48 protein-coding genes are annotated in these 57,671 nt (G+C 63.9%); 14 read left to right on the top strand and 34 right to left on the bottom strand.

Annotation, left to right across the window (positions count from 1 at the left end; genetic code table 11):
* Positions 1-65: 65 nt before the first annotated feature.
* The 9 genes from ACW73L_RS20605 to ACW73L_RS20565 form a co-directional block, all read right to left on the bottom strand.
* The gene (locus ACW73L_RS20605; protein ID WP_498924445.1) at positions 66-293 is read right to left on the bottom strand and encodes a type II toxin-antitoxin system RelE/ParE family toxin; all 228 of its coding nucleotides are present in this window, start codon (positions 291-293) and stop codon (positions 66-68) included.
* The gene (locus tag ACW73L_RS20600; RefSeq protein ID WP_498924444.1) at positions 281-556 is read right to left on the bottom strand and encodes a CopG family ribbon-helix-helix protein; all 276 of its coding nucleotides are present in this window, start codon (positions 554-556) and stop codon (positions 281-283) included. The genes ACW73L_RS20605 and ACW73L_RS20600 overlap by 13 nt, the downstream gene beginning before the upstream one ends.
* A 558-nt stretch (positions 557-1,114) precedes the next feature.
* On the bottom strand, positions 1,115-2,254 hold the full coding sequence (locus tag ACW73L_RS20595) for a hypothetical protein (protein WP_498924443.1): 1,140 nt from the start codon (positions 2,252-2,254) through the stop codon (positions 1,115-1,117).
* Positions 2,255-2,488: 234 nt separating this feature from the next.
* A complete protein-coding gene (locus tag ACW73L_RS20590) occupies positions 2,489-2,686 on the bottom strand; it encodes a DUF2283 domain-containing protein (RefSeq protein ID WP_139559495.1) in 198 nt (65 codons plus the stop codon).
* A gap of 398 nt (positions 2,687-3,084) precedes the next feature.
* Entirely contained in the window at positions 3,085-3,333 is a 249-nt protein-coding gene (locus ACW73L_RS20585) for a hypothetical protein (RefSeq protein WP_498924442.1), read from the bottom strand.
* A 48-nt stretch (positions 3,334-3,381) separates the two neighbouring features.
* Positions 3,382-4,146 (bottom strand): MinD/ParA family ATP-binding protein, encoded by a 765-nt coding sequence (locus ACW73L_RS20580; RefSeq protein WP_498924441.1) that lies wholly within the window; start codon positions 4,144-4,146, stop codon positions 3,382-3,384.
* A gap of 98 nt (positions 4,147-4,244) precedes the next feature.
* Positions 4,245-5,723 carry a cache domain-containing protein gene (locus ACW73L_RS20575; protein WP_498924440.1) on the bottom strand — a complete coding sequence of 493 codons (1,479 nt, stop codon included), beginning with the start codon at positions 5,721-5,723 and terminating at the stop codon, positions 4,245-4,247.
* Positions 5,724-5,761: 38 nt separating this feature from the next.
* The gene (locus ACW73L_RS20570) at positions 5,762-7,057 is read right to left on the bottom strand and encodes an APC family permease (RefSeq protein ID WP_498924439.1); all 1,296 of its coding nucleotides are present in this window, start codon (positions 7,055-7,057) and stop codon (positions 5,762-5,764) included.
* Between the two features lie 47 nt (positions 7,058-7,104).
* Positions 7,105-7,803, bottom strand: coding sequence for a class I SAM-dependent methyltransferase (locus ACW73L_RS20565; protein WP_498924438.1), 699 nt, complete (start codon positions 7,801-7,803; stop codon positions 7,105-7,107).
* Positions 7,804-7,934: 131 nt separating this feature from the next.
* Here ACW73L_RS20565 and alsS point away from each other — a divergent pair, with 131 nt between their 5' ends.
* From alsS to ACW73L_RS20535, 6 genes are all read left to right on the top strand, one after another.
* A complete protein-coding gene (alsS, locus tag ACW73L_RS20560) occupies positions 7,935-9,599 on the top strand; it encodes an acetolactate synthase AlsS (RefSeq protein WP_498924437.1) in 1,665 nt (554 codons plus the stop codon).
* A gap of 16 nt (positions 9,600-9,615) precedes the next feature.
* Complete coding sequence (gene budA, locus ACW73L_RS20555) at positions 9,616-10,398, top strand: acetolactate decarboxylase (RefSeq protein ID WP_498924436.1); 783 nt, start codon at positions 9,616-9,618, stop codon at positions 10,396-10,398.
* Positions 10,399-10,482: 84 nt separating this feature from the next.
* Positions 10,483-11,883 carry a substrate-binding domain-containing protein gene (locus ACW73L_RS20550; RefSeq protein ID WP_498924435.1) on the top strand — a complete coding sequence of 467 codons (1,401 nt, stop codon included), beginning with the start codon at positions 10,483-10,485 and terminating at the stop codon, positions 11,881-11,883.
* A gap of 300 nt (positions 11,884-12,183) precedes the next feature.
* On the top strand, positions 12,184-13,464 hold the full coding sequence (locus tag ACW73L_RS20545; protein ID WP_498924434.1) for an esterase-like activity of phytase family protein: 1,281 nt from the start codon (positions 12,184-12,186) through the stop codon (positions 13,462-13,464).
* Positions 13,465-13,653: 189 nt separating this feature from the next.
* Complete coding sequence (locus ACW73L_RS20540; protein WP_498924433.1) at positions 13,654-14,874, top strand: Na/Pi cotransporter family protein; 1,221 nt, start codon at positions 13,654-13,656, stop codon at positions 14,872-14,874.
* Complete coding sequence (locus ACW73L_RS20535) at positions 14,871-15,974, top strand: PstS family phosphate ABC transporter substrate-binding protein (protein ID WP_498924432.1); 1,104 nt, start codon at positions 14,871-14,873, stop codon at positions 15,972-15,974. The genes ACW73L_RS20540 and ACW73L_RS20535 overlap by 4 nt, the downstream gene beginning before the upstream one ends.
* A 134-nt stretch (positions 15,975-16,108) precedes the next feature.
* Here ACW73L_RS20535 and ACW73L_RS20530 read toward each other — a convergent pair whose 3' ends face one another.
* From ACW73L_RS20530 to ACW73L_RS20495, 8 genes are all read right to left on the bottom strand, one after another.
* Positions 16,109-16,573: a nucleoside deaminase gene (locus tag ACW73L_RS20530; RefSeq protein WP_498924431.1), complete on the bottom strand. Its 465-nt coding sequence runs from the start codon at positions 16,571-16,573 to the stop codon at positions 16,109-16,111.
* Between the two features lie 115 nt (positions 16,574-16,688).
* Entirely contained in the window at positions 16,689-26,900 is a 10,212-nt protein-coding gene (locus ACW73L_RS20525; RefSeq protein ID WP_498924430.1) for a Calx-beta domain-containing protein, read from the bottom strand.
* Positions 26,901-27,377: 477 nt separating this feature from the next.
* Entirely contained in the window at positions 27,378-27,617 is a 240-nt protein-coding gene (locus tag ACW73L_RS20520; RefSeq protein WP_498924429.1) for a hypothetical protein, read from the bottom strand.
* A 117-nt stretch (positions 27,618-27,734) separates the two neighbouring features.
* Complete coding sequence (locus tag ACW73L_RS20515; protein ID WP_498924428.1) at positions 27,735-28,538, bottom strand: ATP-binding protein; 804 nt, start codon at positions 28,536-28,538, stop codon at positions 27,735-27,737.
* A gap of 116 nt (positions 28,539-28,654) precedes the next feature.
* Positions 28,655-29,086, bottom strand: coding sequence for a hypothetical protein (locus ACW73L_RS20510; protein WP_498924427.1), 432 nt, complete (start codon positions 29,084-29,086; stop codon positions 28,655-28,657).
* A gap of 8 nt (positions 29,087-29,094) precedes the next feature.
* Positions 29,095-30,276 carry a type I restriction-modification system subunit M gene (locus ACW73L_RS20505; protein ID WP_498924426.1) on the bottom strand — a complete coding sequence of 394 codons (1,182 nt, stop codon included), beginning with the start codon at positions 30,274-30,276 and terminating at the stop codon, positions 29,095-29,097.
* Complete coding sequence (locus tag ACW73L_RS20500; protein ID WP_498924425.1) at positions 30,273-30,662, bottom strand: hypothetical protein; 390 nt, start codon at positions 30,660-30,662, stop codon at positions 30,273-30,275. The genes ACW73L_RS20505 and ACW73L_RS20500 overlap by 4 nt, the downstream gene beginning before the upstream one ends.
* The gene (locus ACW73L_RS20495) at positions 30,595-31,293 is read right to left on the bottom strand and encodes a nucleotidyltransferase domain-containing protein (RefSeq protein WP_498924424.1); all 699 of its coding nucleotides are present in this window, start codon (positions 31,291-31,293) and stop codon (positions 30,595-30,597) included. The genes ACW73L_RS20500 and ACW73L_RS20495 overlap by 68 nt, the downstream gene beginning before the upstream one ends.
* A 141-nt stretch (positions 31,294-31,434) precedes the next feature.
* Here ACW73L_RS20495 and ACW73L_RS20490 point away from each other — a divergent pair, with 141 nt between their 5' ends.
* The gene (locus tag ACW73L_RS20490; protein WP_498924423.1) at positions 31,435-31,641 is read left to right on the top strand and encodes a hypothetical protein; all 207 of its coding nucleotides are present in this window, start codon (positions 31,435-31,437) and stop codon (positions 31,639-31,641) included.
* A 229-nt stretch (positions 31,642-31,870) separates the two neighbouring features.
* Here ACW73L_RS20490 and ACW73L_RS20485 read toward each other — a convergent pair whose 3' ends face one another.
* The 11 genes from ACW73L_RS20485 to ACW73L_RS20435 form a co-directional block, all read right to left on the bottom strand.
* Positions 31,871-32,281 (bottom strand): type II toxin-antitoxin system VapC family toxin, encoded by a 411-nt coding sequence (locus ACW73L_RS20485; RefSeq protein WP_498924422.1) that lies wholly within the window; start codon positions 32,279-32,281, stop codon positions 31,871-31,873.
* Complete coding sequence (locus ACW73L_RS20480) at positions 32,281-33,198, bottom strand: hypothetical protein (protein ID WP_498924421.1); 918 nt, start codon at positions 33,196-33,198, stop codon at positions 32,281-32,283. Before ACW73L_RS20480 ends, ACW73L_RS20485 begins: the two co-directional genes overlap by 1 nt.
* 11 nt (positions 33,199-33,209) lie before the next feature.
* Positions 33,210-34,463: a restriction endonuclease subunit S gene (locus ACW73L_RS20475; RefSeq protein WP_498924420.1), complete on the bottom strand. Its 1,254-nt coding sequence runs from the start codon at positions 34,461-34,463 to the stop codon at positions 33,210-33,212.
* Positions 34,460-34,819 carry a type I restriction-modification enzyme R subunit C-terminal domain-containing protein gene (locus ACW73L_RS20470; protein WP_498924419.1) on the bottom strand — a complete coding sequence of 120 codons (360 nt, stop codon included), beginning with the start codon at positions 34,817-34,819 and terminating at the stop codon, positions 34,460-34,462. The genes ACW73L_RS20475 and ACW73L_RS20470 overlap by 4 nt, the downstream gene beginning before the upstream one ends.
* Before the next feature lie 16 nt (positions 34,820-34,835).
* On the bottom strand, positions 34,836-35,177 hold the full coding sequence (locus ACW73L_RS20465; protein ID WP_498924418.1) for a HepT-like ribonuclease domain-containing protein: 342 nt from the start codon (positions 35,175-35,177) through the stop codon (positions 34,836-34,838).
* Positions 35,167-35,475, bottom strand: coding sequence for a nucleotidyltransferase family protein (locus ACW73L_RS20460; protein ID WP_498924417.1), 309 nt, complete (start codon positions 35,473-35,475; stop codon positions 35,167-35,169). Before ACW73L_RS20460 ends, ACW73L_RS20465 begins: the two co-directional genes overlap by 11 nt.
* Before the next feature lie 20 nt (positions 35,476-35,495).
* Positions 35,496-38,309 (bottom strand): type I restriction endonuclease subunit R, encoded by a 2,814-nt coding sequence (locus tag ACW73L_RS20455; RefSeq protein ID WP_498924416.1) that lies wholly within the window; start codon positions 38,307-38,309, stop codon positions 35,496-35,498.
* A 173-nt stretch (positions 38,310-38,482) separates the two neighbouring features.
* Complete coding sequence (locus ACW73L_RS20450) at positions 38,483-40,228, bottom strand: ABC transporter ATP-binding protein/permease (protein WP_498924415.1); 1,746 nt, start codon at positions 40,226-40,228, stop codon at positions 38,483-38,485.
* Between the two features lie 126 nt (positions 40,229-40,354).
* Entirely contained in the window at positions 40,355-42,049 is a 1,695-nt protein-coding gene (locus tag ACW73L_RS20445; protein WP_498924414.1) for an ABC transporter permease, read from the bottom strand.
* On the bottom strand, positions 42,046-43,593 hold the full coding sequence (locus tag ACW73L_RS20440) for an ABC transporter substrate-binding protein (protein WP_498924413.1): 1,548 nt from the start codon (positions 43,591-43,593) through the stop codon (positions 42,046-42,048). Before ACW73L_RS20440 ends, ACW73L_RS20445 begins: the two co-directional genes overlap by 4 nt.
* Before the next feature lie 165 nt (positions 43,594-43,758).
* Positions 43,759-44,841 carry an ABC transporter ATP-binding protein gene (locus ACW73L_RS20435; protein ID WP_498924412.1) on the bottom strand — a complete coding sequence of 361 codons (1,083 nt, stop codon included), beginning with the start codon at positions 44,839-44,841 and terminating at the stop codon, positions 43,759-43,761.
* A gap of 317 nt (positions 44,842-45,158) precedes the next feature.
* Here ACW73L_RS20435 and ACW73L_RS20430 point away from each other — a divergent pair, with 317 nt between their 5' ends.
* Entirely contained in the window at positions 45,159-45,404 is a 246-nt protein-coding gene (locus ACW73L_RS20430; protein ID WP_129883273.1) for a hypothetical protein, read from the top strand.
* Between the two features lie 153 nt (positions 45,405-45,557).
* Here the strand turns inward: ACW73L_RS20430 and ACW73L_RS20425 are convergent, their stop codons facing one another.
* Complete coding sequence (locus ACW73L_RS20425; protein ID WP_498924411.1) at positions 45,558-46,337, bottom strand: DUF3313 domain-containing protein; 780 nt, start codon at positions 46,335-46,337, stop codon at positions 45,558-45,560.
* Between the two features lie 285 nt (positions 46,338-46,622).
* Here ACW73L_RS20425 and ACW73L_RS20420 point away from each other — a divergent pair, with 285 nt between their 5' ends.
* The 3 genes from ACW73L_RS20420 to mscL all read left to right on the top strand — a co-directional run bounded on the left by ACW73L_RS20420 (position 46,623) and on the right by mscL (position 48,394).
* Positions 46,623-47,387, top strand: a complete 765-nt coding sequence (locus tag ACW73L_RS20420) for an META domain-containing protein (protein ID WP_498924410.1) — start codon at positions 46,623-46,625, stop codon at positions 47,385-47,387.
* Between the two features lie 119 nt (positions 47,388-47,506).
* On the top strand, positions 47,507-47,830 hold the full coding sequence (locus ACW73L_RS20415; protein ID WP_498924409.1) for a protease inhibitor I42 family protein: 324 nt from the start codon (positions 47,507-47,509) through the stop codon (positions 47,828-47,830).
* Between the two features lie 111 nt (positions 47,831-47,941).
* Positions 47,942-48,394, top strand: a complete 453-nt coding sequence (gene mscL / locus ACW73L_RS20410; protein WP_498924408.1) for a large conductance mechanosensitive channel protein MscL — start codon at positions 47,942-47,944, stop codon at positions 48,392-48,394.
* Between the two features lie 243 nt (positions 48,395-48,637).
* On the opposite strand, the gene ACW73L_RS20405 is transcribed toward mscL, so the two are convergent.
* Positions 48,638-48,877: a hypothetical protein gene (locus tag ACW73L_RS20405; protein WP_498924407.1), complete on the bottom strand. Its 240-nt coding sequence runs from the start codon at positions 48,875-48,877 to the stop codon at positions 48,638-48,640.
* A 396-nt stretch (positions 48,878-49,273) separates the two neighbouring features.
* On the opposite strand from ACW73L_RS20405, the gene ACW73L_RS20400 reads away from it, so the two are divergent.
* Complete coding sequence (locus ACW73L_RS20400; RefSeq protein ID WP_498924406.1) at positions 49,274-50,461, top strand: hypothetical protein; 1,188 nt, start codon at positions 49,274-49,276, stop codon at positions 50,459-50,461.
* A gap of 139 nt (positions 50,462-50,600) precedes the next feature.
* Here ACW73L_RS20400 and ACW73L_RS20395 read toward each other — a convergent pair whose 3' ends face one another.
* A complete protein-coding gene (locus ACW73L_RS20395) occupies positions 50,601-51,194 on the bottom strand; it encodes a hypothetical protein (protein ID WP_139559310.1) in 594 nt (197 codons plus the stop codon).
* 3 nt (positions 51,195-51,197) lie between these two features.
* The gene (locus tag ACW73L_RS20390) at positions 51,198-51,452 is read right to left on the bottom strand and encodes a hypothetical protein (protein ID WP_498924405.1); all 255 of its coding nucleotides are present in this window, start codon (positions 51,450-51,452) and stop codon (positions 51,198-51,200) included.
* A 921-nt stretch (positions 51,453-52,373) separates the two neighbouring features.
* Between ACW73L_RS20390 and ACW73L_RS20385 the strand changes: the two genes are divergently transcribed.
* The gene (locus ACW73L_RS20385) at positions 52,374-53,354 is read left to right on the top strand and encodes an HAD family hydrolase (protein ID WP_498924404.1); all 981 of its coding nucleotides are present in this window, start codon (positions 52,374-52,376) and stop codon (positions 53,352-53,354) included.
* Between the two features lie 38 nt (positions 53,355-53,392).
* Here the strand turns inward: ACW73L_RS20385 and ACW73L_RS20380 are convergent, their stop codons facing one another.
* Entirely contained in the window at positions 53,393-54,205 is an 813-nt protein-coding gene (locus tag ACW73L_RS20380; protein WP_498924403.1) for a cupredoxin domain-containing protein, read from the bottom strand.
* 311 nt (positions 54,206-54,516) lie between these two features.
* Here ACW73L_RS20380 and ACW73L_RS20375 point away from each other — a divergent pair, with 311 nt between their 5' ends.
* Positions 54,517-55,503, top strand: a complete 987-nt coding sequence (locus ACW73L_RS20375; RefSeq protein WP_498924402.1) for a DUF6929 family protein — start codon at positions 54,517-54,519, stop codon at positions 55,501-55,503.
* A gap of 36 nt (positions 55,504-55,539) precedes the next feature.
* Here the strand turns inward: ACW73L_RS20375 and ACW73L_RS20370 are convergent, their stop codons facing one another.
* Positions 55,540-57,378 (bottom strand): radical SAM protein, encoded by a 1,839-nt coding sequence (locus ACW73L_RS20370; protein ID WP_498924401.1) that lies wholly within the window; start codon positions 57,376-57,378, stop codon positions 55,540-55,542.
* Between the last annotated feature and the right edge of the window lie 293 nt (positions 57,379-57,671).

Below are 57,671 nucleotides of genomic sequence, written 5' to 3'. Positions count from 1 at the left end.
TCATCGATCCTTTCGCCATTCCTTGGTATGCCACACGCGAATGATGAAGACGGTCTGATTTGCGATTAGGTAGCGCAACACATAGCCACCTGTGCCGAAGGGCCGGAACAGTTCCCGCCTTTCCGTGCCGTCGCCCATCTGGCGGCCCAGTCTGGATGATCCGCAAGCAGGTTTGCGCCTTCCAGGAGCGCTTGCGCGGCGCGCTTCGCTGCGATCGGGCTCTGCTCCTGCAGGAAACCGCGCAACCGTGCAACATCGTCGAGCGCCTCGGGCAGCCAGACTACTTCGGACACAGAAACTCGTCTTCACTGCCCCACGAACTGAGCCATTTCTCGACTGCCGTATGCGGCACGGCAACGCCCGTTCGCTCGTAGCTCTGCCAGCGCTCCATGTCCTCGGCTCTTTCACGTTCATGTTGCTCTTCGCGTGCGACGTATTCCTCGATGGCGGCTGCCATCAAGCGGCCGGGGGGACGTTCCTTCAGAGCGCTCAGAGCGGTGAGGCGTGCGAGCAGCCCTTCGTCGAGTTCGATGGCCGTGTTTACGGTCTTTGACATGGCTTGGTCCGATTTACGGTTCTTCTCACTCGCGCTTCTAGCATTCGCTATGCTCGAGGGTCAAGGCTTCATCGCGGACTTGTTCTGTGTGCACTGGAGCAAGGCGAAAGCTACAGCCCAGTCCCCCGTTCCAGTCGGTTACGTCCGACCAGGCTCTCCCAAGGCATCACCATTGGCATTCCCCTACCTCTGCCCGGTGACCGAAACCCTCGTTCCGGGTAGGGCCCCGGAACTGAGGAGCCCAGGGATGGCGAAGCCGCAAGCGTCGAAGCCATCGGTGCCAGGGCAAACGTGACCTAAGCCAGCCATCCGTGCGCGTCGCGCACGCTACCTCCGCGCCATTCGTAGCATGCGCCGCGCGCATGGAACAATATCGCCCCATCAACGCGCTGTCTCGCTGGCGCCGGTGCGAACCACTCGCCGGTCAGTGCGTGGAACTGTTTCGACACTGGAAATACCAACAATAAGAGAGACTCAAAAAAGGGCAAGTCTTAAACTTTCTAGTGCTCACTCCACGCAGTCGAGCTACTTGAAATCGTTTGTATCGGGTTAACTTTCTTATTTTTTCAATTCAGCAGGATTACCATCCTCCAAAATTGCAGAATGAAGAGCGTTGATTAAATCCTTTATTTTTTCTGTTTTAAGTTCCGGCCTCGTCTCGTAATGGATTCTCTGTTCATATCCGTCGAATCGTTCCCCTTGGTCCTCAAATTCCTTGCGTCTTATGCACTTCAAGCCGCTATAGGCGAGTTTCGATAGGGCCTCATACCAGCCCCCTGCCAGCACTTTGGTCCTGTTAACCATCTGCGGTACATAGATGCCACGCTGATAATTTTCTGGTGACCGTACAAAATCGTAAGTGTTGAGGTTATCGATCACCTCGACAGAGTAGTTCAAATGATTTCTGGTTCCGGTGATATGTGTTCTGAGCGCCAGAAAAGGCTGGGTGTCGAATATGGGGGCCGAGTACAGATCGACCTGATCGCCCGGCTGCAGACCATCGGGCCCACTCTCGGCAAAATGCTTATTCCCAGAAGTTCCCTTATTGCAGAATTTCCACGGTCGCTTGGCATCATCTAAGTGCACTGTTCCATAAATATTATTTTCTGGGACTCCCATTTTAGATGCCATTTGTCGATTGAAAACATCAAGCGAGGAAACGTAGATAGGAGTGAAGTTAAACTTGTGGTCAACCTCGCTTGAATCGCCAAATGCATATTTCTCTAATTTTCTTTGTTTATAGTGAACTTTATCCTTCCATGAATGGGGAAATTGATATCCTTGTCCTTCGACACAAAACCCCTCAAAGGCCAGTTTGCATGTTCCGTCTATGATGGGGTTGTCACATTTTCTCATATAATCCTTAACGGTCTTTAAGTTCCCTACGGATAAATCGTATTCGAATTGGCCGCATGTTTCCCTATTTGATTGCTTGACCATTTCATCTGTTACGGGAACGTAACCGTCATCATCATCTGCTTTCAAATTCCCTGAATACGATAGCATCAGTGCTTGAGATGTCAGGCCAGCTAAAAACAAAAAACTCTTCGGGCTCCAGAACGCAGTGCAAGACCGGGCCTTTGGTCCGGCATCCCGGTGGAAACCCATTGCAATCCGCTGACGGAGCGGTGGCCAGATACCTGAGTCGTCCGATGTCAATGGTGGGGCGGGAAGTCGCCAGCAGAAAACTTGCTTCATTAGTTCTCCGTGTGAGAATGGCCGCACATGAACGGATCAGACATGATCACTCGGCGCACGCTACCCCGCGCCAGGGTCCCCGTTGTGGACCGTGAGTCGCAGTGCTGATTTTTGCGATGCCAGCTCATCATGATGGCGATTACCACCGCTTCGGTCTCAGTTCTTACCCGCGGAGCCGTCGGCTCCAAGGATCGGATTCGAGGCAGCGTATGGTCACCGCTCTAATGGCCGAACTTATGCGGCAATCTGCTCGTAGGAAAACTGCGGCGCGTCAGCGCGTTTCGACGCATGTTCGACGGTAATCGAACGAATGTTGCCCTGGCTGTCGAGATCCAGAATCGTGTCCTCGTCCAGGTCGCGGGTCTCGGCGACGGGTACGTCGCGGAACTCGATCAGCAAGGTGTCGGTGTCGGCAAAGTAGCGTACTTTCATGGGGTAAACCTTCTGTCAAAGAATGCGTTATGAACGGTTTCACCATCTTCCAGCAAGATCACACGCAGATAACGATCGTCCATCTCCGGGATGCAGGTCCAACGCCGAATTCGCCCGTCCGATTGAATTGACTCACGAATGGGCGAGTGTATAGCGCGATCTATCCATTCATCTAGGATGTTCGCGCGATCCGGGCGACTACGGACGGCTTCGAAGTAACGCGTGACCTTCATGTCGCAAGGTTACCAGACACGCTCCGAGAGAATCGTCACCGGCATATCGACTGCCCTGGCCGCTACTGTGATCCGTGCGCATGGCGCACGTTACCCCGCGCCCGGAGACGCGTTGTGGACGGTGAGTCGTAGCATGCGCCGCGCGCATGGAACAACAGCGCGAGATCAGGGCCGGGTCGCGCCGAAGGCTGGCGCGTAGGTCGCCGGGGCCGTATTGTCCATTCGCTCGAGCAGTCCTTGTTCCACCAGCCGCTGCAATGTCGCGTCTGCGATGTCGGCGGTGAGTCCGCAACGCTGCACCAGCGTCTCCGCGGTGATGCGGCGCTGGCGGACTGCCAGCATCAGCACCCGCCGGTCCGGCTCCGGGAACGTGAGCAGGTCGCTCGGCCTCAGCCCTCGGCCTGGCTCGCCCATGGCGTCATGCGGGGGTGGCGACGGACCTAAACCGGCGTCCGGGCCCGTTCATGCCGCCGCGATCTTGGCCGCCACCGATTTCAGCGTCGCCGAAATCGGGTGGTCGGGTTTGGTCAGGCAGAACACGTCGCTACTGCCGAGCACGGCCATTTCCTGAGCCAGCGGCAGGATGCCGAGGACGGGCGTGTCGTAGGTCGATTCGATCCGCTCGCGCAGCGCCGGGAAATCGGCCGGGGTGATCGCCTTGTTGACCAGCAGGAACAGGTTCGGCACGTCGAGCTGCCGGGCCAGTTCGACCGCGACGGCCGTGCCCTGATAGTCCTGGCGGTCCGGCCGCAGGATCAGCATCAACACATCCGAAATCGCGATCGACAACAGGGTTTCCTCGTTGACGCCAGGATGCGTGTCGATCAGCAGGTGATCGAGCTCGAGACGCTCGATGAGCTCCTGGAAGCCGCTGTTCAGCAGACCCACATCATAGCCTTCGCTGAGCATGCGGGTAATGTCGCTGCTCTGCATGCTGCCGGGGGTCAGATAGATCTGGCCCTTGGCGATGCCCTTATTGCGGAGCACGGCGGTGACCTCGGTGGTCGCCGCTTCGATCGTGCAGCGGCCCCACAGGAAATCGTTCAGGGAGTGCTTTTGCTGGCCGGGCTCCAGTCCGAAGATCGCATGGATGCCGGGTGACTGAATGTCCGTGTCGATGACGCCGACGCGCTTGCCGGTGTTGGCGAGCAGCGCGGCGAGATTCGCCGTGATGTTGGATTTGCCGGTGCCGCCCCGAAAGGAATGGACAGAAATGACATGCGCCATGAGTCGTACTCCCGAATCGAGAGCCGAACTGTATCAGATTGCCGGTGTCGCCTTCAGCCTCGTGCAGCGGGGTTTGGGCCCCCGAGCTTCTCGGTGCCTCATTTGCCGGCCTCGTCGGTCGGCGGTGCGCCGTTCGTCCCTTCAGGCCCGCCCCGGCGCTGGCGGTTCTTCTCGCGTAGCTGTTTCGCCTGCTGCTGCAGCGAGCGGAAGAAGGGGGTGCCCGTCACCTGCTCGATCTCGGCACGGGTCTGGCTCGGGTCCACGGCGACACGCAACTGTTCCAGTTGCGATTCCAGCAAGTCGTGGCGGGCTTCCACTTCCTGCACCATGCCGAGCGCCGCGGTGGCCAACTCGCCGAATTCATTGCGGCGGTGCGCGTCGTCCCGGAGCTTCTGGAGCAGTTTGCCTTGCAGGTCGAGCTGATCCTTCTCGACCGCCTTGACGACGTCGCGCAGCGTCAGGATAGGTCGCACCATCCAGCCCGCGGTGCGCAATCCGACGAGGATCGAGATCAACAGCAGTCCGAGCGAGGCCCAGGCCGCGGTGCGGACGCCCCGGATCAGGTTCTCGATCAATCCCGATTCCGAGATCACGACCGCGAGCTGCCAGTTCAGGCCGAAATCCGCGAACAAGGGGGCGGCATAGACATAGTTGCGCCGACCTTTGACAACGAACTGGAACGATGTCGCCCGGCTTACGGTCAGCTGTGGGAACCGCTTCCTCAGTACTTTCGCGCTGGCGCGCGCGACCGGGTTGTCGCTGGCGGCCAGATCGTCGAGTCGCTCCGCCTTGTGTTCCTTGCCGCCACGTTCCCGGTCGAAATTCGAGCTGGCGACGATGCGGCCACTGGTATCGAAGATGAACGTCAGCGAATCGGGCGGCAGCGTCAGGCCTTGCAGGTGGCCCTTGATCGCATCGAGGTGGATGTCGGACGAGACGACCAGGCGCACATGGCCGCTGTCGTCGAAGACGGGGTCGGCAATCGTGACGACCGGCGCACCCGACGAGACGGCGCTGAAATAAATCGGTGACAGGATGCGCTGGTGCCGGGTCACGGCATCGCGGTAGTAGTCCTGCTGCAGGGGATCGAACACGGTGCGGCCGTGATCGAGACGCGTGCCGCTGCGGCCGGCCGAGTCGATCATATACCGCTGCAGCATGCCGCCCTTCCTGGCGTCCGATAGCTTCAGCACCGGTGTTCCGGTTTCGGTGCGATCGATTCGCAGCATCTGGCCTGTCGGACTGGTCAGCGTCAGATTGGCCCAGGGCACCAGCCGCGACTGCGTCCACAGGCTGTCGATGACGCGGCGCCGCGTCTCGGGATCGTGGATGTCGGAGAAGCGGCGCTGCGGCTGCAGGCGGACCCGCTCGGCGAAGGCCTCCGTCAGCGTCATCGGTATGTAGAGGTACTGGTACAACTGCTCGTCCATCGTACTGCCGATCACATTGACCATCTCTGCGGCCGTCTCGCGTGCTTCCTTCAAATGGCTCAGATAGGCGATCGTGCCCGTCAAGCCGACCGCCACGACCATCTGGAAGGTCAGGATCAATGGAAAGACGACGCGGATCGAGCGCATGGCTGCGGGATGGTTGGGTGTGCCAGACTGAGAACGTGTCAGCCGTTGCGCTGGTCGGAAAGCGCGTAGGCGACCAGACCCAACAGTGCCGTGGACAGGCCAGCCAGGCTTTCGAGCGGATGCTGCACGACGAAGAAGCCGCTGATGCCCAAGGTGCCGAGCACGAAGGCGATGGGCGACCAGGGGTAGCCCCAGGCACGGTAGGTGTCGGGCGGCCCGAGGCGTCGGCGCAGCACGCTCACGCCGGCAACGGTCAGCAAGGTGAACAGCGATAACGTAAAGGCGGTGTAGTACAGCAGCGTATCGAAGCGCACAGTGTGCAACAGCACAATCGCGAGCACGGCCTGGAAGGCGATCGCACGGACCGGATTGCCGCCGGCGTCGGTTACCGACAACGCGCGCAGCGGAGGCATCGCGGCGCTCAGCGCCCGGACCACGCGCGGGCCGGCGATGATCATCGAACTGATCGACGAGACCAGCAACAGGCTGATCAAGGCGCCCATGAAATGGCCACCGGTTTCCCCAAACACGCTGATCGCCGCCACCATGCCGACTTCCTTGACGCCGCGCAGTGCATCGACCGATGCGACGCGCATGAAGACGGCGTTCAGGCCGACGTACAGCGCCGTCACGAGCGCTGTTCCATATAGCAGGCTGCGCGACACATTCCGCTCCGGGTCGACGATCTCGCCGGCGAGATAGCTGCTCGCGTTCCAGCCGCTGTACGCGAACGACACCCAGACCAGATTGACGGCCAGCCCCGTGTTCCAGATCTCGGAACCGGAGAAGTCGAACGGGTTGAACGACACGGGTTGCGCGGCCGGTGCGGCGAATCCGGCCAGCACGAACAGTCCGATCACCGCGACCTTCAGCGCCGTGACGGCCTTTTGAAACGACAATCCGGCCGAGAAATGCGCGACATGCAGCCCGGCGACCGCGAGGATGATCGTCGTTGCGACCGTCTTCTCTGGCAGGGCGGGGAACGCGCCTTTCAGATAGCCCGCGAACGCCAGCGAGGCCGCGGCGATCGGCGCCGCGAAGCCGATGGTCGCGCTGGTGAAGCCGGCCATGAAGCCCAGCGCCGGATGGTAGATCTCGGTCAGGAAGTGATACTCGCCACCGCCCGCCGGCAGTCGGGTCGCGATCTCGGCGTAGCAGACGGCGCCGAGGAAGGCCAGCAGGCCCCCGAGCAGCCAGATCGCGAGCACCGGGAAGCCCGCGGGCGTTTCGAGCAACTGATACCCGAGCGAGGTGAACAGACCCGTGCCGATCATGTTCGCGATCACGACGGCGATCGCGGTCGCCAGGTCGATCCGGCGGGTGCTCGGTTGCATGGGTTCGCGCAATGGACGGGTTTTCGGCCGGGCGCGGGTACGGCCGTCTAAGGCCGCGCGCTGATCAGGTACTGGTAGGGCAGTGTCGCCGTGTCCACGGTGATGTCGCTAAAGCCGGCCGCGGAGAGTTCCTGCTCGATCTGCCGGGGTTCCAGCCGCATCTCGACCGGCGGCCCGTCGGGCGTCGGTAACTTCTTGAAGTCGACGACCAGCAACTGACCGTCCGGTTTCAGGCCTTCCCGCAATTTCCGGAGATACGCATCGCGCCCCTCGATGTGGTGGTACACGTCGACCATCAAGGCACGGTCGGCTTCGCCCTTGGCGAGGCCCGGGGAATCGTACGCGAGCTTGCGCGTGACGATCGAACCCGGCGCCGCGGGTGGTTCTTTCGCGAGGCGTTGCTCAATGTAGTGCTGAAACCGTGGGTCGACATCGGCCGCGATGACCCGGGCGCCGGCGGCCGCGGCGCGGAAGCTGAAGTAACCGGTGCCGGCGCCGATGTCGATGAGCGTCTTGCCCTTGATCTCACCCATTGCCGCGAGGACGGCTTCCGGCTTTTGCCAGGCGGCGCGCTCGGGCGCCTCGAAGCGAGCGACCAGGGTGTCGAAGCCCATCATCTGCATATGCGCGTTCGCGGCGCCGTGGTGGGGTGGAGCGGGAGTTGGTGGCTCGGCGGCAGCCTGGCCGCACAGGCTGCCTGTCAGGAGGGCCGGGAGCGTCGAACGTGTGCGTGCCGGTATGAACATATGCTAGCTGTTCCGTGGTGTTCGATGGTGAGGCCGGCATCATAGCAGCAGCCCGCCATAGGGGGTTTGGTGGCGATCGTCTCGCGCCTTCAATTATGATCGCGACCCACTCGACCTTTAGGGAACCCGACATGAGCCCCAGCAAACCTGTGCGAAACGGTGCGGAACTGCTCGTCGAGTCGCTGCGGGCGCAAGGGGTCCGCTATATCTTCGGCGTGCCCGGCGGCGCGGTCCTGTCGGTGATCGAGGCGCTGTCGGAGCGGGGTCCGGAATTCATCGTCTGCCGCGACGAAACCGGCGCGGCCTTCATGGCGCAGGCCTGGGGCCGCATCACCGGCCAGCCCGGCGTCGTGCTGACCACCTCCGGGCCCGGACTGATCAACGCGGTCTGCGGTGTCGCGACCGCGACCGAGGACCGCGACCCGCTGGTGATCATCACCGGGCAGGTGCCGCGTGCGATGCGCTTCAAGCAGAGTCACATGAACCTTGACTCGGTGCAGTTGTTCGCACCGATCACCAAGTGGAGCATCGAGGTCGAGTCGGCCGATACGCTGCCGGAAATCGTCGTCAATGCGTTCCGTATTGCCTCGGCGCCACGGGCCGGGGCGGTCCATTTGTCGTTGCCGACCGATGTCGCGAAAGCTGCCGTGTCGACCGCGCCGCTGCCAGTTCCGCCCGCGACACGGGCCGGCACCGCGCCGCCCGAGTGCCTGGCGCAAGCGGCCGCGGTGTTGGGGCAGGCCCGCCTGCCGGTCGTGCTGCTCGGCATGCGGGCTGGCGAGGAATCCGCGTCCGCTGCCGCGCGCGCCTTGCTGGAACGCTTTCCGCTGCCGGTCGTGATGACCTTCGAAGCGGCCGGCGCCTTGTCGCGCGAGTTGCTCGACCGCTTCGTCGGACGCATCGGCTATGTGCGCAATCAACCGGGCGACCGGGTATTGCAGCAGGCCGATGCCGTACTGGCGGTCGGCTACGACACGGTCGAATATGATCCGACTGAGTGGCTCAGCGGCGACCGGGTGCACCTGATCCATCTGGACGCGCTGCCGGCGGTGGTCGACCGCGCCTACCGGCCGGCGGTCGAACTGATCGGCGACATTGCCGCCAATCTGGCCGCACTGGGCAATTGCCTGCCGCCGGTTGCGCCGCTCGAGGCGGCAGCGGTTGCCGTGGCCCGCGATGAACTGCGCGACGAGCAGCAGCGCGGGGCCGGACTCATTGGCTGTCCCATCCATCCGCTGCGTTTCATCCATGAATTGCGCGCGGCGCTGTCCGACGAGGTCACTGTGACCTGCGATGTCGGCGCGCACGAGATCTGGATGGCGCGCTACTTCTTCTGCTACCAGCCGCGCCATCTGCTGTTCAGCATGGGCCACCAGACCATGGGCGTCGCGCTGCCCTGGGCGATCGCCGCGGCGCTGGCCCGCCCAGGTCGCAAGGCGGTGTCGGTGTCGGGCGACGGTTCGTTCATGATGACTTGCATGGAACTGGAAACGGCAGTGCGGCTGAACCTGCCGACCGTACACGTCGTCTGGAAGGACGGCGCCTACAACCTGATCGAGTCGCTGCAACTGCGGGATTACGGTCACAGCTTCGGGGCACGTTTCGGCCCGATCGATTTCGTCAAGCTGGCCGAGGCGCTCGGCGCGACCGCTTACGGCATCGACTCAGCCGATGTGCTCGCGCCGACGCTGGCCCGGGCCCTCGCGGCGTCCGGGCCGGTACTGATCGAAGTGCCGATCGACTATCGCGACAACGCGGATCTGGTCGATGCGGTGGACGCGTCGGCACAACACTGAGCGGAGACCGCAGCACATGGCAATCGACGACGCGTTCATCAAGGCCTTTCAGCATCACCGCCGTCAAGGCGATCTGTTCCATCCGCCCGGACGCGAGGACAACGGCCTGTTCCAGACCTCGACCATCGGCGCGCTGATGGAAGGCATCTACGATGGCGAGGTGACCTACCGGGAATTGGCGACTCACGGCGACTTCGGCCTGGGCACCTTCAACGCGCTGGACGGCGAGATGATCGCATTCGACGGACGCTACTATCAGATGAAATCCGACGGCAGGGCCTACCCGGTCTCGCCGGATGCGAAGACGCCGTTTGCGGTAGTGATGTTCTTCGATCCGACCGTGAAGGTGCTTTGGGAAGAACAGATCGGCTGGCAAGGGTTCCAGCAGGCGGTGGACAAGGCCGTGCCGAGCCGCAACGTCTTTTACGCGGTGAAAGTCCGGGCGCAGTTCGACTACATCCGGGTGCGCACGGTGCCGCGCCAGAACAAACCCTATCCGCCACTGGTCGAGGTCGCCAGGCACCAGCCGGAGTACACGCACGAGAGCGTCGAAGGCACGCTGGTCGGGTTCCGTTTCCCGGATTACGCACAGGGGCTGAACGTCGCCGGCTACCACGTGCATTTCCTGACCGCCGGTCTCGATGCCGGCGGGCACGTGCTGGACTTTCGGATGCGCGATGCGACGATCGACATCGACGTGACCTCGGAACTGCACATGGAAGTCCCGGATTGCGGCGACTTCCTGGATGCAGACCTGTCGAAAGACCAGACCGAGGACATCCACCGCGCCGAGAACTGATCCTCGGGTCGGTGCGCGGAGTCCGGGATCGTATTCGATGTTCACCTGCCGGGTTCGCCCGGGATCCAACCGAGAGGCTTTCCCATGCGCTTGCCGTCGCTGCTGTTGCTGAGTGTTGGCGTTCTGGTCGGGTTGACTGCCTGTCAGCCTTCCGTCACCCACAAGACCCAGCCGAGTGGCCCGGCGCCGAGCCTGACGGGCTCCGGTTCCGCCCCCTTGCTGCGGCTGGTGGGTTCCAACAGTATCGGGAACACCCTCGCTCCCGCGCTCGCCAAGGCCTATATGGAACAGCGGCTCGGCGCCAGCCGGGTCGTCGTGAGCGAGGATCCGGCGCGGCACTCCCGGCGGATTGAAGGATTTCTGCCGGGTGAAGCCGGGGCGCGTCACATCGAGGTTGTGGCGACCGGGTCCGGTTTCGCGTTCACTGCCCTCGAACAGGGCAAGGCCGACATCGGCATGTCATCTCGCTCGATCACTGCCGAGGAGATTGGGCGCCTGGCCTCCCTCGGGAATATGAGCGATCCGAACTGCGAGCACGTGCTGGGGCTGGACGGTCTCGCGGTGATCGTCAACCCGGAGAATCCCGTCTCGAGACTTACCGTGGAGCAACTGGCCCGGATTTTCAGTGGCAGTGCCGGGAACTGGGGCGAGTTCGGCGGTCCGACGCTGCCGATCCATCGCTACGCACGCAACCGTGAATCGGGGACCTTCGACTCCTTCAGGGACATGGTCCTCGGGCGCATGGGTGACATGGCCAGCGACACCCACTATGTCGTGGACAGCCGCGAACTCTCGGCAGCCGTTGCAGGGGATCGCGGTGCCGTCGGTTTCGTCGCTTTGCCCTTCGTCGGTCAGGAACGCGCCGTGGGCATCGCGTCGTACAACCAGGTGCCTATCCCGCCGACGATCGTCAATGTCGCCCGCGAAGTCTATCCGCTGACGCGACGGCTCTATCTGTACACGCCGGCGAATCCCGCCAATCCCGCGGTGGCCGAGTTCGTGGAGTTCGCGCTGTCCCCTGCCGGGCAGACGATCGTCGGCCGGATGGGATTCGTCGGCCAGAGTGTCGAACCCGTGGTGCCCGAGAAATTTCTGGGACAGCTGCCCGCGAAGGTGCCCCCGTCCTATCGGCAGTTGGCGCAAACGGCCCTGGTCGTCCCGGTGACAATCCATTTCAAACCGCACAGTACCGAGTTGGACAACAAGGCCTCGCGGGATATTGGCAGGCTCGCCGAATGGTTGGACTCGTCGCCTTACCGCGGGCATGCAGTCACCCTGGCCGCCTTCGGTAACAGCCCCGATGGTCTCTATGCCGCACCAAACGAAACGACGGCGGGTGCCACGGCCGTCAAGGCGGAACTGATCCGCCGTGGGGTCAGTGCCGTGAGCATCCTGGATCTCGGTGAGGCGTTGCCCCTGGCACCCGACGAAAGTGCGAGGGCGCGCGAGAAGAACCGGCGGGTGGAGATCTGGGTCAGTCGCTGATCCCGCGTTTACCCTATCAAAAGGCGAACGGACCGCCGCAGCGTGGCCCGGGCGCGTGAGGCGGTTGCCCGGTAACGCGGAGTGGCACCGGCGCGCAAGCCTGGCCCGGGGGAATCATCCGACTGTCTCGAAATCGTAACAATTGCCGTGTGGAATGGGGGCAATAACCGGGTTGAGGCCTCCCAGACCATGTGCAGCAATCATCGACGCTCTCTGTCAACGGGCACTGCCCCCCTGTCGATCGCGTCGCGGCACGCATGGCTGAGGCCTGTAGCAGTAGCCTTCGCCCTGGCGATCGCCGTGGGCGATGCGCTGGCCGTGCCGTTGTTCCTAGGCGAGGGCACCATCCCGGGCAGCATTGCGGATGACACCGGGCTGACCGATATGCTGGAGGACGGTGTCTCGCGACAAAACGTGGTCGGTGGTATTGGTTCGGGCTTGGCCTACAGCGGCGACGGAACCACCTACTTCGCCTTGGCGGACCGGGGCCCGAAAGGTGGTTCGACTTCCTATATCAACCGCATATACCGCGTCGATATCGGTCTGACCCGGTCAGCGGAGAACCGGTATCGCGTGGAGCCCGCCCTGAAATCCACATTGCTGCTGGGCCTGGGAAACGGTGCCTACTTCACCGGAAAAGCCGATGCCCACGACACCATAAACTCGCCAGGGGGCAGGCGTTTGGATTCGGAAGGTATTCGCGTCACGGCTTGCGGCAAGACCGCCTTCGTCTGCGACGAGTACGGCCCCTTCATCTACGAGATCGATCTGAAGACCGGGCTGCGGCTTCGCAACGTGGAGATCCCGCACCGCTTCGAGGTCGACTTTCCCTCCGAAAAAGCCGCGATCGAGCGGGACCACAACCACTATGGCCGGCAACACAACCGCGGCTTCGAGGGGCTCGCCCTGACCCCGGATGGGAGCCGGTTGGTCGCCGCTCTGCAGCAACCGCTGCTGCAGGACGGTGGCCTGGACGCACAGAACAAGCCGCTCGGCCTGAATTGTCGTCTGCTCGAGATCGATCTGAATAATGGCGCGATCCGCGAGTTCGTTTATCCCTTGGATACCCCTCTGAATGGGGTCAGCGAACTGGTCGCGATCAACGACCACGAGTTCCTGATCGTCGAACACGATGGGGCTCCCATGTCCTCGGCGACGTACAAGCGGATATTCCGGATAGATATCAGCGGTGCGACCGATGTCCGCGACGTGCCTTCGCTACCTCCTTCGGGGAATCGTGTCGAGGTTGCCGGAAAAACTCGTACGTTCGAGCCCGTCAAGAAGGCACTGTTCCTGGATCTCCTGAATGCCGGAATCCCGTATATGCCGGAGAAGGTCGAGGGACTGACCTTCGGGCCCGACTTGCCGGATGGCCGCCATCTGCTGATCGTCAGTTCCGATAATGACTTCGTGCCGACACAACCCAATCAGTTCTGGGCCTTCGCCGTCGACCCGTCCGAGCTTCCGGGTTACGAGCCCATGCATTTTCTCCGGGGCGCGGCGTGTAGTAATCGCACCGTGACGGCCTCTGCTGCAGTGGGCGGGCGCAATGGGAAGAGAAGCCGGATTGGCGGGTCTTGATACCTGCGCCGCCAGGACTTCAATCGGTTCCTGCCGGGCAACGATCGAACGTCGCGGCCTTGCGGTAGTCAGGACGGTCTGGCCTGACTCCGTGCTGTAACGCCCGTTTGTTACACCACCCGACGTGGGGCCCGCGACTCTCCTAGTTTTGCGGCCAAGGCCCCGAAGGGCAAAGACGAGGAGGATGCCATGTTCACGTCGATCCCAGGTCGTTCCAGGCCAATGGCTTGGCTGGCGATCGGTTGCCTGCTTTTCAGCCTCTCTGCGCGGATCCAGTTGCCGGTCGGCAGCTTGTTCAGTTCGGTACCGGCGGCAGGGCCGGCTGCGGCGGTGACCTCATCCTCTGTCGAGGCCGGCATTGCGTTGGGCTTCCGACAAGCACAGGCAGCGTCGTCGCCAGCAGACAAGTCGGCGAGTCAGGCCGATATCGTCGACTTCTTCCGGATGGGCATGGCGGCGCTGGCCGGGCTGGTGCTATTCATCTATGGCCTGACGCGGCTCGCTGAAGGCCTGATGGAAGTGAATACCGAGCGGATGCGAGTCCTGCTGGGCAAGTTCACGACCAACCGCATCGCCGGCGTGGGCACAGGGATCGTGGCCACGGCGCTGCTCGAATCATCGTCGGTGACCATCATCATGGTCATCGCGATGGTCAGTAGCGGGGTGCTGACCTTCGTGCAGTCGCTCGGTGTGGTGCTGGGTGCCAATATCGGCACCGCCGTGGGCGCCCAGATCATTGCGCTGGACGTCAAACAATACGTTCCCCTGCTGATGTTCGGCGGGCTGTTGATCAGTCTGGTCGCCAGGAATGCCACGCTGCGCAATGTCGGCGTGATCGTGCTCGGCTTTGGCCTGATGTTCTATGGACTCGAAGCCATCGACGACGCGGTGCGGCCTCTGCGCAAGTACGAGCCATTCATCGACATGATGCAGGCCTTGGGCAACCGGCCCCTGCTCGGCGCTCTGATCGGCGCGGTTTTCACCGTCGTGATTCAGTCCTCGTCGGCGACGGTGGCCATCGTCATCACGCTGGCCGGTTCCGGGATGATTTCGTTGCCCGCGGGCGTGGCGATCATGCTCGGTGCCGAAATCGGCACGTGCTCCGACACCCTGCTGGCGACGATCGGTCGCGGCCGTTCGGCACTGCGCACGGGTTTGTTTCACTTCCTTTTCAACTTGACGACCGCCGCGCTGGGCATACTGCTCGCGCCGCAACTGGTGCAACTGGTTCTGGCGTTTTCGGAAGGCGCCGGGGTCGGTCGCCAGATCGCCAACGCGCAAATCCTGTTCAATGCCGTGGGTGTGGGAATCGCGGTGATCTTTCTTCCTACCATTGCCCGCGCCTTGGAACGATGGATTCCGGACCGCTCTCCGGAAGCGGCCCCCGTGGCGGTCGGGGAAGTTTCATGAGCGCGCGCGGCTCGCGACCCGAGACGGCTCCGCCGCAAGGCTTCCCGCGCGGTCTTCAGTGGCTTCGGTCGTCGGCGCTGCTTGCCGGGCTGCTTGCGTTTGGTGGATGCGGGCAAAACGAGGTGCCGGAGGCCGCCGCCGGCTTCCCGGAAGCGCTGCGCCGGGCCGAGGCGCAGGTGGGCGGCGAGCCCGTACTAAGCGGCCGCATCGTCGTGGATGGATCCAGCACGGCGTATCCCTTGTCGAAGCTCATGGGCGCCGAGTTCGGCAAGCGGCACGCCGGGGTCGCGGTCGACGTGGCGGTGTCCGGAACCGGTGGAGGGTTCAAGAAGTTCTGCGCCGGTGCGGCCGACATCACCGGCGCCTCGCGGCCGATCAACGAACAGGAGGTTGCGCAGTGCCGCGTGGCCGGCATCGAGTACGTGGAATTGCCGGTGGCGTTCGACAGCATCGCGGTCGTCGTCAATCCGAACAATACCTTTGCCGGCTGCCTGACGCTCGGCGAGTTGCGCACGATGTGGGAACCGGCCGCCATGGACCGCGTCACGACCTGGAATCGCGTGCGTTCCAGTTTTCCGGCCCAGCCGTTGACGCTGTTCGGCCCCGGTGTGCATTCCGGTACGTTCGACTACTTCACGCTGGCGATTCTCGGTGACGAAGGGCACAGCCGAACCGATTACTCCCCGAGCGAGGACGACGAGGTCCTCGTGAATGCCGTCGCCAAGGACCCGAACGCCTTGAGCTACTTCGGCTACGCGTACTACCTGACGCACCGCGCGCGCTTGAAACTGGTGGCGATCGATGCCGGTTACGGCTGCACCTTACCGTCGCCGGAAACCGTGATTGATGGCAGTTACCAGCCGCTGTCGCGGCCGTTCTTCATTTATGTCAAGGCGACGGCCGCGGTGCGTGCCGAGGTGCGGGCCTTCACGCGCTTCTACCTTGCGCCAGAGAACGCTGGCCTCGTCATGCAGATCGGTGATGTGCCGCTGCCGACATTGAGCCTGCGAGCCGCGCGTTCGCGTTTCGATCGGGTGCAGACGGGAACGGCGTTCGGTGGTGCCGGGTCGCTGCTCGGGTTGCGGCACGGCGGGCTGTAATTGCGCCTTCTCGAACTGGCGAAGGACCGGGAATCCACTCGCCTCCCCGTAACCCGTTGTCCGGACCACTCTTGTCTGCGCCGGCACAGCCGCTTAGAGCGCCCGAGCTTACCGAACGGTATTGACCGACCGCTTCAAGCGTTTAGCGTCTGCCAGAGTTGGTAGACTTCGATGCCCGCCGGATCCGGTGCATGCACCATCGGTAGCCGGCGCTCCGGCAACGGTTTCGCGAACTCGCCGTAGAAGGTGTCCAGTGTGAAGTACTTGCGGTCGTCTGCATAGAACGGCGCATATTCTTCCCGGGTCGTGATGAAGGTCACGCGATCGGGGCTGCAGTAATACATCGCCGCGAGACACATGCGGCAGGGGTGCGCCAGGATGAAAAACTCGCACCCGGCGAAATTTTCCGAGTGCAGTTTAGCGGCAGCCTCGCGGATCGCGGAGATCTCGGCGTGGGCCGTCGGATCATGGGTTTGCGCCACCCGGTTGACGCCCTCGGCTAGGATCTCGCCATCCTTGACGATCAGGCAGGCGAAAGGCCGGCCACCCTGTTCCACATTGGCTCGCGCCAGTTCGATCGTGTGACGAATGAAATTCATAGGGACTCCCAAGCTTGATTTGACGGCTGCGCCTCCGGTATCAACGCAGGGAGAAAGTCTCCGACTGCCGTGGCGCACACCCTACCTGCTGCCGCAAATGCCTGTGGCACACCCGCTAGAATACGGCAAAATCATCGGCCGTGATCGTCGCGGCCGAGACCCCGACCAGAATCATCAGCACCTCGCCCGTGTCGGCCTCCTGTAACAGCGTGTGGGCGGCCGCCGCGCCCGTCCCCTCAGTCACGGCGAGGTCTTCATAGGCCAGTCCCGGGCTCAAGCCCAGCCAGTCGACCCCGTCCGCGAAGTCGAGCACCCGGTCGGTGCCCGCCTGCGCTTGCAGAAAAAACGTGTCTGAACCCGCTCCGCCGAGCAAGCGGTCAAGACCCGCGCCACCGAGCAGCCAGTCGTCGCTGGCTCCGCCCCAGAGCCGATCGTTGCCGTCCCCTCCCTGGAGTCCGTCGTCGCCAACCCCACCGAACAGGCGGTCATGCCCATCTCCTCCCTGGAGCAGATCGTTTCCGCTGCCACCGCGCAGCAGGTCATTACCGCTCAATCCCGACAAGACGTCGTCCCCGCCCTGGCCGTTGATCACGTCCGCCGAATCGTCGAAGCCGGCGACTGTGTTGCTGTCTTCGTTCAGGAAGGTCACCGCATCCCGGCGCAGCACCTCCGTGATCTCGCTACCGACCGGCACGAGGTCGAAGCGGTCCACGAACTCGCTGTCGCCGTCGAACCGGAGGTTCCCCAGGGATTCATCCAGGTTCGTCAGCGTTCCCGCGTTCGCGTGCTTCAGCACGATCCGGGTGTCCTTGACGCCCTGGAAGCGGATAACCGTGTCGTAGCCGCGCTGTGCCAGCAGGAGGTTTTCGAGGGTCATTCCCTCGCCCTCGAATCGGAGAATGTCCGCTTCAGCGGCACGTTCCGCCGACGGATTCCGCGTCAGACCGGTGAAATCGGCGACCACGTCGCGGCCGTCGCCCGCCCGGAACACGAAGGTATTGCGCCCGGAACCGCCGACGAGCAGATCGTCGCCCAAGAGGCCCGTCAACACATCATTGCCGGCCAAACCACCGTGGAGGTAGTCACCACGGTCGCTGCCGTACAGCACATCGTCCGACGCGGTCCCCTCGATCGCGTCCGGATAGGGATTCACCGCATGGACGGTGCCGTAGACGTCGTTCGAGTCCTGGTGCTTACCGTATCCGGCGAACCCTTGGGTGGTCGCGTTCGCGGCCGTATTGCCGTCGAACAACAGGTTCGAGCCGACCACGGTCGATCCCTCGAGCGCGAAGATCGCGCCGCCCTTGCCCAGCCCTGCGGTGCCCCCCGTGCTGCTGTTGGCCGCGTTGTCGCTGAACTGAGCATCGCTTACCGTCAGTTTCGCGCCGGCATGAACGAAGATGGCGCCGCCCAAACCGGCGCCGCCACCACCGGTGCCCCCTTCGGCGCCGTAATTGTCGTTGCCGCCGCCACCGCCCTTCTCGCCGCTACCGGCAAAACTGCCTCCCGCGTGGCCCGTACCGCCGGCCCCGCGCTTGGCGGGGGCGAGCACGAACCACTCGGCCCCGCCGCCGCCGCCGCCGCCGCCACCGGCACCGCCGGCGCCGAAACCGCCGAAACCGCCGTAGCCACCACTGCTGCCGTTGTACTTTGATTCCAAACCCTTGGTAGCACCACCGGCCCCGCCGCCGCCGGCGCCACCCCCGCTGCCGAAGGCCCCGCTGTCGCCGAATCCGCCATTGTTGCCGTTCGTTGCATTGGTGGGTCCCCCGGCGCCACCGCCAGCCCCGCCGCCACCTTCGAAGCCGCCTCCGGCTCCGCCGTGTGTACCAGGTGTAGGACCCCGGCCCCACATCACCTCGCCGTCACCGCCGTGGCCGGCGCGACCGCTGCTGTTCCCGCCGTGAACCGCGTTGGAACTGAATTGCGCGTACGCGATGTCGACCGAACCCCGAAGGATCGTCAGTGCCGACCCGGCACCGAGGCCACCGCCGCCCCCATTGACGCCGTCTCCGCCTTTCGCGTACCCGTCGGCAAAGTTGATGTCCGTGAACGTCACGTGGGCGCCATCGATCGTAAACAACCGATGCTGCCCTTGGCCGCTGATCGTTGGGGCGCCGAGCACGCTGCCGAGGAAATCGATATCGTTGCCGATGCCCAGCGTCGGCAGCACGCTGGCCAGCTTGATCGTGCCGACACCGATCGCCGATAGATCGATCGTATCGCGTCCGTCATGCGCCGCGGCGTCGAGAATCGCCTGACGTAGCGAGCCTTCGCCGGCGTCGTTGGTATTGGTGACGCGAAACTCCACCGGTTCCTCCGCGGTGAACGGGTTTTTCTGAAAGAAATTGCCCCGCTGAAGCAGGATCGCGACGCCCTGGTAGCTATACCGGTCGTAGGTGACTCCGTCCTGAACGATCGGTGTGCTGTCCTTGACCCAAGCCTCGTCTTTCGGCACGACGACCTTGCTGTCGCTGCCCTGAATGGTCCAGGTGCGCGTGGCGTCGGACAAGCCCAGCAAATCATGCGCGCGGAGCGTCAACCGGTTGGCGCAGCCCAGATTGATGATCTCGATGCCGTCGATCCGACTGCCGATCTGCGGATTGGTCAGGTCGAGGTTGTTCGAGGTCAGCAGATAAGGATTCAGCAGCAGCGTATCCGTCCCGCTACCCCCGTCCAGATAGCGGAACGACAGACTACCCAAGGTCAGGATGTCATCGCCCTCGCCGCCGAACATGACGACCTGCTCCGGACTCGTGGGGTCGTTGCCGGCGCTCTCCAGGATGTCGTTACCCTGTCGGCCGTTCATGATGTGCGGCGCGGCCCGCGTCGCCTTGGTGGTCGCCTGCAGAACGTCGTCGCCGGCCGTGCCGAGATGGGTGGTCGCGCCGGTGAAGTCGCCGCCGAAGGCCGCGAAGACCCGGCCGGGCACGCTCGCGTCACCGATCCCGGCCGTGCCGCGGGTGCCGATCGCGAGATCGCTGAATCCATCCCCGTTGATGTCCCCGGGACCCGCGACGCTGAATCCGGAATACGAGTTCGGCTCGGCCCCCCGGGCCAGAAAGCCATGGGCACTCTTCAGCGTATCGAGATCGATGCGGCCGCCCGCGCCGATGTCCTTGCCCCCATAGACGATGAAGCTGTCGCCACGGGTGTCGGTGCCACCATTGAGTCGATACGCCGACGGCATGCCGATCAGGAGGTCGGCGTAGCCGTCGCCATTCACGTCTCCGGCACCGGTGACGGAGTAGCCCAGCGCGCCGCTTTCCTCCAGGCTGCTCAACACGAACCCGTCCTTCGAGTTGCCAGCGAGGACTGCATCCAGCTTGAAGGTGCCGCCACTGCCCAGGGTGGCGCGACCGAATACGACGAACGCCTCGCCACCGAAACTGTCGGGGTTAGGCGACTCGCCGATGACGAAATCACCGAAGCCGTCGCCATTCACATCGCCAGCCGCGGCAATGACGCGATGCCGGACCAGTCCCAGCGACTCCTGCTCGACACGGAAGCCGTCGGCGCCGTTCAGCGTGTCCAAGTCAACACGTCCCCGACTGCCGATCGCGGCACTCCCGTAGACGACATAACCGGTCGTCCTGTGGGTGCCGGTGCCGATGACCCCGAGATCCTCGTAGCCATCCCCGTTCAGATCGCCCAGCAGGTTGACCTGGAGCGCGCCCGGGTTGGCGGTCGAGCGCAGCACGAAACCGCCGGTCCCGTTTAAGGCCCCCGGCACGGCTATTGTGGAGACCACCCCGGTCTGCCAGCTATTCTGACCGAACAGCACGAACGGATTGCTGTCGCCGCTGCTGACCACGAGGTCATCGTAGCCGTCGCCGTTCAGGTCGGCGGCGGCGACCACGGTGACCGTCTTGCTCGTGAACTGGCTATTGTCGATCGATACCCCGCCGAGCTTCTGCTGTAACGCGGCCAGGGTCTCGACGCCACTGGTCGAGGCCCATTGCGCGGGATCGTCGCTGCCGAACACGATCGTCGCGAAGCGCGATGAGGACGTGCTGGTCGTGCCGACGACGAAATCGGCGAGGCCGTCGCCGTTGAAATCACCGTGGCCGACGCTCTGCTCCCCGGCCAGGAAGCCGATGCCGTCGGTTCTGACGGTGAGAGGTGCGAGCGGTGCCGCCCCGACCTGCGGATCGCTGCCGAACACGAGATTGAAGCGCTGGCTCGCCGCGCCGCCCGAGCCGGCGTCCGCGACCAGCAGATCGACGTAGCCGTCGCCGTTCAGATCGCCGCCCGCCCGGACCGACCCGATCTGGCTACCGGCTGGCGGCGTGAACACGAAGCCGTTGTCGCTGCGCAGTTTGGCGACATCCATGCTGCCGCCCGGACCCATCCAGGGTCGGCCGAACGAGACATAGGCCTCGCCGGCGGTCGGCGCCCCGATGATGAGATCGGGGAGGGCATCGTCATTGACATTGCCGGCGTGGGCAACGGACAGGCCGGCGTTGCCGGTCAGTACCGTGCCGTTGAAGGTGAAGACGCGCGAATCCAGCGGAACCGACGTCAGATCCAGCCGGTTGCCATCGAGCAGATGCACCCAATCGCGCGTGCCGAAGACCACGGCGGTCTGGCCGGTATTGGTGTTGTCGCCCTGGGTACTCAGCGTCGGGATGCCGACCAGGAGGTCGGCGATCCCGTCACCGTTCAGGTCGCCGCCGCCGCTGACCGAGGTCCCGGCGGCACCGCCCGCCGTGTCGGAGCCGGCCGGCACACCGTTCGCGATGAAGCCGTTCCGGCCATCGACGTCGGCGAGCTGGAAGGTCGCGCCCACAGACTTCCAGGTGCTGCCGCTGAACAGCACATAAGCTCCGCCGAGCGAGGGCACGCCCCCCAGTGCCAGTTGCGGTGCGCCGATGAGAACATCGCCCTTGCCGTCGCCATCGAGGTCGCCGGTCGCCGCGACCGATGTCCCGGCCGAGTCGGCAAAGGCGAAGTCGGGGTTTTCCACTGCATCGGAGTCATTGACGAAAGCTTGACCTTGCAGCACCAACCCGTTGCCGCCGTGCAAGGCCGCCAGATCTATGGTCCCCGAGTGCCCGATGTCCCGATGGCCGAAGACCGCGTAGACCTGACCTCCGAACCCACGCAAGCTGTCGAACTGATCCTCCACCGGATTCGCCTTGGGCGCGCCGATCAGGATGTCGTGAACGCCGTCCCCGTCCAGGTCCGCGACCGCCACAGAGCTGCCGGCCTGGCCGGTCCCGTTGGTCAATACGAAGCCCTGTTCGGTCGTCAGCGCGTCGAGGTTCAGCGTGCCGGTACCGCTCAGGGCCTGACCGAACACGACATAGGTCTTGTTGACTCCGGGCGCGCCGATGACGAGATCCTGGACCCCATCGTCATTGATGTCGCCGGTCGCCAGCGCGGCGCCGGCCAACGAATAGTCGGCCGTCGTCACCAGTTCCTTGGCTGTCGAGGCGCTTAGCGCCAGCGCGGCTTGCCCGGCGACAGTATCACCGGCCACCACATAGACCCGGCCGGGACCCGAGTTTGGATCCACGGCCACTTGCGGAGCGCCGATGGCGATTTCGTTGGCACCTTTCCCGTCGAAATTCGCGGCCGCCAGCGCGACGCCTGCTTGCCCCTTGGCCACCGTCCCGGTCAGGATAGCGCCGTTCCTGCCATCCAGCGCGTCGAGATTCAAGCCGGCATCCGCGGTACCGATCCCCGCCGAACCGTACAGCAGGTAGGCGGCGCCCGCGCCGTCCGCCTTGCCGGGCGCGCCGATCAGGAAGTCCGCGATGCCATCGCCGTTGACGTCGCCGGCCCCGGCCACGGCCCGCCCGACCCCGGCCGACGGATCGGTCTTCAAGATGAAGCCGCTGCCGATTGCCGCGAGTTGCGTCGGCTCGTTGTCCATGACCGTGATTTCGGCCCGCAGCTCGGCCGGGCGGTCGAGGCGGAAATGGCCCTGGCTGACAAAGGCGCCGGGGTCTTCGCTCCACAGCTTCAGCTGGAAGGTCTCGGAACGGCGCTCGGCCAGCTCGTCCTCATGCACCGCGATGATAAGGCGCTGTTCGCTTTCGCCCGGCGCGAACTCCAGGTTACCGCTCGCGGCGGCATAATCACTGCCGCCGGTCGCACTGCCGTCGACCGTGGCGTAACGGACCGTCAGCGCCGCGGAGAGGTCGCCGCTGCGGCGCACGAGGATGATGGCCTCGCCGTCCTCCTCGCTGATCACGGTATCGACCACGCTGAGAATGCTCGACCGTTCGGCCGTATGCGGCACGTTCAACTGCAACTCGCTGGTGAACACCTGCGTTGGAACCAATGCCGGCTGAATGGCCGCCGGCGCCGGTGTGCTCCAGCTGCTGCCGTCAAAACGGCTGAAGCGTAGTTCGAAACCGTCATTGTTCGGGTTGATCGGGTCGGGAAGGATCTCGGTCCAGACCACGGTCGTGTCATCGCCGACCTGAGCGATGCGTGGCGGCACGGCATTCCAGATGTTGCCACGCGTGATCAGCGCCGGCGTGGACCAGGCACCGTCGGTCCAAAAGGCACCGTGGATCTCCTGCTGGTCCGGGTTGGTTGCATCCGGCATCAGCCAGGTCAACAGCAAGCGCCCGTCCGGCAATGTCTGCAAGCTGCTCGAACCCTTCACGCCGGCCGCCGCCCCCGGCAGCACCGCGGCCTCGGACCAATCCCCGCTGCTTTGGACGGCGTAGGTTTGCCGGGTACTCGCGATGGTCTGTCGCAGATCCTCAAGGCTGACCGTCTGCGGGGCGCCGACGATCAGGTCGGGCACCCCGTCGTCGTTGACGTCGCCGACGCCACTGACGGCGCTGCCGGCGGCGTCCTCGGCCCGGCTCCCCTCAAGCACCAGTGCGGCACCCGCGGGCAAGTTCGCCAGATCGACCGTCCCGCCGGACCCGAGTGTCGCACTGCCGAACAGGATATAGCTCTTCCCGGCGAGGGTCTGGTCGCCGACGGTGGCTGAGGGGTTACCGAGCAACAGATCGGCGTAGCCGTCCTGGTTCGCGTCGCCGATGCCGGCGACACTGTCGCCGGCGCCCATCACGGCGAAGCCATTGCTGCCGTCCAGGTCCTGCAGCTTGATCAACCCGGTCTGCGCGAGCGTGTCGCTGCCGAACACGACGTAACTGCGCCCGGTGCGTTCGACCCCGTTGACCGTGGCCGACGGCACACCGACGATCAGGTCCTGCCAGCCGTCCTTGTTGACATCGCCGGCGGCACTGACCGCGAGCGGAGCGAAGCCGTTCAGTTCCCGGCCGTCGATCGTCAGCACCGGCGTCGTGCCGGGCTGGAACAGGTCCAGTGCGCCCCCGGCGCCCAAGTCACTGGCCCCGAACAGCACGAAGGCCTGGCCGGCCGAGGTCAGTACCAGATCGGCCTGGCCGTCATTGTCCAGATCGCCGGTCACGCTGGCGCCTTCGCCGAGCGGGACCGTCGTCGGCTGTCCCGATGGACTCTGCGCGCTGTACGTGATTGTGAAGCCGTTGCGGCCATCCAGGGTGTTCAGGTCGATCCGGCCGCCGGCGCCCAGCCCTTCGTCGCCGAAGATGACGTAGTAGGCCCCGGCGCCACCGTTGACGCCCGGCGCGCCGATCACCAGGTCCGGTTTTCCGTCGGCGTTCAAGTCGCCGCCGCCCGCGACGACCGTTCCGACGGCGTCGAAGCGTATGCCGGTGTCGATACGGAAGCCGTTGGTCCCGTTCAGATCCGATACCTTAAGCACGCCATCGGTCCCAAACCCCGTTGGGCCGCCGAAGACGACATAGGCGGCGCCCGCGCCGGTGTTCGCCTCCCCGGTGCCCGTACCCGGCGCGCCGACGATCAAGTCGTCGTAACCATCGCGATTGACGTCGCCGACCTGCTGCACGCTCGTCCCGAGTTGGCTGTACGGCAGCCCTTCGATGACGAAGCCGTTCGTGCCGTCCAGGCTGCCGACATCGACCGTGCCATCGTGGCCCACCCCGGCGCCGCCGAAAACGACGTATGCCTTGCCCGTATCGATGGCCGCATCTGGTGCGCCGACGACGAAGTCGGCCTGTCCGTCATCGTTCAGGTCACCGGCGCCGCTGACCGCGCCGCCGATCGCGCTGAGCAGCGCCCCGCCCTTCAGCGCGAAGCCGTCCCTGCCGTCCAGCGCGCCCAGATCGAGGGTGCCGACCGTGCCGAGTGCCGCGCCGCCGAACACCACATAGGCCTCGCCCGGCGGCTGACTGGCCAGCAGGCTCGCCTCGCCACGGTTCCAGGTCACGACGGCACGGCCCTCGCTGTCGAACGCCGCGACCGGATCGAGATTAAGCCCGGCGCTCCCCGGCAGGATTGTCGGCGTGCTCCAGGTCTGACCATTGTCGGTCGACTCCGATGCCACGATGTAACTGAGATCGCCGCTGTCGTTCGGGGCGTCCTGCACCCAGGCGAGAATCAGGCGTCCATCGGGCGACACCGCCAGTGACGCCGGACCGTCGTAGGCCCGATCGGCGCCCACGTCATCGCCCAGAATTGCGCCCGGACCGTAGGCTTCGGAACTGCCGGGCTGGGGCTTGTAGGACACGTCGCTGTAGGCATACTTGACCGGCTCCGCGTTATCGCCGAGAACGTTCCATTCGGCGCGGAAGCGAAAGCTGAACGTATCGAGGCGGGCTTCGATATCCAACCGGACCCGCGCCCCGTTGAGCCGAAAGGGCTCCTCGTCCTTAAGAAAATCGGTGTAGAGGATCAAGCTCACCTTGCCTTCGAGGAAGGAGCTGAGCACGACTTTGCCGAAAGCCCCGGCACCGGGACTGATCTGCCACTGATTGATGTATTTGAGTGGGATCGCGAGGACGGAGGACTCACCCTCGGCCCCGGGCGTTAACAGCTTGAGGTCCGCATTCTCGCTGAACACGCCCAGCGCGGTGAGTGTGCCGAGGATCTCCTCGGGGATGGGCAATTCAAAGTCCTCGGCTGGCGCCGGTAGCGACGTGTCCGCCGACGGTTCTGTTTCCGGTTCAGGCGGGGATAACTCCCCGGTTACCGCTGAGGTCGGGTCGGTTGCGATGAGTTGGGAGCCGGCTACGGGCAAAGCTTCCAATGCAGCGACCAGCGCGTCGGCCAGTTCCAGCGCCGGGGCCTGGTCAGACGCCCCCTCCACCTCGGCGCTCAGCCCGCCCAACAGCAGCGGTGCCAGCTGGTCGAAATTGATCTGCCAGCGCAGTTCCGACGGATCGTCACCGACCAGGGATGGACTGCCGTCGGCGCGTACCAGCTTGGCGAAGTCGGAGACCGGGTCGCCCGTTCCGTCGCCGGATAAAGCGGGTAGCCAGATACTGTTGTTCTGCAGCCTCAGGTCGAAAACGAAACCGAGTTGGGCGCCCCCCTTCCCGAACAACGGGGCCTCCTCGATCTTGCCAAGCAGCGGGAGTTCGAACTTGCCCTGCAGACCCAGGGTCAGCCGCCCCCCCAGGAATTCCGTCGGCGTATTCTCCGAGCTCGGTTCGCCGCCGAAGACAAACATGCCTTGCACATACGCAGCGACGGTAAAGACGTCGAACAGCTTCACGGCTAGCTTAACTTCGCCGCGCAGCAGCCCGACCTTGGCGTAATCGCCGAACCCCGCGAGTTCGGGGTCGTGCTCCTGATACCCGCCACGGAACCGGATGTCCAACTCGATCTTCGTCTTCTTGCCACCCAGTAGCGGCATGGACGTACCGAGGATGGGCAGCTTGTCGTTGCTGTACTTGCGGCCGAAATCGAAGTTGTAGTTGTGGAGCTGCAGACCCGGCGGCAGGCTCGTGCCATCCTCCAGGACATCGCGGCCAAGAAAGGCGGGCAGATCGGACCCGACGACGAAATCGGGCGCCGGGTCGGTCCCGTACACCAGATCGCGATGGTCGATGGTCAGGGTCTGCGCGTAATGGTCGGGATCGGCCGCAGGATCATTCGCGTCGGCCTTTTGGCTGACCAGTACCACCTGCCCGTCGGGCGTCACGACGACCTCGGCGTGGTCGTCCTGGTACGGATCTCGGGTCAGCGCGACCGGGTTGCTCCACTCGTAACCGCCCAGCGGCGAACGCTGGCCAATCGCATGGTAGACCTCTGCCTGATTGCCCTGGCCCGCCGTCCAGGTCGCGATCAGTCCAGGTACGACCTGACCGTTTGCACCCAGGATGCCGACGTTGGTCTGGAGCTGCAGATTCTGGCCGCTAACCGACCCCGGGATCGCGCTGGCATCAACCCAGTGCTTGCAGACTTCGTCGTAGTAGGCGGAATAGATCTGGCCGTCCTCGTTCCAGACCATGTGCGTGAGGCCGGTCGTGGCATCGGTCGCCAACGCTGGGCCGGCCCGGTCGAGTGTTGCCATGCGGGACTCCTCTGGAACAAATGTCGCTTATCGAAGCTGATCTCGGAGTGGGGGCGGAGCGTCGTGATGCCCGTCGCGATAGCCGACTCGGACGCTATGGATTTCCGCGTCCCGAAACTAGCATGCGACGAGTTACAGCGATGTGAAGCTGAGTAGAGGCTAGAACCGCGATTCGCAACCGATGCGGACAGGCAGTAGCGCCGCGGTGAGCAGCCAGTTATGGATGCCTTCCGGCACCCAGCGCCTGGGGGAATAGGGGCACTGGCACCGGATAAACCGGTCTCGGACTGTTGTTTAGGGCTTGGTAGTGATACCCGTTTGTCGAGTTGGTCGGACCGTCCGATCTCCGGTCCCATCGAATGCTTCGCGAGTTGGCGTCTCCGGCCCCGCGAGAGCGCTTCGAGAAATGCGGGCTAGCGTCCTCGTTCGGTGAGAGCTGAATTGCGCGGGAAATGCCTGGAGTTTCTGGCGGGTGGGTCAGGCCTTCGCCCCGGCACCTATCGCTTGGTCGATGAACAGCCCGGGTTGACCCGACGCCGGGTCCCGTGCCAGTCGGAGTTCCCGTCCGTGGTAGTCGCGCAGGCTCGCGCGGTGGCCGATCGACGCGACGCTGGTGTCGGGCAGGTGGCTTTCGAGTTGGCGGTACAGCTCGCTTTCGGCGGCTTCGTTGACGACCGAGGTGGTCTCGTCGGGAAACGGCCAGCCGGGCTGGATCACCCAGGCCGCAGGCTGGGATGAGCATCGCGAATCACTGCGAGAGCAGCCAACCGGATCGTCATGGGGTTCTGAATCCCGTTGGGTGCCTTACGAGGTCGCAAGGCCCTGTGGGTTGCCCTACAGGCTGGGCAGGTCGCGCAGAAGTACCTTGTCGATGATGTCGTTCTTGATGTAGCGGCGCGGGTTGCGCCGCACGGCTTCCGAGAACACGGCCTCGGGGTAGCCGCCGAAGTTCAGGTAGTGGATGAAGGTTTCATTCAAGCCCGCGATGTCCAGTGCCTTGAAGCGGGAGGCGTCGTCGCGGTCATCGTCGTTACCGATGAGGTCGTCCTCGGCACCGGTGAAGCGCAGATATTCGAAGAAGGTCAGCGGCGGCAGCACGAACTCTGTGAAACGCCCGGCACCGCTCTCCGCGCTCTTGTGCTTGAGCGCTGCAGCGGCCGAGCCGATGGCGACGAAGCGGCAGCCACGCTGTGCGTCGACCAGCGACTTGAGATGCACCTCCCAACCCTTGAGGTACGGGATCTCGTCGAAGAACACGTACAGCGACGCGCCCGGCGTACGCTCGAACGCCCGCTGGAAGCGCCGCACCAGGCTGTCCAGGCTTTGGCCGAAATAGTTCGGGGTCTCGAGCGATATATAGAGGATGTCGCGTCCGGCGACCCCGTCGCGCAGCAGGGCGTCGATCGTGTGGAAGACCATGATGGTCTTGCCCACGCGGCGCGGCCCCAACAGCAGCACGGCGCGTTGCGGCGCTGTCTGGCGCACCAATCGCGCCAAGGGCGGGAGATACGCGCGGCGGGGGAACTCGGCGTAGTCCCGGTCGATGCCCGCGCCAGACACCCACCAAGGGTTCTGTTCGCGCAGACGGTTGTCGATTTCCCGGTCGGAGACTTGCAGCACGGCGACCAGACAATTCATCACGACGAATGCATTTTGTCTGAAAGCATCTATCAAAGAAACTCAAGTTTGCTTGATTCTGGGACCTCAGGCATGGCGCCCAAGCACCGCTGCCATGTTCGAAGGTGAGCCGTCGATCAGGCCGGCTTCTCGGCCAAGTCACCTGCAATCAACCGGAACTGCTCCAGCGCCGCCTCCAGATCGTCCACGATCTCCTGCGCGATTACCTCGGGCGGCGGCAGGTTGTCGCTGTCGGCGAGACTGTCATCCTTGAGCCAGAAGATGTCCAGGCTCGCCTTGTCGCGTGCCACCAACTCGTCGTATTCGTAGGCGCGCCAGCGGCCGTCCGGCGTCATTCCGTTCTCCGAACCGGAATCCAGTTCAGGACTCCAGGTTGCCTGCCGCTGGTGCCGGTTGGCCGGGTTGTAGAGCGTCACGAACTCGTCCAGGTCCGCGCGCTTGAGCGGGTTGGTCTTCAGCGTGAAGTGCTTGTTGGTGCGCAGGTCGTAGATCCAGAGCCTTTTGGTCCACGGCGTTTCGCTGGCCGGCTTCTTGTCGAAGAAGATCACGTTGGCCTTCACGCCCTGCGCGGAGAAGAGGCCCGTTGGGTGAGCCGGAAAGAGACGAAAGTCCGGTGGACTTTCGTCCCGGCGAACGGGCGTGCCAGGGACGGCGCGCCCTGGGCTTTCGAGCGAAGCTGGACGCGTAGCGAAGAAAGGCGGAGCAGGGTGTGCACGTCGCACTCGTGCATCAGCTTGCGGCGGATGGTCTCGCCGGCGCCGCCCTCGAACAGCACGTTGTCGGGCACCACCACCGCGGCGCGGCCATGCGATTTCAGCAGCGTCTTGATGTGCTGCACGAAGTTGAGCTGCTTGTTGCTGGTGGTGGCCCAGAAGTCGTCGCGCTCTACGATGTCTTTCTCGGTGGAGGTCTTGCCGTCCTCGCCGACGATCATCGTGCTGCTCTTCTTGCCGAAGGGCGGATTCGCCAGCACCACGTCGAAGCGCTCGCCGGGGTCGGCTGCCAGCGCGTCGGCCACGTTGACCGGCACGCTCTTCTCCGAGCCGATGCCGTGCAGCATCAGGTTCATCGCGCACACGCGCGCGGTGGCCTGCACCAGCTCCCAGCCGCGGAAGGCGCCTTCCTTGAGGTGGCGCTTCTCGTCGCGGGTGAGGTTGGGGTAATGCTGCGTGAGGTACTGGTGCGCGGTGAACAGAAAGCCGCCGGTCCCGCAGGCCGGGTCGCAGATCAGCTCGCCGGGGCGGGGCGCGATGCAGTCCACCATGGCCTGGATCAGCGCGCGCGGCGTGAAGTACTGACCGGCGCCCGACTTGATGTCCTGTGCGTTACGCTCCAGCAGGCCCTCGTAGGCGTCGCCCTTCACGTCGGCTCCCATCGACGACCAGTTCTCGCCGTCGATCAGGTCGACGATCACCCGCCGCAGCTTGGCCGGGTCCTGGAATTTGTTTTGCGCCTTGCCGAAGATCAGCGCCAGCGTGCCCGGCTGCCTGCCCAGCTCTTCCAGCGTGTGGCGATAATGGTCGAACAGCGCGTCGCCGTCCTTGGCCAGCAGCATGGGCCAGGCGTAGGGCGCGGGAATGGGGCTGGGCTGGTGATAAGGCGGACGGCTACGCTCGTCCGCCATCTTCAGGAACAACAGGTAGGTGAGCTGCTCGACATAGTCGCCGTAGCTCATCCCGTCATCGCGCAGGACGTTGCAGTAGTTCCAGAGTTTCTGGACGAGGGTGGCGGAGTTCATGCGTTTGGGGTCATCAGATCAGGGTGCTTGGCATTCAGGTGCGCCAGCAGCGCCTTGTGCAGCGCCTTGGCCTGCGCCAGGCACTCGGCCACCACGGCCGGTGTGATGGGATGCCCGGTGTAGTCGTTTGCATTGCGTTGCCGCCGCAGCGCATCCAGCACCACCCACACGTCGTTGCTCACACCCAGGGTGAGCGGCAGCGACTGGATCATGGTCTGGTGATGGCCCGGCTCGTTCACGGCAGGGCGAAAGCCGGCGGCCATCATCGCCACCAGGGCGCACTGCATCACTGCCTTGTAGGCCGCATCGAAGCGGGTCTCATCGCTGATGTTGTCGGCCGCGGCGTCCTGCAGGTTGCGGTTGACGGCCGCCAGCAGGCGTTGCACTTCGGCTGCGGTGGGCTGGTGCTCCTTCACCCGGCCGATCTTGAGCAGGTTCTGCAAGGTCATGTTCGTCTCCCTTCAGCCACAGCTTGGCGCCGCGGGCCACGCTCGTCGCAAAGCCGTCGCCGGCGGCCAGTCGCTGCGCGAACTCGCCGCGGGACATCACCGTGGGATTCACCTCGCGTCGCAGCGTCGCTTGCACCGGGGCGAGCGCGCGCGCCAGGTCTGCAAAGCTGGCCGGGCCCAAAACCATCAGGTCGATGTCGCTGCCTGTGCGTTCAGTGCCGCTGGCCATGCTGCCGTAGACGAAGGCCAGGTCCACCTTGGCTGCGAGCGGTTCGAGGGCTTCGCGCAGCACGTCGACCAGGCCGGCCGTCTTGCGCAGCAGTTGCGCCAGTTCGGCATGCACCGGGTGCGCCACGTTGGCGCGGTAGTGCACCTGTCGCCCCACCTCCTGACGCAGCAGCAGGCCCATGTCGGCCAGTAGCCGCAACTCGCGGTGCAGGGAGCCGGCCGACGCCCCGGTCAGCCGGGCCAGCTCGCGAACGTGCAGCGACGACTCCGGGTGCAGCAACAGGGCGCTCAGTACCGCCGAGCGGGTTTGTCCGAAGAGTTGATGGGCCAGGGTCGACATGTAGCGCATTTTGCTACAAATGAAGCTGCGTTGAGAACAACATCGTGTCAAGGGCCGGTTCTGCACGCTGCGGCGGACAGTGCCGCCGGAGTCTCTAGAGTGGCGGAGTTCATCGTTTCCTTTCGTTGAGGGCCGCGTATCATGGTCGCCATGACGCTGAAACAGTCCAACCCTTACCTCAAATCCGCTTCGGCCCGTAAAGCTGCCCTGCGCGTCACGGCGAAGACGTCGTCGGCGGTCGAGGGCATTCACGCGCCGTTCGCCAAGGATAAGCCCGCCGATATCCCCGCCGACGCAGAAGCCTTCACGGCGTATTGGAAGCGGCGTGTCGCCGCGACCGCGCGATAGCGCGCGCAAACATCGCCGAAAGCGGCTGATAGTCCCGATCCATCTACCCAAATTCGGTTTGAGTGAACCCACCTTGGGCAGGATCCAGGCTCGTCCGTTTGAGAAGCAGCAGGTCAGTGAGCTTAAACAGCGCAATGCCCCAGGAATCGACGATTTGTCTCCAGATCCTGCGCCGTCGCGGCCTTTTCATCGGCATCCCATCGATCACCAGCCGCCCGCGGCCCGGCGCTCAGTCCCGCATCAGGGCCACGAACTGTGCTTGCTCGAAGTGATGATCGAAGGTCAGCGCTTCGAGCAGCCCACGGCGACGCATGATGACGAACGACGCGCAGTCGGTCAGGCCCCACTCCTTGTCCTGGTGCTGCCGGTACAAGACCAGGGCCTCGCGGAAGAGGAGCGAGGACTGCGGTTCGACCTCGGTGTTCGGATCGGACATGATGGCGTCGATGGCAGTAGCAGTTCGCTGACGCAGCGCGGGGAACTTGCCCAAGCCGTTGAGCACCTCGGCCAGCACCATCTCCGATGTCACGATCCGTGCCCGCCCGAGAGCCTTCGAAGCACGGACCGCCGCATCGTGCAGTTCGTCGTTGGGGTTGAACAGGCCGATCCAGTAGTTCGCGTCCCCAAAGACGGTCCGCATCACTTGTCCTCGTTACTGGCGTAGAGGTAGTGATCGAGCCGCTTGCCAAGGTCGGTAGGGACGGTGTCCCACGCATCCTTCGGCATCGATGCCCCAAGTTCCGACAGCGTCTCCCAGATCGGCTTGGTACCGTCGACAAACGCGGGCTCAGCTGCCGCATCGGCAGCGACAAAATCGACGCGGAGCAGTCTTCGCAACTGCCGCTCTGCCTGCGTGAACTCGCCCAAACCTTGCACACGCAGCCGAGTGGTTGTGTGCGACTGCAATGCGGCCAGCACCTCGGCTTCCTGCGAATCGCTGAACTTGCCCCTGACGGGTGCTTGATCGCGGTGGACGATCAGCTCGAACTGGCCGCCGCGGACGTTTGCCATGTTGACTTCGCCGATCGTGTCGACGAGATCCTCGTACGTTGACTCCGTCCACTCGGCCAGCCGCTTGCGCGCCCTGGCGGTGTAGGGGGCCGCGCTAGCGCGATGGCGCGACTGCACGAAGAGCGTTTCGGTCTCACGCAAGGTACGCCCGAAGTCCTTGAACAGAGGGATCACGCTCCGTGGCAACTCCGCGGGTAACAGATCATCGCCGTCGGCCGCTGCAATCGCCTCGTCGATCAGTGCGGCCGCATGGTCGAATTCGTCGTCGAAGTCGAGCGGCAGCTGCTCCTGCGCGATGACCCGGCGAAGCGGAACCACGGCCGAGCCCTCGGTGACCTCCGAGAAACGCAGCACCAGCCGCTCTTCGAAGCCCCTGGGAAGCCGCTCGTATTCTGGATGGGTGCGGCGCCATAGCTCCTTGGCGCACTCCAGCACCAGCCTCTTGTAGCTGGCGAGCTCGCCCACGCAGTCCACGTCCAGCGAGTGATCGTTGAATCGCTCGCCATCGAAGCGCAGCGATGCGAGGGGAATGGTCGGTGTGCTCATGGCGGGGTCTCCTACGTCGCGGCCATTATCACGCTGGCGTCCTCGGACGCAAACATCCGCTGGAGTACCGCCTGTCGCAGCGCCTGCGCGCGCTTCAGGTTCGCGTCGACCTCGGCCTCGACCTCGCGGACGATGGAGAGGCGGCGGTCGACTTCGGCGACAATGCGATGCTGGATGTTCAGCGTTGGAACCGGGATGGGGAATCCCCGGATATCGCGAACGTTTAAGTGCGGCGATGCACTGCCGCCTATTAGTGCCCTGACTCGCTGAAGGATGTGCCTTGAGTTGAGCAAGTGCATGACGTAGCGAGACAACACCCGCGGGCCTGCTCGAAACAACAACATGCGCTGTCCCATGCAGAGATCAACGCCGATAGGCACCTCGCAGGCTATGCCAAGTATCCCGCCTTCCCGGCTATACAAGACGTCACCGGCGCGTGGAACGAGTCGTGAATTACGTTGATTAAACGTCTCGCGCGACACGTAGCGCGGCGCGCTCAAATCAAGCCGGCCTGGAAGGAAGTCCGTTGTCCTTACGCAGATGAACCCCTCGGATGTCCAACGTGGCGTGGAGTGCGGGCAATCGACTATCGCCTCAGCGAGTTCCCCGAGCTTTGCAATCGCAGGACTAGGCACAAGCATTTCGAGATCGAACGCCGAGTGAAGGCATGCGTCGACATAGCGCTTGAGGTTGGCCTTGACGCGCTTGAGGTTGGCGACGGCTTCGTCGAGGCGGAAGAACTGCTTTTCGAGTTCGGCGACGATGCGGCGCTGCTCGTCAAGATCGGGCAGCGGAATCTCAGATTGCTCAAGGAACGCAGCCGGCACACGCTTTTGTCCAACCGCGCCGGTCATCTGGTGCGAGGCCTTTGCCCGAAAGCGCGCGCTCGACACAAAGTGGTAGACGTAGTGCGGATCGACGCCAGGCTTGGGACGGAGCACGTGGAATTCGGTTGAGCCGCAGCCGACGCCGTTCCTGAGCCATTGAGCGACGGCCATCTTGCCGTTCTCCATGCAAGGCGTGATCTTCGCGAAGAGCACGTCGCCTTCGCGGAACACCGTGTAGCCCTTCTTCACCTCGCCGAACTTGCGGAAGGCGGTCGTATCCATACGGCCCGTGGCGGCTTCAACAGCGGCCATTGGGACGAAGGAGACGTCGATGTCATCCGGTAGCGAGCCGCGGTCAGGCCGGGGGTTCAGCTCGACCGCTTCAGTGAGGGGAACGACGGGGGTCGCAGGCGCGATTGGTTCGGCCACCACGCTCACGCCACCAACTCCCGATTCAACTCATCGATCACCATCGGCAACTCCGCCCCGAAAAGCTGATGCACCCGGCCCAGTGCGCCGCGCTGATCGAACGGTGCATAGCCGAAATCGTCGGCCTCCAGCCCCAAGTTGCTGGCGATGTGCTCGGCCATCTTCTCTAACCACCAGCGCTGCTCGTCGGTGAAGGGCTCTGGATTCTCGCTTGCGCGGGAATGACGGGTCTGTTGCTGCTGACCGCGCCCGGCGCGGAATCTGGGGGCACCGCGCTCGGGGTAGGGCATCAGGTCGTTGTCGTGGCGTATGGTGTCGCGTGGATGAACCGTCGGGCACTCGTAGGTAGGCGGGGTTAGCGTCATCGCGCGATACCGTCGGTCATGGCTGAGCGAGCAAGGCACCGAGCGATGCACGCAGGGGATCGAGGTTGGTTTCGATGATGCCCCAGACGATTCGGCTGTCGACGCTGGCATAGGCATGAATCAGTACATTGCGGAAGCCCACGACCCGCGGCAATTCGGCGATCGACCCGGCAATCGCGGGGTCGATGCGGCGAAGCTGGCCGAGCGCCTCGCCGATGATGGCGAGCTGGCGCTCCACGCCCGAGCGAAGCAATTCGTCCGCCAGATACTCGTCGAAGGTCTTGCCGCGAGTGAAGCGAGCGACGCGTTCTGCCGCCTGCTGGGCATCCCACAGCAGCTTGCGGGCGTCAGCGTGCATAGACCGGCTGGCGCTCTGAGTTGATTCGCTCGCGGAAATAGGGATTCTCGACGCTCGCGTCGGTGATGAGGTCCACAGGCCGCCCGAAAAGCCGTTCGAGGCTTTCCTTCAGGGTGAAGTAGGCATCGGCGTAGGCCTTCGGCGGCAGCTCGTCGAACTCCACCAGGAAATCCAGATCGCTGGTGACCGGGTCGAAATCGTCGCGAATCGCCGAGCCGAAGACGTCGAGTCGACGCGCGCCGGCGCGGCGACACAGAGCGGCTACTTCTTCGCGGTGCTGGTCGATGATGCTGGTCATGGTGATCTCCACCGCGAATTCTATGCCGCGAGGGCGTTGTTGAGCGAGGCGATGACGTCGGGAAGGTCCACGCCGAAAAGCTCATGCACCCGGCCGAGCCCGCCTCGCTGGTCGAACGGCGCGTAGCCGAAGTCCTCGGTCTCGATTCCGAGATTGCTCGCGATGTGCTCGGCCATCTTTTCCAGCCACCAGCGCTGCTCGTCGGTGAATCGCGGTAGCCGAATCCGTTCGAGAGACCCCTCGACAGGCTCGTGGCGAACGGATTCGGTTTCCTGCTGCGCCATCCAGGCTCGGAAGTTGGCCATCACTTTCTCGGGGTAGGGCACCAGCTCGTTCTCCTGGTGCATCGCGTAGCGCACCAGCGAGACGAGGTCGGTCAGGATGCGGCGGCGGCTCGCGCCCTTGACCTTGGCTTTATCCAGCGCAGCGTAGGCCTGCCACAGCTGGCTTTCGGTCCACAGGTGCGGCGGGGCTTGCAGTGTGTCGGCCAGGGCCTTGAGGTCTTCGAACTTCAGCGGCGCTTTGGTCGGGCGGTTGTAGAGGATCTGCAGCGCGGTGATCTCGTCGCGGTGCTCGGCGATGAAGGCCTCGAAGCTCTGTACGATGCCCTGCGCACGCTCGCGCGCAGCCTCGGAGAAGCCGGCTTCGAGCACGCGGTCCTGTGTGACGGTGTCGATCACCAGTTCCTTGCTTGTTTTCAGCGTCAGGATCAGCGTGCGCAGCGCGGGATTGGAAAGCGGCTTCACGGAATTGCGCAGCGCGGCCTCCGCCTCCTGCGGCGAGCGGTCCTCGCGCGGGTCCAGCGCCTGCACGATGCCTCGCGACAGGTCCTTCAGGCCTACACCGCCGGCCTCGGTCACCACCTTGGCGCGCTCGGCGTCGGTCAGAAGGGCATCCAGCCTTGCCAGACGCACGGCCACGCTGGAGAGCACCTCGGGCTCCACGTTGCCCAAGGACACTGCTTGCAGCAGTTGGTCCAGGCTCACGCTCTTCTTCTGGTCCATCGGGCGGCTGTCGGTCTTGTCGCGCTCGCACACGCCCACGCAGTCGACGATGACGAAGTGGTCCTTGTGCACGTGCTCGCCGGGGTTCACGCCGCGCAGGTCATCGTCCTTGATCACCCGCACACCGCGGCCCTTCATTTGCTCGAAGAAGCTGCGGCTCTTCACGCTGCGCATGAAGACGACGATCTCCACCGGCTTGATGTCGGTACCGGTGGCGATCATGTCCACGGTGACGGCGATGCGCGGGTAGTAGCTGGTGCGGAAGGCCTTGATCAGCTCTTCGGGCTTGCTGCCCGTGGTGCGGTAGGTGATCTTCTGCGCGAACTCGTTGCCGCGGCCGAATTCCTCACGCAGGATGCCGACGATGGCCTCGGCGTGGTTGTCGTCCTTGGCGAAGACCAGCGTCTTGGGTAACTCCTGCCGCTGGGGGAACAGGTCGCTCTGCCAGCGGTCGCGCAGTGTCTGCACCACTTTGCGGATCTGGTCGGGCGTCTGCACGCTGCGGTCCAGTTCCTCGGGCGCGTACTCGAAGTCGTCGTCCAGCTGCCAGTCGCGCCGGGCGCGGGTGGGCTTGTCCAGTACCTGCAGCCAGTAACCGGCTTCCACTTTGCTGCCGGCCTCGGTGACCTCGGTCTTGATGCGGTAGACGTCGTAGTTGACGTTCACGCCGTCGGCCACGGCCTGCGGATGGCCATACTCCACAACCAGGTTCTGGTTGAAAAAGCCGAAGGTCTGCTTGTTCGGCGTGGCGGTCAAACCGATCAGGTAGGCGTCGAAGTACTCCAGCACTTGGCGCCACAGGTTGTAGATGGAGCGGTGTGCTTCGTCGGTGACGATGATGTCGAAGGTCTCGATGGGGAACGCCGGGTTGTAGTCGATGGGCTCGGCTTCGGTGATCGCGGCTAACGCCGCTCCTACAGAAATCTCGTCGGCGTCTTCCGGCAATTCGCGGCCCTTGAGCATCGAGAACATGCGCTGGATGGTGCAAATGCAAACGCGCGCCGTTCGGTCGAGCTGATTGCTGGTGAGGTGCTGGACGATGTACTCCTCGCCGAATTTGAAGTTGTTGACCGGCGAAACGTACTGGTCGAACTCCTTCTTGGTCTGCCGTCCCAGGTTGCCGCGGTCCACCAGGAACAGCACGCGCCGCGCGCCGCCGAACTTGATCAACCGGTAGATGAAGCCGATGGCGGTGAAGGTCTTGCCGCTGCCGGTCGCCATCTGGATCAGCGCGCGGGGCTTGTTCTGTGCAAGGCTCGCTTCCAAGTTGCGGATGGCGGTGATCTGCGCGGGCCACAGCTTGAAGTCGCCCCATTCCGTTACGAGCGGCGGCATGGCGCGGACGCGGTGCAGGAAGCTGCCCGTATAAGCGGCGCCGGCTTCGCGCTGCGTGTCGCTCGAGGCACCCGCTACGGACAGCCAGTGGGCCAGGATTTCCGGCCGGTGGAACGCGAACACCCCTCGGGCACGCGGCTCGGGGTCGAGACCGTTCGTGAAATGGGTTTCGACGCCCGTGGATTCGTACAGGAACGGGAGCGGCCGCTGCCAGGCCGGCAATCCTTTCGGCAGTCCCTGGGCATATCGGCCGGATTGCAGTTCCACACCGGTCAGCGTGGCGCCCTCCTTCTTGGCCTCGATAATCCCGGCCGCCCTGCCGTCGACGTACAGCAGATAATCGGCGACGCCGGATCCCGTGTTCAACGGGAACTCGCGCAGTGCGATCCCGCGATGAGCGGTGATGTTCACCTCGGCGGTCGAGCCGACGAACCAGCCAGCCTGTTCCAACAAGCGATCGATCTGCTGCCGTGCACGCTGTTCCGGTGGAATCATGCCCCTGAAGTCCTTTGCCCGCTGCCTCGTATGGTAATCGGGTGATCACAGCGAGTGGAGACAGTTACAACTAGCGCATACAAGATACCCGAAACGATATACCGATGGGTTATGGATGTTGAGCGGACATCCACCGCGCCGAGAACCGAACGCCCGGCGCAGTGGTGTCTACCTCAGGCCGGCGCGCCGGCCGGAAGTGGCTGGTCGACGAAATGTCCGGGCTGACCGGACGCCGGATCGCGCGCCAGACGCAATTCCCGACTGTGGTAGGCGCGGAGGCTCGCTCGATGACCGATCGAGATGATGCTGGCTCCGGGCAGATCGCGCTCCAGCAGGCGGTACAACTCGCTTTCGGCGTCTTCGTCCACCGCGGACGTGGCTTCGTCGAGGAACAGCCAATCCGGTTGGATGACCAGTGCGCGCGCGATCGCGATGCGCTGCTGCTCGCCGCCGGACAGCCGCTGCGCCCAGTGCGCGTGTTCGCCCAGCGCGGGAATCAGATGCGGCAGCCCGACTGCGCGCAGCGCCTCGGCCAGCCGGTCCTCGCTGACCTCCAGTGAGCTTTCCGGATAACGGAGGACGTCGGCCAGCGTGCCGATCGGCAGGTAAGCCCGCTGCGGCAGGAACAGCATGCGGGCCTGTTCCGGCTTCGTGATCCGGCCGTGCCCGAACGGCCAGATGCCGGCCAGCGTCCGGAACAGCGTCGATTTGCCGGATCCCGACGCGCCGGTCACGAGCACACGCTCGCCGCGCGCGAAGCAGAGGTCGGCATGGTCGACGAGGGCGCGGCCATCCGGCAGGTTCAGGCTCACCGCCGAGAGTTCCAGATCATTGTCGGCGTGTGTCTCCTGCTTGAACCCGTCCCCGGCCAGGGTGGCCCGTTCGATTTCGGCGATCGCGCGTTCGAAAGTCGTCAGTCGCTCGACCACGGCGCGCCACTGGGCCAGATCCGTGTAGCTGTCGACGAAGAAGCTCAGCGCGCCCTGGACCTGCCCGAAGGCGCCGGCGGTCTGGGTAATGCCGCCGAGCTGCATCGCGCCGGAAAAGTAACGCGGCGCCGCGACGATGACCGGAAAGATGTTCGCAGCCAGGCTATAGAAGGTCGTCATCGCGAAGACGTTCTTCTGCACGGTCATCAACTGGCGCCAGTTCTGCACGACATGGCCGAAGTTATCGAAGAATCCGCGCCGCTCGTCGTTCTCGCCGCGGTACAGCGCGACGGCCTCGGCATTCTCGCGGAAGCGCACCAGCCCAAAGCGGAAATCCGCTTCGTAACGCTGCTGGTCGAAGGTCAGGCCGATCAGACGCCGGCCGATCATGTGCGTAAGCCAGGTGCCGACGATCGCGTAGATCAGCGCCACCCAGACCATGTAACCGGGGATGGTGACGCCGTTCCATGTGAGGCTGCCCGACAGCTGCCACAGGATCGCGACGAACGATATCAGCGTGACGAACTGGCTCAGGAATCCGAGACTGAGATCCAGGGTCGTGTCGACGAACAGCTTCAGGTCTTCGGCGATGCGCTGGTCCGGGTTGTCGGTGACGCCGTTGCCGAACTGCATCCGGTAATAGGCCCGATGGCTCAGCCAGCGGTCGATGAAGCGGCGCGTCAGCCATTCGCGCCAGCGGATGCGCAGCCACATCTGCAGATAGATCCGGGTCAGGCCGAACAGGACGTAGATGCAGACGATCACGCCCCATTCGATCAGCAGCTTCCAGAACGCGGCCTCGTTCTTGTCCTGCAGGGCGTTGTAGAACTCACCGTTCCAGGTATTCAGGCGCACGTTCAGGTAGACCAGGAACAGGCTGATCGCGACGATGACGCCGAGCAGGATGCGGCCGGGCCAGCGATCGGAGGACACCCAGTAGGGTTTCAGCAGGGTCCATAGATCATGCAGGAAAGGCCGGATACTCCGCATTGCAGTCCTCTTGGAAATCAGCGTGTCAGGAAAAGGGCTTAAGCCGGGCGCCAAGCCGCGGGAGCATGGGCAGCGCCGCCCGGAATGTCAACGCGAGTGCAGCCCCATCGGAGACATACGGAAGGCTCAGGTCCGGAATAGCGCGCCGAGTCTCTTGCCCAGCACGGCGCCGGCGCCGAGCATCGTGATCGTCAGGAAGACCATCGACCAGACGCCGAGCGCTGCGGCCAGCGCCGGGCCGTCGCCCAGCGAGGAGGCGAGCGTGTAGATGGCCTTGGTGATCGGGAAGTGCGCCGCCTGCTGGGCCAGGATCATCGAGTCGCTGACTTCGAGCATCGCGAACGAGAACGCCAGCAACGCGCCGGCGATCAGGTTCGGCGTGACCAGCGGCAGCGTGATGCGCCACAGCGCGCGTTCCGGCGAGGCGCCGAGGTTTTGCGCGGCTTCTTCCAGGATGGGATTCACCTGCTGGAAGCCGGCGGCGGCAGAGCGGACCACGTAAGGCAGCCGCCGCATCGCGTAGGCGACGACCAGCAGCAGCAACGGGTCTTCGCCCAACATGAGCGCATGCAGCGGCTGGCCTTCACGCGACAATGCCAGATAACCGAAGGCCATCACGAGACCGGGCACTGCCAGCGGCAGCATGGCCATCGCATCCAGCAACTGCCGTCCCGGCAGGGTCGTACGCACCACCACGTAGGCGACGCCGATGCCGAGTACGACATCGAGCAGGGTCGCCAGCGAGGCGTATTTCAGACTGTTCGCGATCGAGCCCAGCGTCAGTTCGTGGCCCAGCGCCTCCTCGTAGTGACGCAAGGTCAGGGTGTCGGGAATGATCATCGCGTACCAGTCCTGCGCGAACGACAGCAGGATCACGCCGAGGTGGGGGATCAGCGCGAGCCCGGTCAGGGTCGCGAACGCCGCCGTGCACAGCAAAGCCCGCGGTGCCGACAGCGTCACGGTCTCGCGGCCGGTCGTCGCGCGGCCGCCGCCGGTCGCGACGCTGCGCTCGAAGGCCAGTTTGCTGAGCCCGTAGAACAGCGTCGAGAAGAACAGCAAGACGACGACCAGGGCGTAGGGGAAGGGGTTGTTGCTGAGATCCTTGATCGCGTTGAAGATTTGCACCGAGGTTACGCGGTCGAAATCGAACACCAGCGGCACGCCGAGCTCGGTGAAGGCCCAGATGAAGGCGATCGCGCTGCCGGCGAAGATGCCGGGCATCGTCAGCGGCAGCGTGATCCGCCAGAACCGTCGCCACGGTGGGCAGCCGAGGTTCGAGGCCGCTTCCTCCAGCGCGGGGTCGAGGTTTGCCAGGGCCGCGGCGGCGTTCAGGTAGACGATGGGGTACAGGTGCAGCACGTTCATGATGACGACGCCGGCCATCTGGCCGTTCCCAAGCCAGTCCATCGGTTGCTCGCGGCTCATCAGGCCGAGACTCATCAACAGGCTGTTCAGCGCGCCGGCCTGGCCCAGCATGGCCTGTATGCCGAGCGCGCCGACGAAGGGCGGCAGGATCAGCGGCGTCAGCACCAGCGAATTGAGCAGGGTCTTTCCCGGAAAATCGAAACGCACGTAGACGATCGCGAGCGGCAGGGCCGTCAGCAGACAGCCCAGCGTGGTCCAGGCAGCAATGATGAAGGAGTTGACGAGCCCCTCCCGGTACAAGGCATTCCGGAATACTTCCAGCACGAACTCGAGCGTGAAGTGCCCGTCCGCATCGATGAAGGCGCTGCGCAGCGTGCCCCAGATCGGCAGCACGAAGAACAGCGCGAAGAACACCAGCATCACCCCGAATACGGTACGGCTCAGGGTCTTGCTCATGGCTTGGGTCCTGCGCTGACGGCCAGGTCGTAGGCGCGCCGGTATTGCGCCCTGAACGCATCGCCGAGTTCGCGCGCCAGACGCACCTCCTGCACGCGGTCGCGGGCCCGCAGCACTTGTGCGATGCGGCCCACCGTCTGGTCGTAGCTCACCTGGCTGAGGTCATGGAAGGTGGCCACGGCCGGGGCCGGGAAGCCATGTGCGACCAGGGCCTGCCAGGCCCGTTTCATTTCCCGGTGAGTGTCCGCGCACATCACTCGAATCAGGAAGCGGATCCCGGCAAAGGCCGGGCCGGTCCATTCCGGGTGATAGACGAAGACCTCACCCAGGGAGTAGGGGCGCTCCGCGGGATCGGTCATGAAGCGCCGGTTTTCCTCGGTGTAGAAGTCCTTGCGCACCGGCAGCCGTCGCAGGGCCGTATCGATCGGGCCGCCCGGCGCGCCGGGACGAAAGGCCCAGAGTTTCTGCCCCTCCGGGGAAAGGATGAAGGCCATGAACGCGGTGGCCAGTTCCGGGGCGGGGGCCCCGCGCAGCATGGCAATAGAATCCACGCTGATCGACGTGCCGCCCCGGGGTGCCACGAAGCCCACGCGCGAAGTGCCGTCGGCCTGGCGGACGAACTCCTCGGTGGCGCGGCCATAGGAGTCGATCGCCATTCCGGCCGCGGCGTCGCCCCGTGCCACCTCCAGCGGAATCTTCGCGGCCGAATCGGTGAAATAACGCGCGTTCGCGCTGATGCGCTGGATCATCCGGAGTCCGGCTTCCCAGCCCCGCCGCACGCCCTCGGCTTCCAGCTCCGCGGCCGGAGCGGTCGCCGAGCCGGGCTCGCGCGACAGGGCCGCGACGGCCTGGTGCATCTGCTGCTGGATCATCAGTTCGAAGGCCTTGGCGACCGAGCCGCTTTTGGTTGGGTCCGACAGGGCCACCTGGCCGAGCAGCGACGGGTCGGCGAGATCCGCCCACTGCGCCGGCTCGGACAGCACGCCGAGCCGATGCATCACGTCCCGGTTGTAGACGATGCCGAAACTCGCCAGGACGACGCCAATCCAGCGTGCCGAACGGTCCCGGAACGGCTCGCCGCCGACCTGCTCCGGCATCACCGCCGCCTCGAACCAGTCGGGGTGGTCGGCCATCACCGCGGTCAGGCCATGTCTTCCGTCCGCGCCATGGGCGACCAGATAGCCGGCATCGGCATGCTGCTGGAAGTCGTAGGAACCGCCGCCGAACAACACGTCGACGCCGATCCCCACCGATGAGGCCAGAAAGGTTCGCCGCGCTTCCGCCCCGGCGCCGGACTCGTCCCGCAGTTTGGGATTTGCGAACGCGGCCGCCACCTCCTGCGTCCAGCCTCTGCCGAGCCGGCTTTCCCATTCATACTGGAAGGCACCGGCGAACTCCGATTTGAGGAACAGCGCGATTTCCGAGGAGCCGCCCGGAATGCGCCAGTCGATATACAGTGCTTCTCCGGTCCGGGCCTTCCAGGCCCGGGCGAACGCATGGCCGATCTCCGCGCGAATGCGCTCGTTGTGCGGAGACAGGATCACCAGCCGGCGATCGTAGGCGATGGGTGCCGTCGTTTCGGCCGACCGGAGCAGGAATGGCCCGATGAGCGTCAGCAGCAGTGCGCCGAGGATCAGCAGCTCCTTGTGCCGGCTTGGACGCGCGGCAAGCGCACCGGGTGTGGCCGGTTCAGTCGTATTCATCGCGGGTCAGCCCGGCAGCATGACGACATCGTCGATACGGACGGTCGCGGTGACGGTCGTTCCGGACGGTTCCAGCAGGGCTGTCGGGTTCATCTGCGTGATCTTCAGCGCCAACCGGTCGTTCAGACGCAGTTCGTATTGCGCTGTCGCACCGAGGTAGATCGTGTTGTCGATGAACCCGCTGAAGCGGTCCGACGAAGCCTCTCCGTCGTCGGTGAGCCGCAGCGCTTCCGGTCGCAGCGACAGCAACACGGACTCGCCGGGTTCGGGTCGCCAGCCGACCAGGTGGCAGCATGCGGCTAAACGGCCGGCAGCGGTGTCGACATCGAACTGCGCGGCTTCGGTGCCGGGACCGATGACTGTCCCGGGCAGGATGTTGGTCTCGCCGATGAACTCCGCGACCATCCGGTTGACCGGATTGCGGTAGACCTCGAGGGGTGTGCCGACCTGGACCAGCCTCCCGGCTTCCATGACGGCCAGCCGGTCCGCCATCGACAGGGCTTCTTCCTGGTCATGCGTCACGTAGATCCCGGTCAGGCCGAATTCCTTGCAGATCCGGCGAATCTCGGTGCGCATGTCCAAGCGCAGCTTGGCGTCCAGATTCGACAGGGGTTCGTCCAGGAACAGGCATTTCGGTCTAATGACCAGGGCCCGGGCCAAGGCGACGCGCTGCTGCTGTCCCCCGGACAACTGCTGGATCCGCCGTTCGCCGAGGCCCTCGAGCTTCACCGCGGCCAGCGCCTCGGCCACCCGCGCGGCGATCTCCGGTCTGGGACACTTGCGCTCTTCGAGGCCAAAGGCGACGTTCTCGGCAACCGTCAAATGGGGCCACAGCGCGTAGCTCTGGAACATCATGCCGGTGCCGCGCTGATGCGCGGGCAGATGCGTAACGTCTTCGTCGTCGAAGTGGATCGTGCCGGCATCGGGGGTATAGAACCCGGCGAGGTGGCGCAGCAGTGTGGTCTTGCCGCAGCCGCTGGGGCCGAGCAGGAAAAACAGCTCGCCGGGTTCGATGCGCAGGTTGATGTCGGCCAGCACCGTCGCCGTACCGAAGCGCTTCGTCAGCCTGTCTACCGTGATTGCGACCATCGATGCGGAGTTCCCCTTTACTGCTGCAGGGCTACGCCATCATGCGTAAGGCAGCATGGTAGGGCAATCAGGCAGTCATTCGCGACCCCCTGCGCCGCCGCAGGCTGACTGCGGTGGCGCCTTTCGTCTCCGAAAACTGTGGCATTTGCCACACCCGGCTATGGGGCTTGACTCAGTTTTGGACGTGTTCGATGGTGCCCACGTAAGCATCCCCTTATCGAACAAGGGAGATACGCTTGGGCACGATTGTTGGATCTATCCGGTCGTCGCCAAATCTGACTGCGGCCCATAACTTAAAACGACCGAGGAAAGCCTGAATGACCGCCACTGCTATTGCGCCGCTCCGCTCATCTGCTCCCAACCGCGAATCCGGCAAGCTGTTGCTCGGCACCGGCCTCGCGTTCGCGTCGCTGATCCTGGTGCCGGCTGTCGCCGCACAGATCGGCCTGGGCGCCAGCCTCACTGGCGCGCTGCGCATCGCTCTGATGAAGGCGTCGAGCCGCGCCGTCCGGGGTTCCGGCACGGGCGGCGACGACGTCGCCGCATCGTTCAGCTGCCATTGACGCGACGGGCCAACCGCTCGCGTGGAGAGGGGCGCGGCATCCAGCCTGCCCTTCTCCTGCGCGTTCGCCCGAGGGGTGGTGACAGGGCATCGGCGGCGGGCATCAATCATCCTGATTGCGACGACGCCTTTCGCAGAGTTCAGAGAACGTCTGTCACGGCCGATAGCTCTCGATCTTTTGGTCCAGGGTTTGTTCCTGCGGCCGGGTGGTGAACGAGCCCGTTTCATGGCAGCTGATCAGTCGCTGAGTGCCGCGTTCCCGCCACACCTTCAACGCGGCCCGCACGCTGTCCCAGGCATCCAGATTGCGGATGTCGAGCAAGCCGACGCGTTTGTCGACCGCCGCTGACAGGCGTTCGCCGGTCACCGAGTCGAGGTATTCGAGTTCGTAGGCGACGTCGCCGGTGAACAGTGCCTGCCCTTTGCCTTCCGCGTACACCGTTGCTGCACCGCTGACGTAGGGGGCGGCCGCACTGATATCTTCCAGCAGGACGTTCGCCTTTTCGGCTTCGGTGAAGGCGCCGCGGATGCGCATGACGCCGGGGCCGGGGCTGTCGACGATCGTCATTCCGGCATCGGTGACCGTCTGGCGCAGTGCCTCGGCGCCGAGTGTCCGCAGCATATCCCGATCCTTTTCCTCGAGTTGCTGCAGCGATGACTGATCGCCGCGAGCCCACAAGGTCACGGGATCGATCATCGCCTTTCTGTAGAGCCGGCAGTCGGCTCTGGGGTTGCCGTAGACCAGGTAAGGTTCATTACCGACCCCACGGCGCATATCCGAGTAGTCGCCGAGAAATCCGGCCGGCGTGACATGCCGTGCCTCTTTGGTCGTGCTGCAGCCGGTCATTGCGATGGCGCCGAGCGCAATGGCCAGTGAAGCGGTGACAGCGCTGATCCGCCGCCGTTGTGGGCGGGGTCGTGGAAGAGTGTTCATGGGATTCACCATCGATTCTCATAGGAATGGCGGAAGCTTGATGTGTTGCACGGTAAGCCGCCAAGGCGGTACCGACGCTTCCGTCGCCTACAGTCTGGTGCAAGTTGGCGAAAACGGGCGCGACTCCACGCTGCCGTTGACCGGCGAACCGTCCGCAGGCTTGCTCGCACTGGCAGCGCAGACCTGCGTGTCCCCCTGTCGTCGTTGACAAGCTACCGGAGCGCAGGCACGCTGCGCCATGCTTGAAGTGCTGCGGGTTATGCAGACTTTTCGGATCCCCCCCTCATGAAGCGAAGAGTCCTGTTTTCTTTAGTCGCGTGTATTGGCCTGCTGGCGGCTGGTGGGGTGGCGGCAGCAACGATCAGCGGCACCGCGACCTACCGCGAGCGCATCGCGCTGCCGACGGACGCGGCGTTCGACGCAGTCGTGGAAGATGTCTCCAGAGCCGATGCGCCGTCCACCGGAATCGGCCGTATCGACCTGAAGCCGGCGGGACAGGTCCCCATCCACTTCGAGATTCCGTATGACGAATCCCGCGTGCAGGCGGGTCATCGCTATAGCGTGCGCGCCCGGGTCACTCACGAGGGCCGTTTGTTGTTTACCACTACCCGCATGTATCCGGTGCTTACGCCGACGTCCGGTGGCACAGTCGAGTTGATGATGGAGCGCGTTTCCCTAACCCAGGACCACAAGCCCGACCGCAGTCTGGCGAACACCTATTGGAAGCTGACCGAACTGAACGGCGGTCCGGTCAAGGTATTGCCGCAGCAACGCGAACCGCACCTGATCCTGCAGTCCGAGCAGCAGCGTCTGGCCGGTTCCGGCGGATGCAATCGCTTGCTGGGCTCGTACACACTGCAGGGCGCGTCGATCGCGTTCGGCCAGGTGGCGTCGACGATGATGGCCTGCGTCGACGGCATGGAGCAGGAGACGGCCTTCTTCCGCACCCTGGAGTCCGTGCGTGCCTGGAAGATCCGTGGCGATGGTCTCGAGTTGCTCGACGATTCGGGACGCGTCGTCGCGCGCTTCGTGGCCGTCGATCTGCGCTGACCCCGAACCGGGAGGTCCATATGTGCCCCGAAAGAGCGCCGTGTTGGGCGCCGCTGATTTTCCTCGTTGCCGTCGGCGCTTGCGCCGCGATAAAGCCGCTCCCACCCGCACCGGAGCCCATGGTCGTCAGTGCTGATCGGTCCGGCACCAACCTGGCGCTGTTGAAGGGACAGGAGTTGGTGATCCGCCTCCCGGGCAATCCAACGACAGGGTATCGCTGGTCTTCGTTCGGGCCGACCGGGGCTGTGCTGACTGCCGCAGGACCGGCGGCGTACGAACCGGACGCGGGAACTTCCCAGCGCGTCGGCGCCGGCGGCTTCGAGATCTGGCGCTTCGTCGCCGCCCGCGCCGGCACGGCCGAACTGCGCTTCGAGTATCGCCGGCCCTGGGAAACGGGCGTGGCACCCCTTCAGGTGCTTCGCTTTACGGTCAGGGTTCGGTGATTTTTCAGAGAAGCGAGAGGCGCTCTCCCGTCACGGGTCACCGATGGGGTGTTGTAGAATCACGCCTGGTTCGCTTGTCTAGACGAGTCACACACCACATGGGAACAGCAGATGCTTGAGGATTTCAAGAAATTCATTTTGAAGGGTAATGTCGTCGATTTATCCACCGGCGTCATTATCGGCGCGGCCTTCACCGGCATCGTCACGGCATTCACGAAAGGGATAGTCGAGCCGGTCATCGCCCTTGCCGGCGGTGGTCCCAGCCCGAAACTGACCATCCCGATCATGCAGAAGATGGTCGAGGTCACCGAGAAGAATGCCGCCGGGCAGGATGTGACCCATGTGGTCAACAAACTGATCGAACTGGATGTCGGCATCATTATCGGCGCACTCATCAGCTTTTTGATCACCGCGGCGGTGGTGTTCTTCGTGATCATCAAGCCCATGAACAAGCTGGTCGAACTCGCCAACAAGAGCCAGCCTGAGCCGCCACCTGCGGAAACGCCGGCCGACGTGCAGTTACTGACCGAAATCCGCGACCTGCTCAAGTCCCGTCCCAACTAAGCCAGCGCCTGCTCGGTCCGGTTCGCAATCGACCGGACCGAGCAGGGCGATTCGGTGGTGAGGGCGGATGCCTTGTGTATGAATAGTTGAGCCCAAGCCGAGTAGACGGGTAATGAGTCGTCGGCGGAAAGCTTACGGATCGGACCCGTTGCCAGGCCAGTGACTCGATCCTGATCTGGCGCTCTCTGCGGGTGCAGTGATTACGTCTGTAAAGGCGCGAGTCGCGCGGTGGGCTCTTTTGGGTCAAACCACGCCGTAAATCTTCCCGACCCATTCGGGGCGCTCGACGTGATCGATCAGATAGTCCACCCATTCTTCACTGCGTTTGCGCTCGAGCGGTGCCAGTGCCGGATAGGCGCGGCGGTAAATCGCATTGAATTCGCGAATGTCGGCGAGAGTGAAGGGCGGCTCGTGGCAAGCAAAGAAGTGATTGATCTCGCCGTAGTTTACGGAATGTAGGGCCTTGATCTTGGCAGCTTCCATGAATTCCCCCCCCTCGGCGCGCCATCGCGCCATTTTGCTTCTTTGGCATTCACCAGCAGGCAAAGTGTCCTGGCGGTAAAGTTCGTGACTTGATGCACACAGGACGATTAAGCAAGCCAGGTGCCATCCGGTAAACCCAGGAATCATGTGGAAATTAGTCGGGCGATGGGTGGACCGGGGGGATCTTTTCACTCAGGCACTGGGTGTTTTGGCGCACTCTGACCGCTGGGTTGTCGCGCGCGGTGCTCTCCCCCCATGCACGCGGGTGCTCGGCTGCGACCGCCGCTGTCAGGGTACGGTTCCGGTCTAGCATAGGCTGCCCCTGCGGAAGGGCCGGCACTCTGCCGGCGAGACGGCACGACTCTTTATTCTTTCGGTAATCGGGTGATCCAGACCATGCACGATGCATACGTTCGAGATGGCGCGGAGGCAGGACTCTCGCTGGTGCGCAACGACCTGCTGTTTCGCTTGCAGCGCAAGCTGGGGCTCGTGCCGGAAAACGGTCTCGGTGTGGTCCGGCGGGCAATCTTCTGGTCGCTTGTCGCGTGGTTGCCGGTGGCACTGTGGGCCTGCTGGACCGGCCATTTTCGCCCCGAAGCAACAGGGGAATCGCTGTTGCAGCATTTCGGGGTCAACGCGCGCTGCCTGATCGCGATACCGTTGTTCATACTCGCGGAAGGCACCAGCCACCGACTGACGACGGGGCTCATTCCCTACTTCGAGACCTCGGGACTGGTGCGGCCGTCCGATGTGCGCCCGTTTCGGGAGTTGCTGGTCGGCGTCGCGCGGCTGCGCGATACGGTTTACCCATGGATCGTAATCCTGGGTCTGATCGTCACGCTGGAAACCCTGCCGCTCACTTTGACCGATACGCATGAACTCGCGTGGGCTGGCTCCGAGACCGACATTGACGGATTGGGTTTCGGTGGTTGGTGGTACCTCCACGTCTCGCGCGCGATCTTCCTGGTTCTGCTGCTCGCCTGGCTGTGGCGCGTCATCCTGTTGACCACCTTGTTCCACCGGATTTCGAAGCTCGATCTGCAACTCGTGCCGACGCATCCGGACGGTGCTGGAGGGCTGGGTTTTCTGGAACGGTTTCCCATGGCTTTCAGCCTGGTGCTATTGGCGATATCGATAGTTCCCGCATCGAAATGGGCGCACGAGGTGCTTTACCACGGCAAGGATGTGCACGCCCTTCAGTCCGGCATGATCGGGCTGGCCCTGGTCCTGCTGCTGGTGTTCGCCTCCCCGTACCTGGTCTGGGTCGGCACGCTGGCCCGCACGCGGAAGCAGGCCCTGCTCGACTATGGTGCGCTTGTCGGAGAGCATGGACGCCTGGTTCGCCGGCGCTGGATCGATAAGATGCCGGTGGAGGATGATGCGGTGCTGACCGCGCCCGAACTCGGCCCGGTGGCCGACACGGTTGCACTGTACGAAGCAGCGCAGAACATGCGAGCACTGCCGCTGGGGAAGCAGTCGCTGCTCGCGCTCGTGGTGCCGGTCGCGTTGCCGATGCTGGGTGTGGTCGCGCTGCGGATTCCGGTCAAGGAGATCCTGCTGACCCTGTTGAAAGCGCTAGCCTGAGGCCGCGCTGCGGATGATCCGCGAATCGGCTCCGGCCAACTCACGACTGGAATCGGAATAAGCACATGGCCCGGGTGCACGCACCCGGGCCAGGGCGATGGACGGGGCGCGGCGGCGCCTCGACTCAGGGGGAGGTGGCCTACGGCACCCCGGGGCTCAGGTTCGAAGAGCCGAAAGTGATGAAGAAAAAGGCCGTGGCACCGCGCACGTAGGTGTGGCCCTCGTACGTCGGCGTGGAGGCGAGGTACTTGCCCGAGGCACGTTCATAGATATCGATCGTGAAGCGTGTGAAGGCGCTTTGCGTGCTGGATTTATAAAATGCCATCTCCGGCAGCGAGATCGGGAACAGGGAGCCGGTCACCGGCGGAATACCGAAGAAGAACTCGTTGCTGTTGGTGCCGAACGCATGAATCATCACCCGCAGCAGGTACTGTTCATTCTTGTCTCCCGGGATCCGCAGGCCTTGTTTTCCCAGCCAGCGCGTGATGCCGGCCTGGACGAACGCTTTGTCGGGCACGGTGTCGGGACTCAAGCCGTAGGTCTCGATAGCGACCGATCGGCCGGCGGGTATGTTGATACGTGCGTGAGCGACGGTCTGTGCGAGCGACTGATCCAGAATCAACTGCTCGGTTGCAGTGCGGGGTGTGTCGGTCATGCGGCCGGATGTCGTACAGCCGCTGAGTGATGCGACGCCTACGGCGACGCTGAGGAGGGCAAGGCTACGTCGGATCATGGCTTAGTCCTCCTTGGGCTGCAGGCCCCAGGCGGTCATCAGTGCCTGGTCGGTCAAAACGGTCATGGTTTCGGTATTCGGCAGTCCAAAGAAGGTTTCGTAGCGCGCATCGCCGGTCCAGATCAGCCGTCCGGTGCGGGCGTCAACGCCCTTAACCGTGACCAGCGGGGGGCGGGCCTCGTCCGCCCGGTCGGCGAACACGACTGCGTCGGCGCCCACTGCATTGGCCGCTTGGACGATCGTTTCTTCCTTGATCAAGAAAGCGTCTTCAGTCGCGACCTGGGTCCCGAGTGCTTCGTGGATTCGGTCGCGGTGAATCACGGACAAACCGTGTGCCTTTACCCAGGCTGCAGCCGCGTCGATGGTCCGTTCATCATTTCCCCATACGACCACTGACCGCACGTTGCGGGGTTTTGCGCCTGGAAAACCGGACACGGTAGGAGGTTCCGACGGAAGGTATTCATCCAGGACGGTGCCTGTGGAGCACCCCGAAAGAATTGGGATTATTGCCCACATGAGGCGGGTGGCTATTTTTCGCACACTACTGTCTCCTTGCTGCGTGACTCAAAAATGGTTCGTTCAGGCACAGTACCGGAACACGATCACGGATACGCGCCGCCGTTGCTGCCCACGGCATAGAATACGGGATTTTCGGGGGATTCGCGTGCTCGCCTGATGTACTTCAGTCCCCGCGCGAGTAAGGGCCATGCCGAGAATACCGCGCAACGACTTGCGACATCTCGGAGACGGGGGTTCAGGCGCCGAGTAACCACTGGTCAGATACCCGGTGCCAGGCGGATGGTAAGCACTCCAGGACTCCGGGCGACACAGACTGGTCGACGAGAACACGAGTGACTGATACCTATATCTTTCGCGCGTGCCGGTGACGGATAGAGGGTGAAAAGGCTGATCCAATTCCCTATACCGCGCGGTTAGAGAGGTTATTCCCCTTACGGAAAAGCGAAAGAAGAGCGACCTGAACGCCCCGCGTCGGTGAGGGGAAATCCGGTCCATCGGAAAGCCCTCAATGCCTGCTTAGTGACGATAAGCCAGGCGAGCTGGGCGTTGATTGGTGCGCGAGCGGATCCGGTCATGGCCTTTGAGGCGGCCGGGCCCCACCTTGCGGGTTTGCAGTGCAAACCCATTACACTCCCCGCAATCTTGATAGGGAATCCGAGCATGAAGACACTAATCACCTTGGTCATTGCGGCCATGCTGACTACCGCCGGCCCAGCCGTCGCGGCCCCCGATCCGCTTCCATCCTGGACCGAAGGCCCCGCGAAGTCACGCATCCTGAATTTTGTGCAGACCGTCACACAGCAGGGCGGGCCAGACTACGTCGCGCCCGCCGACCGAATCGCGGTCTTCGACAACGACGGGACCTTGTGGTCGGAGCAGCCCGCCTACTTCCAGTTGCTGTTCGCCATCGACCGCGTGAAATTGCTGGCCGCCACGCATCCCGAATGGAAGAAGAAGCAGCCGTTCAAGGCCGTGCTCGAGGGTGACATGAAGGCCTTGGGCGCCTCCGGCGAGAAGGGGTTGCTGGAACTGGTCATCGCAACCCACGTCGGGAACACGAGCGATGAGTTCGCCGTGATCGTCAAGGATTGGCTCGCAACCGCGAAACACCCGAAGTTCCAGCGCCCCTACACGGACCTCGTGTTCCAGCCGATGCTGGAACTATTGGCCTACCTGCGTGCGCACCGCTTCAAAACCTATATCGTGTCCGGCGGTGGCATCGAATTCCTGCGCGTATTCGCCGAGGAGCGCTACGGAATCCCACCCGAGCAGGTGTTCGGTTCCAGTGTGAAAACGAAGTACGAGGTGCGCGACGGCAAACCGGTGATCGTCCGGCTGCCGGAAGTCGACTTCATCGATGACAAGGCCGGCAAGCCGGTCGGCATCAATACCTTCATCGGAAAGCGGCCGATCGCCGCGTTCGGCAACTCCGATGGCGACTTCCAAATGCTCGAATGGGTCACCTCGGGTCCGGGCGCACGGTTCGGCCTGATCGTCCATCACGACGATGCCGCGCGCGAATTCGCCTACGACCGCCACAGCGCTTTCGGCCGGCTCGACCGCGGCCTGGATGAAGCGCCCAAACGCGGCTGGACGCTGGTCAGCATGAAGACCGATTGGCGTCGGGTCTATCCCGAGTAGGCCGGGCGCGCCGCGTCGGGGTCCTCCCCTGCCTCCGCCTACTCCCCCGGTCCGCTGCAGGCGGCCGGGTTTGCGATGGCCGCCGGAATGGCCCGCAGATACTGATAGACGGCGTCGAGGTCGTCGTTGGTCATCTGCCCGAGCATCGGCCATGGCATGACCTGCAGCAGCGGGCTGATGTCGGGGTGAACGTTCTTTAAGTCCTTCCCGGTCCGCATGGTGGCTCGAAATTGCGCCAGGGTCATGCCGGCCGGCAGACCGTTTTCGTCCTTGGTGAGGTTGCGTGACACGAAGGGACCGAAAGTGACTCCGCCGGCCAGGTACCCGCGTGCTCTGAACTGCTTCGGTTCGCCCTTGAACGGGTTGTGGCCTTTTGCATAAGTCGGGCAACTGTGGCAGTCAGCGCAGGACCCCTGTGCATTGACGATGTAGCTACCGAGCCCCACCGCATCGCGTTGGCGCGGCGAGTAGCGTAGCCGGACCGGCGCAATCGCCAGCCCCTGCTCGACCCGCGGATCTTCGACGACGGCTGGTTTCACGGTCACGGTACCCGTCATCCCCGAAAAGCAATGGATGAAGCAGAAATACGGATAGGTGCCAGGCTCGGTGAAGGTGCGGCTGAAGGTCGTGCCCGACGAATCCCACTTGCCGTCCCTGCGGCAATCGGTGCCGCTGGTCGATGTATGGAGGCTGCTGACCAACTCCCATTTGACGGTGTCGCCGACGTTGATTTCGACGTGTTCCGGGCTGAACGTCGTGCCGCCGGCTCTGACGACGACTTCCGCCGCCATCGCCTGGACAGCGGCAAGGCCACTGCTCAGCGCCAGCAGCACCCAATATGCGTATTTCATCCCGGCCCTCACGTCTCGCGGTTTGTGACTCACGGCAATCCCCAGCCCCGCATTCAGGATTACATAGGTTGCGAAGGATTGGAAACCCGGCGGGACGGGTTCGACCGCAATAGGCCACCGCGATCGACACGGCGCATGAAAGGCTCGATCCACTGCCCGGTATAATGCAGGTTCGCGACCCGAGTGCCCGACCAGGGGGCGCGCGGCGGGCCGCCAGCGATTCCTAGCCGTTCTGTCCCGCGAGGCCCGCCCGGCTTGCGGTGTCCGCCTGCCTGATCGCACTTCACCAACCCGATTTCCGAATCTCGATAATGTCCTCTACCGTCACCAGCCGCCGCGACCCATCGTTGCAGGCCGTACTAGGCAAGGGAACCCCGCTGCGCTATTCGTCCGGCTCAGACAGCTCACTGGACCGGCCAGCCCATGTCCGGGCGGGGTCCGGGCTCGTTCGTCTGGGGGAGCGCATTGCCATCATTCAGGACGATGCCCTGTTCATCGCCTTGCTCGACCCCGCGACCGGCGAAGTTTCTCCGGTGACCCTGCCGGCGGGTGAAGGCGGGCGGCGCCTCTTCGACGAAGCGCGTGGCAACAAGCATTTCAAGCTGGACCTGGAGGCCTGTACCACGGTGCCATGGGAAGGCGGCGAGGCGCTGCTGGCGTTCGGGTCGGGGTCGAGCGCGCGTCGGGAGACGCTGGTGCTGCTGGCGGAGTCGGGCGAGATGCGGACACTGGAGGTGCCCGGCTTCTATGCAGCGCTCCGGGCCGAAACCCGCTTCAGCGGCAGTGAACTCAACATCGAAGGCGCGTTGTACGCAGACGGCCGGCTGCGGCTGTTCAACCGGGGCAACGGCGCCCCGCGTGACGGTCTTCAACCCGTCAACGCGGTTGCTGAACTGGACTGGGCCGGGTTCTGGGCCTGTGTGACGGACCGCGGCGGAAACCTTGCGCCCGCTCTCGAGAATATCCGGCAATACGACCTCGGATTGCTGAATGGAGGCAGGCTAGGATTCACCGATGCCAGCATGACGCCGTTTGGTCTACTGTACGCCGCCAGCGCCGAGGACTCGCCCGACGTGACCCGCGACGGGGTCGTGACGGGCTCCGCGGTCGGTATCCTTTCCGGTGCGGCTGGCCCGCGCTGGATCGAACTGCGCGATCCCGATGGAAAGCTGTTCCCGCACAAGGTCGAAGGACTGTGTCCGGCGAATGATTCGCGGCGCTTTTACCTGGTGGTCGACGTGGACGATCCGGATCGGCCCTCGGAGCTCTATGAGGTCGAACTGAGCGGTGAGTGGTGATTCCCGGTGGGGAGGCAATCAAGCTCCGCAGGCCTCTCACCAGAAGTGCAGCCGCGCCCAGCCCGATACGCCGATCGAGACGCGATGGCGGAGGAGACTGGTCCTCCGTCGCAGTCCTAGCTGACCGTTCCAGCGTCGTATGGCCTGCCTGAGGCTACCGGGAAGCCAGTGGCGAGCCAGCGACGTTTTGCGACCCCAGAAGCGGTACTTGCCCGCGAACTCGAAGCCGGCAGTCAACAGGTTGGCATGGAGGCGCGGACAGGCCTCAGCGAAGGTTTCATCGCGGGATGCGTCCAGATCGTTCGTGAAGCGAATGAACTCCTCGCGGAGCAGCGCTGACTCGGCCGGCGCGGGACGCGGCCGCCGCAAACTGGCGATCACCGTGGACACATGCCATCGATTGGCGTCGGTACATTCCGTGTCCAGGTAGTCCGTCCAGGCCCGGAGTGCTTCGTCGATCACGGTCTGGGGCAACAGGTCGACACTGAGGTAACGGGGTTCCGTCAGCACGTTGTCCAGCACGAACGGAATCCCCTCCTGCTCACACATGCGCACGAGATCAAGCAAACCGAACACGTTGTAAGCCTGGAGTGTGGGTCTGACCGAGATCGGTACGCCGGCTTCACGGAAAGCGAGAATATTCGTCTTGATTGCCTCCCATTTTGCGGGAGGCCTGATGTATTCCTGGACCGTGCCGATGCCATCGAGGCTGAAGCCAATCTCCACCTTCTGGAATTGCTTCAACTGCTCCGCCATGGCGGCAGAGTAAACGGTCCCGTTGCTGGTGATGTACAGCGCAATGTGTTGTGAGTGCCCGTCCCGCACCAGGCGATCGAGAATGCGGGGCAGCGTCGGGTTGATCAGCGGTTCGCCACCGGAAACAACGATGTTTCTGAGGTGTTCCGGATGAGCGAAAACCTCTCCGAATACGACATCTTCGCTCTTGAACCAGTGTGGATTCTCCGGGATGCGGCTGACGATCTCGCGTGGCGGCCGCTTGCTGCTGATGGCCTTCGTGGTCAGCGTCAGGTCGCTAACGTCGATCTGCCCTCGGGCGCCTGTCAGCAGCAGCGACAGTTGCATTCCGGAAGGGCAGGACAGCGCGGGCTCGGGCTGGATCGAGAGTCGCCAACGGCGGCCTGAGAGCCATTTTTTGGCGAGTTGTGTTCCATTGACCACGACCGTGAGACGGCAGGGGAAGCGCGAACGCTTGATGCCGGCGAGTTCGATCGCTGCGATCGCTTCGGAAATGCCCGGCAGGGTGATCGTTGCTTCGACCGCCGCGATGGCACGGGTTTGCCGGTGATTCTCTTCCTCGAGTTGGCCGAATCCCGCATAGGTAATACCCTTGAGGTATTGGGGCAGTAATGCTTCGGTACGGGACAGGTCTCCTCTCCAGTTGGAATGCAAGGCGTCGGCGGCAATTTGCGAGCTGAATGTCGGGCTGCACATCCGGCATTTCAGATTGCACAGGTTCCCCAGCCATAGATGGAGTCCGGACGGTGGCGGCGCGGCCGCCTGCTGTGTCTCGACGATGGTCCGCGCTCTGGCGAACAGTTCACTGTCGTCGGCTACCTCCATGATGTCGATTGCGGCGCGATTGGCTATCTGGCGTAGGCTGGTACCACCGTCGTCTTCCTTTGCGTAGCAGCCCTTGCATGCATCGATTTCCGTGCCGTCGAGCATCCGGCGGCGAACGTCGCGCATGTATCCCGAATTCCAGATTTGCTCGAAAGGCACCGTGTGCAGGGAAAGTGTTCGATTACCTTGCGTCGCTTTGTGGGCCGTACTGCAACACAGGCTCGCCTTGCCGTCCGACTTGATATTGATTTGGTAAAACGGATATGCGCAGAAGGTTTTGTTGGTGTCGTGCATGGAGCCTCGCTGCGTTATCGGATTTCCTTTTTCACCGAGTGTGGGAGTCGTCCATGGCAGAAATCGCCATTACCTTCTGAGCTTAATGGTTATATCGGTTCGGCTAGAAAACCATTTCATCGTTGCGGCTTCTATGGTTTTGAAAGTGCTGCCACCGATGGAGGAGGGTCGCGGCCGAACTTCCGCTGGATGGTCGAAAACCCAAAATGTGGGGGTTTAACAGGATGGTGAAAAACCGCTCTGAAATTCCCCTTACCTTTCCCGCCGAACCAAATCGGCTGGGTGCGGGGTCG

It is taken from the genome of Methylolobus aquaticus (assembly GCF_054172105.1).
This window is presented reverse-complemented; position numbering and strand designations above follow the sequence as displayed.

What these genes read in the sequence shown, in the direction of transcription:
- ACW73L_RS20600 (WP_498924444.1), bottom strand. Translation starts at nt 556, where the DNA reads ATGTCAAAGACCGTAAACACGGCCATCGAACTCGACGAAGGGCTGCTC.
- ACW73L_RS20595 (WP_498924443.1), bottom strand. Translation starts at nt 2,254, where the DNA reads ATGAAGCAAGTTTTCTGCTGGCGACTTCCCGCCCCACCATTGACATCG.
- ACW73L_RS20590 (WP_139559495.1), bottom strand. Translation starts at nt 2,686, where the DNA reads ATGAAAGTACGCTACTTTGCCGACACCGACACCTTGCTGATCGAGTTC.
- ACW73L_RS20585 (WP_498924442.1), bottom strand. Translation starts at nt 3,333, where the DNA reads ATGGGCGAGCCAGGCCGAGGGCTGAGGCCGAGCGACCTGCTCACGTTC.
- ACW73L_RS20580 (WP_498924441.1), bottom strand. Translation starts at nt 4,146, where the DNA reads ATGGCGCATGTCATTTCTGTCCATTCCTTTCGGGGCGGCACCGGCAAA.
- ACW73L_RS20575 (WP_498924440.1), bottom strand. Translation starts at nt 5,723, where the DNA reads ATGCGCTCGATCCGCGTCGTCTTTCCATTGATCCTGACCTTCCAGATG.
- ACW73L_RS20570 (WP_498924439.1), bottom strand. Translation starts at nt 7,057, where the DNA reads ATGCAACCGAGCACCCGCCGGATCGACCTGGCGACCGCGATCGCCGTC.
- ACW73L_RS20565 (WP_498924438.1), bottom strand. Translation starts at nt 7,803, where the DNA reads ATGTTCATACCGGCACGCACACGTTCGACGCTCCCGGCCCTCCTGACA.
- alsS (WP_498924437.1), top strand. Translation starts at nt 7,935, where the DNA reads ATGAGCCCCAGCAAACCTGTGCGAAACGGTGCGGAACTGCTCGTCGAG.
- budA (WP_498924436.1), top strand. Translation starts at nt 9,616, where the DNA reads ATGGCAATCGACGACGCGTTCATCAAGGCCTTTCAGCATCACCGCCGT.
- ACW73L_RS20550 (WP_498924435.1), top strand. Translation starts at nt 10,483, where the DNA reads ATGCGCTTGCCGTCGCTGCTGTTGCTGAGTGTTGGCGTTCTGGTCGGG.
- ACW73L_RS20540 (WP_498924433.1), top strand. Translation starts at nt 13,654, where the DNA reads ATGTTCACGTCGATCCCAGGTCGTTCCAGGCCAATGGCTTGGCTGGCG.
- ACW73L_RS20535 (WP_498924432.1), top strand. Translation starts at nt 14,871, where the DNA reads ATGAGCGCGCGCGGCTCGCGACCCGAGACGGCTCCGCCGCAAGGCTTC.
- ACW73L_RS20530 (WP_498924431.1), bottom strand. Translation starts at nt 16,573, where the DNA reads ATGAATTTCATTCGTCACACGATCGAACTGGCGCGAGCCAATGTGGAA.
- ACW73L_RS20525 (WP_498924430.1), bottom strand. Translation starts at nt 26,900, where the DNA reads ATGGCAACACTCGACCGGGCCGGCCCAGCGTTGGCGACCGATGCCACG.
- ACW73L_RS20515 (WP_498924428.1), bottom strand. Translation starts at nt 28,538, where the DNA reads ATGAATTGTCTGGTCGCCGTGCTGCAAGTCTCCGACCGGGAAATCGAC.
- ACW73L_RS20505 (WP_498924426.1), bottom strand. Translation starts at nt 30,276, where the DNA reads ATGAACTCCGCCACCCTCGTCCAGAAACTCTGGAACTACTGCAACGTC.
- ACW73L_RS20495 (WP_498924424.1), bottom strand. Translation starts at nt 31,293, where the DNA reads ATGTCGACCCTGGCCCATCAACTCTTCGGACAAACCCGCTCGGCGGTA.
- ACW73L_RS20490 (WP_498924423.1), top strand. Translation starts at nt 31,435, where the DNA reads ATGGTCGCCATGACGCTGAAACAGTCCAACCCTTACCTCAAATCCGCT.
- ACW73L_RS20485 (WP_498924422.1), bottom strand. Translation starts at nt 32,281, where the DNA reads ATGCGGACCGTCTTTGGGGACGCGAACTACTGGATCGGCCTGTTCAAC.
- ACW73L_RS20480 (WP_498924421.1), bottom strand. Translation starts at nt 33,198, where the DNA reads ATGAGCACACCGACCATTCCCCTCGCATCGCTGCGCTTCGATGGCGAG.
- ACW73L_RS20470 (WP_498924419.1), bottom strand. Translation starts at nt 34,819, where the DNA reads ATGACGCTAACCCCGCCTACCTACGAGTGCCCGACGGTTCATCCACGC.
- ACW73L_RS20465 (WP_498924418.1), bottom strand. Translation starts at nt 35,177, where the DNA reads ATGCACGCTGACGCCCGCAAGCTGCTGTGGGATGCCCAGCAGGCGGCA.
- ACW73L_RS20460 (WP_498924417.1), bottom strand. Translation starts at nt 35,475, where the DNA reads ATGACCAGCATCATCGACCAGCACCGCGAAGAAGTAGCCGCTCTGTGT.
- ACW73L_RS20455 (WP_498924416.1), bottom strand. Translation starts at nt 38,309, where the DNA reads ATGATTCCACCGGAACAGCGTGCACGGCAGCAGATCGATCGCTTGTTG.
- ACW73L_RS20450 (WP_498924415.1), bottom strand. Translation starts at nt 40,228, where the DNA reads ATGCGGAGTATCCGGCCTTTCCTGCATGATCTATGGACCCTGCTGAAA.
- ACW73L_RS20445 (WP_498924414.1), bottom strand. Translation starts at nt 42,049, where the DNA reads ATGAGCAAGACCCTGAGCCGTACCGTATTCGGGGTGATGCTGGTGTTC.
- ACW73L_RS20435 (WP_498924412.1), bottom strand. Translation starts at nt 44,841, where the DNA reads ATGGTCGCAATCACGGTAGACAGGCTGACGAAGCGCTTCGGTACGGCG.
- ACW73L_RS20430 (WP_129883273.1), top strand. Translation starts at nt 45,159, where the DNA reads ATGACCGCCACTGCTATTGCGCCGCTCCGCTCATCTGCTCCCAACCGC.
- ACW73L_RS20425 (WP_498924411.1), bottom strand. Translation starts at nt 46,337, where the DNA reads ATGAACACTCTTCCACGACCCCGCCCACAACGGCGGCGGATCAGCGCT.
- ACW73L_RS20420 (WP_498924410.1), top strand. Translation starts at nt 46,623, where the DNA reads ATGAAGCGAAGAGTCCTGTTTTCTTTAGTCGCGTGTATTGGCCTGCTG.
- ACW73L_RS20415 (WP_498924409.1), top strand. Translation starts at nt 47,507, where the DNA reads ATGGTCGTCAGTGCTGATCGGTCCGGCACCAACCTGGCGCTGTTGAAG.
- mscL (WP_498924408.1), top strand. Translation starts at nt 47,942, where the DNA reads ATGCTTGAGGATTTCAAGAAATTCATTTTGAAGGGTAATGTCGTCGAT.
- ACW73L_RS20405 (WP_498924407.1), bottom strand. Translation starts at nt 48,877, where the DNA reads ATGGAAGCTGCCAAGATCAAGGCCCTACATTCCGTAAACTACGGCGAG.
- ACW73L_RS20400 (WP_498924406.1), top strand. Translation starts at nt 49,274, where the DNA reads ATGCACGATGCATACGTTCGAGATGGCGCGGAGGCAGGACTCTCGCTG.
- ACW73L_RS20395 (WP_139559310.1), bottom strand. Translation starts at nt 51,194, where the DNA reads ATGATCCGACGTAGCCTTGCCCTCCTCAGCGTCGCCGTAGGCGTCGCA.
- ACW73L_RS20385 (WP_498924404.1), top strand. Translation starts at nt 52,374, where the DNA reads ATGAAGACACTAATCACCTTGGTCATTGCGGCCATGCTGACTACCGCC.
- ACW73L_RS20380 (WP_498924403.1), bottom strand. Translation starts at nt 54,205, where the DNA reads ATGAAATACGCATATTGGGTGCTGCTGGCGCTGAGCAGTGGCCTTGCC.
- ACW73L_RS20375 (WP_498924402.1), top strand. Translation starts at nt 54,517, where the DNA reads ATGTCCTCTACCGTCACCAGCCGCCGCGACCCATCGTTGCAGGCCGTA.
- ACW73L_RS20370 (WP_498924401.1), bottom strand. Translation starts at nt 57,378, where the DNA reads ATGCACGACACCAACAAAACCTTCTGCGCATATCCGTTTTACCAAATC.